The sequence below is a fragment of the Velocimicrobium porci genome (assembly GCF_009696045.1).
Classification (GTDB): Bacteria; Bacillota; Clostridia; order Lachnospirales; family Lachnospiraceae; genus Velocimicrobium; species Velocimicrobium porci.
In genome coordinates this window covers 1-48,880 of record NZ_VUMT01000019.1, presented here as the reverse complement: position 1 = coordinate 48,880, position 48,880 = coordinate 1, and the positions used below count along the sequence as shown (strand labels likewise).

40 protein-coding genes, 2 tRNA genes, 1 pseudogene and 2 riboswitches are annotated in these 48,880 nt (G+C 34.5%); of the genes and pseudogenes, 33 read left to right on the top strand and 10 right to left on the bottom strand.

Features of this window, described 5'->3' with window-relative positions:
• Positions 1 to 263: 263 nt before the first annotated feature.
• Positions 264 to 932, top strand: coding sequence for a methyl-accepting chemotaxis protein (locus tag FYJ58_RS11475; RefSeq protein ID WP_154519868.1), 669 nt, complete (start codon positions 264 to 266; stop codon positions 930 to 932).
• A gap of 304 nt (positions 933 to 1,236) precedes the next feature.
• Complete coding sequence (locus tag FYJ58_RS11470) at positions 1,237 to 1,737, top strand: SEC-C metal-binding domain-containing protein (protein WP_154519867.1); 501 nt, start codon at positions 1,237 to 1,239, stop codon at positions 1,735 to 1,737.
• Between the two features lie 55 nt (positions 1,738 to 1,792).
• Here FYJ58_RS11470 and FYJ58_RS11465 read toward each other — a convergent pair whose 3' ends face one another.
• Positions 1,793 to 2,137 (bottom strand): helix-turn-helix domain-containing protein, encoded by a 345-nt coding sequence (locus tag FYJ58_RS11465; protein WP_154519866.1) that lies wholly within the window; start codon positions 2,135 to 2,137, stop codon positions 1,793 to 1,795.
• A gap of 204 nt (positions 2,138 to 2,341) precedes the next feature.
• Between FYJ58_RS11465 and FYJ58_RS11460 the strand changes: the two genes are divergently transcribed.
• The 3 genes from FYJ58_RS11460 to FYJ58_RS11450 are packed head-to-tail and all read left to right on the top strand — an operon-like array spanning position 2,342 to position 6,263.
• A complete protein-coding gene (locus tag FYJ58_RS11460; protein WP_154519865.1) occupies positions 2,342 to 3,829 on the top strand; it encodes an ATP-binding protein in 1,488 nt (495 codons plus the stop codon).
• A gap of 12 nt (positions 3,830 to 3,841) precedes the next feature.
• Complete coding sequence (locus FYJ58_RS11455; protein WP_154519864.1) at positions 3,842 to 4,921, top strand: HD domain-containing phosphohydrolase; 1,080 nt, start codon at positions 3,842 to 3,844, stop codon at positions 4,919 to 4,921.
• A 4-nt stretch (positions 4,922 to 4,925) separates the two neighbouring features.
• Positions 4,926 to 6,263: an ATP-binding protein gene (locus FYJ58_RS11450; RefSeq protein WP_154519863.1), complete on the top strand. Its 1,338-nt coding sequence runs from the start codon at positions 4,926 to 4,928 to the stop codon at positions 6,261 to 6,263.
• A gap of 87 nt (positions 6,264 to 6,350) precedes the next feature.
• Here FYJ58_RS11450 and glmS read toward each other — a convergent pair whose 3' ends face one another.
• Entirely contained in the window at positions 6,351 to 8,171 is a 1,821-nt protein-coding gene (gene glmS / locus FYJ58_RS11445; protein ID WP_154519862.1) for a glutamine--fructose-6-phosphate transaminase (isomerizing), read from the bottom strand.
• A gap of 451 nt (positions 8,172 to 8,622) precedes the next feature.
• A complete protein-coding gene (locus FYJ58_RS11440; RefSeq protein WP_154519861.1) occupies positions 8,623 to 9,864 on the bottom strand; it encodes an argininosuccinate synthase in 1,242 nt (413 codons plus the stop codon).
• Positions 9,865 to 10,156: 292 nt separating this feature from the next.
• Between FYJ58_RS11440 and argC the strand changes: the two genes are divergently transcribed.
• The 12 genes from argC (at position 10,157) to FYJ58_RS11380 (ending at position 22,373) form a co-directional block, all read left to right on the top strand.
• A complete protein-coding gene (gene argC, locus FYJ58_RS11435; protein WP_154519860.1) occupies positions 10,157 to 11,200 on the top strand; it encodes an N-acetyl-gamma-glutamyl-phosphate reductase in 1,044 nt (347 codons plus the stop codon).
• A gap of 29 nt (positions 11,201 to 11,229) precedes the next feature.
• The gene (gene argJ / locus FYJ58_RS11430; protein ID WP_154519859.1) at positions 11,230 to 12,459 is read left to right on the top strand and encodes a bifunctional glutamate N-acetyltransferase/amino-acid acetyltransferase ArgJ; all 1,230 of its coding nucleotides are present in this window, start codon (positions 11,230 to 11,232) and stop codon (positions 12,457 to 12,459) included.
• Positions 12,460 to 12,480: 21 nt separating this feature from the next.
• On the top strand, positions 12,481 to 13,386 hold the full coding sequence (argB, locus tag FYJ58_RS11425) for an acetylglutamate kinase (RefSeq protein ID WP_154519858.1): 906 nt from the start codon (positions 12,481 to 12,483) through the stop codon (positions 13,384 to 13,386).
• 32 nt (positions 13,387 to 13,418) lie between these two features.
• The gene (locus FYJ58_RS11420; RefSeq protein ID WP_154519857.1) at positions 13,419 to 14,597 is read left to right on the top strand and encodes an aspartate aminotransferase family protein; all 1,179 of its coding nucleotides are present in this window, start codon (positions 13,419 to 13,421) and stop codon (positions 14,595 to 14,597) included.
• A gap of 65 nt (positions 14,598 to 14,662) precedes the next feature.
• The gene (locus FYJ58_RS11415) at positions 14,663 to 15,097 is read left to right on the top strand and encodes a DMT family transporter (RefSeq protein WP_154519856.1); all 435 of its coding nucleotides are present in this window, start codon (positions 14,663 to 14,665) and stop codon (positions 15,095 to 15,097) included.
• Between the two features lie 110 nt (positions 15,098 to 15,207).
• On the top strand, positions 15,208 to 15,828 hold the full coding sequence (locus FYJ58_RS11410) for a helix-hairpin-helix domain-containing protein (protein WP_154519855.1): 621 nt from the start codon (positions 15,208 to 15,210) through the stop codon (positions 15,826 to 15,828).
• Between the two features lie 39 nt (positions 15,829 to 15,867).
• The gene (locus tag FYJ58_RS11405) at positions 15,868 to 16,557 is read left to right on the top strand and encodes a response regulator transcription factor (RefSeq protein ID WP_328597847.1); all 690 of its coding nucleotides are present in this window, start codon (positions 15,868 to 15,870) and stop codon (positions 16,555 to 16,557) included.
• Positions 16,558 to 16,616: 59 nt separating this feature from the next.
• Positions 16,617 to 18,017: a sensor histidine kinase gene (locus FYJ58_RS11400; protein WP_235912628.1), complete on the top strand. Its 1,401-nt coding sequence runs from the start codon at positions 16,617 to 16,619 to the stop codon at positions 18,015 to 18,017.
• A 46-nt stretch (positions 18,018 to 18,063) separates the two neighbouring features.
• Positions 18,064 to 19,023 carry a GerMN domain-containing protein gene (locus FYJ58_RS11395; protein WP_205839244.1) on the top strand — a complete coding sequence of 320 codons (960 nt, stop codon included), beginning with the start codon at positions 18,064 to 18,066 and terminating at the stop codon, positions 19,021 to 19,023.
• A complete protein-coding gene (locus FYJ58_RS11390; RefSeq protein WP_154519852.1) occupies positions 19,023 to 21,194 on the top strand; it encodes a DNA internalization-related competence protein ComEC/Rec2 in 2,172 nt (723 codons plus the stop codon). The genes FYJ58_RS11395 and FYJ58_RS11390 overlap by 1 nt, the downstream gene beginning before the upstream one ends.
• Positions 21,195 to 21,275: 81 nt before the next feature.
• Positions 21,276 to 22,259, top strand: coding sequence for a DNA polymerase III subunit delta (gene holA, locus FYJ58_RS11385; protein ID WP_154519851.1), 984 nt, complete (start codon positions 21,276 to 21,278; stop codon positions 22,257 to 22,259).
• Between the two features lie 29 nt (positions 22,260 to 22,288).
• Positions 22,289 to 22,373: transfer RNA gene (locus tag FYJ58_RS11380), tRNA-Ser, on the top strand.
• Between the two features lie 51 nt (positions 22,374 to 22,424).
• On the opposite strand, the gene FYJ58_RS15075 is transcribed toward FYJ58_RS11380, so the two are convergent.
• Entirely contained in the window at positions 22,425 to 22,547 is a 123-nt protein-coding gene (locus FYJ58_RS15075; protein WP_268892679.1) for a hypothetical protein, read from the bottom strand.
• A gap of 211 nt (positions 22,548 to 22,758) precedes the next feature.
• Here FYJ58_RS15075 and FYJ58_RS11375 point away from each other — a divergent pair, with 211 nt between their 5' ends.
• The 3 genes from FYJ58_RS11375 (at position 22,759) to FYJ58_RS11365 (ending at position 26,772) form a co-directional block, all read left to right on the top strand.
• Positions 22,759 to 24,921 carry a DNA topoisomerase III gene (locus FYJ58_RS11375; RefSeq protein WP_154519850.1) on the top strand — a complete coding sequence of 721 codons (2,163 nt, stop codon included), beginning with the start codon at positions 22,759 to 22,761 and terminating at the stop codon, positions 24,919 to 24,921.
• Between the two features lie 148 nt (positions 24,922 to 25,069).
• Positions 25,070 to 25,558 carry a TetR/AcrR family transcriptional regulator gene (locus FYJ58_RS11370; protein ID WP_205839243.1) on the top strand — a complete coding sequence of 163 codons (489 nt, stop codon included), beginning with the start codon at positions 25,070 to 25,072 and terminating at the stop codon, positions 25,556 to 25,558.
• Positions 25,555 to 26,772, top strand: a complete 1,218-nt coding sequence (locus tag FYJ58_RS11365) for a cation:proton antiporter (protein WP_154519848.1) — start codon at positions 25,555 to 25,557, stop codon at positions 26,770 to 26,772. Before FYJ58_RS11370 ends, FYJ58_RS11365 begins: the two co-directional genes overlap by 4 nt.
• A gap of 41 nt (positions 26,773 to 26,813) precedes the next feature.
• Here FYJ58_RS11365 and FYJ58_RS11360 read toward each other — a convergent pair whose 3' ends face one another.
• Positions 26,814 to 27,989: an AI-2E family transporter gene (locus FYJ58_RS11360; RefSeq protein ID WP_154519847.1), complete on the bottom strand. Its 1,176-nt coding sequence runs from the start codon at positions 27,987 to 27,989 to the stop codon at positions 26,814 to 26,816.
• 209 nt (positions 27,990 to 28,198) lie between these two features.
• On the opposite strand from FYJ58_RS11360, the gene FYJ58_RS11355 reads away from it, so the two are divergent.
• The 4 genes from FYJ58_RS11355 to spoIIP all read left to right on the top strand — a co-directional run bounded on the left by FYJ58_RS11355 (position 28,199) and on the right by spoIIP (position 33,220).
• Positions 28,199 to 30,289 carry a methyl-accepting chemotaxis protein gene (locus FYJ58_RS11355; RefSeq protein WP_154519846.1) on the top strand — a complete coding sequence of 697 codons (2,091 nt, stop codon included), beginning with the start codon at positions 28,199 to 28,201 and terminating at the stop codon, positions 30,287 to 30,289.
• Between the two features lie 194 nt (positions 30,290 to 30,483).
• Positions 30,484 to 30,747, top strand: coding sequence for a 30S ribosomal protein S20 (gene rpsT, locus FYJ58_RS11350; protein WP_154519845.1), 264 nt, complete (start codon positions 30,484 to 30,486; stop codon positions 30,745 to 30,747).
• A gap of 244 nt (positions 30,748 to 30,991) precedes the next feature.
• Positions 30,992 to 31,897 (top strand): GPR endopeptidase, encoded by a 906-nt coding sequence (gene gpr, locus FYJ58_RS11345; protein WP_154519844.1) that lies wholly within the window; start codon positions 30,992 to 30,994, stop codon positions 31,895 to 31,897.
• A gap of 87 nt (positions 31,898 to 31,984) precedes the next feature.
• Positions 31,985 to 33,220: a stage II sporulation protein P gene (spoIIP, locus tag FYJ58_RS11340; protein WP_154519843.1), complete on the top strand. Its 1,236-nt coding sequence runs from the start codon at positions 31,985 to 31,987 to the stop codon at positions 33,218 to 33,220.
• A gap of 59 nt (positions 33,221 to 33,279) precedes the next feature.
• On the opposite strand, the gene thiC is transcribed toward spoIIP, so the two are convergent.
• Complete coding sequence (thiC, locus tag FYJ58_RS11335; RefSeq protein WP_154519842.1) at positions 33,280 to 34,593, bottom strand: phosphomethylpyrimidine synthase ThiC; 1,314 nt, start codon at positions 34,591 to 34,593, stop codon at positions 33,280 to 33,282.
• A 114-nt stretch (positions 34,594 to 34,707) separates the two neighbouring features.
• Positions 34,708 to 34,806, bottom strand: a riboswitch (TPP riboswitch).
• Between the two features lie 498 nt (positions 34,807 to 35,304).
• On the opposite strand from thiC, the gene lepA reads away from it, so the two are divergent.
• The 4 genes from lepA (at position 35,305) to FYJ58_RS11315 (ending at position 40,411) form a co-directional block, all read left to right on the top strand.
• A complete protein-coding gene (lepA, locus tag FYJ58_RS11330) occupies positions 35,305 to 37,119 on the top strand; it encodes a translation elongation factor 4 (protein WP_154519841.1) in 1,815 nt (604 codons plus the stop codon).
• Entirely contained in the window at positions 37,119 to 38,264 is a 1,146-nt protein-coding gene (gene hemW, locus FYJ58_RS11325; RefSeq protein ID WP_154519840.1) for a radical SAM family heme chaperone HemW, read from the top strand. Before lepA ends, hemW begins: the two co-directional genes overlap by 1 nt.
• 19 nt (positions 38,265 to 38,283) lie before the next feature.
• The gene (locus FYJ58_RS11320) at positions 38,284 to 39,066 is read left to right on the top strand and encodes a Cof-type HAD-IIB family hydrolase (protein ID WP_154519839.1); all 783 of its coding nucleotides are present in this window, start codon (positions 38,284 to 38,286) and stop codon (positions 39,064 to 39,066) included.
• Positions 39,067 to 39,130: 64 nt separating this feature from the next.
• Positions 39,131 to 40,411, top strand: a complete 1,281-nt coding sequence (locus tag FYJ58_RS11315; RefSeq protein WP_154519838.1) for a peptidoglycan-binding protein — start codon at positions 39,131 to 39,133, stop codon at positions 40,409 to 40,411.
• A 132-nt stretch (positions 40,412 to 40,543) separates the two neighbouring features.
• Here FYJ58_RS11315 and thiT read toward each other — a convergent pair whose 3' ends face one another.
• The gene (thiT, locus tag FYJ58_RS11310) at positions 40,544 to 41,218 is read right to left on the bottom strand and encodes an energy-coupled thiamine transporter ThiT (protein ID WP_154519837.1); all 675 of its coding nucleotides are present in this window, start codon (positions 41,216 to 41,218) and stop codon (positions 40,544 to 40,546) included.
• Between the two features lie 46 nt (positions 41,219 to 41,264).
• A riboswitch (TPP riboswitch) is annotated at positions 41,265 to 41,363 on the bottom strand.
• A 211-nt stretch (positions 41,364 to 41,574) separates the two neighbouring features.
• Here thiT and FYJ58_RS11305 point away from each other — a divergent pair.
• The 3 genes from FYJ58_RS11305 to FYJ58_RS11295 all read left to right on the top strand — a co-directional run bounded on the left by FYJ58_RS11305 (position 41,575) and on the right by FYJ58_RS11295 (position 44,739).
• Positions 41,575 to 44,283, top strand: coding sequence for a bifunctional diguanylate cyclase/phosphodiesterase (locus tag FYJ58_RS11305; RefSeq protein ID WP_154519836.1), 2,709 nt, complete (start codon positions 41,575 to 41,577; stop codon positions 44,281 to 44,283).
• A gap of 47 nt (positions 44,284 to 44,330) precedes the next feature.
• The gene (locus FYJ58_RS11300; RefSeq protein WP_154519835.1) at positions 44,331 to 44,594 is read left to right on the top strand and encodes a hypothetical protein; all 264 of its coding nucleotides are present in this window, start codon (positions 44,331 to 44,333) and stop codon (positions 44,592 to 44,594) included.
• Between the two features lie 61 nt (positions 44,595 to 44,655).
• Positions 44,656 to 44,739: transfer RNA gene (locus FYJ58_RS11295), tRNA-Leu, on the top strand.
• Between the two features lie 106 nt (positions 44,740 to 44,845).
• Here the strand turns inward: FYJ58_RS11295 and FYJ58_RS11290 are convergent.
• Positions 44,846 to 45,736 (bottom strand): LysR family transcriptional regulator, encoded by an 891-nt coding sequence (locus tag FYJ58_RS11290; RefSeq protein ID WP_154519834.1) that lies wholly within the window; start codon positions 45,734 to 45,736, stop codon positions 44,846 to 44,848.
• Between the two features lie 224 nt (positions 45,737 to 45,960).
• On the opposite strand from FYJ58_RS11290, the gene FYJ58_RS15175 reads away from it, so the two are divergent.
• Both FYJ58_RS15175 and FYJ58_RS15170 read left to right on the top strand, forming a co-directional pair.
• The gene (locus FYJ58_RS15175) at positions 45,961 to 47,109 is read left to right on the top strand and encodes a peptidylprolyl isomerase (protein ID WP_154519833.1); all 1,149 of its coding nucleotides are present in this window, start codon (positions 45,961 to 45,963) and stop codon (positions 47,107 to 47,109) included.
• A gap of 20 nt (positions 47,110 to 47,129) precedes the next feature.
• Positions 47,130 to 48,269: a peptidyl-prolyl cis-trans isomerase gene (locus tag FYJ58_RS15170; RefSeq protein WP_154519832.1), complete on the top strand. Its 1,140-nt coding sequence runs from the start codon at positions 47,130 to 47,132 to the stop codon at positions 48,267 to 48,269.
• Between the two features lie 142 nt (positions 48,270 to 48,411).
• Here FYJ58_RS15170 and FYJ58_RS14785 read toward each other — a convergent pair whose 3' ends face one another.
• Together FYJ58_RS14785 and FYJ58_RS14780 are read right to left on the bottom strand one after the other, a co-directional pair.
• Entirely contained in the window at positions 48,412 to 48,588 is a 177-nt protein-coding gene (locus FYJ58_RS14785; RefSeq protein WP_205839242.1) for a hypothetical protein, read from the bottom strand.
• A gap of 48 nt (positions 48,589 to 48,636) precedes the next feature.
• Positions 48,637 to 48,880, bottom strand: a pseudogene (locus tag FYJ58_RS14780) (IS91 family transposase); the annotation flags it as partial.

The window sequence follows — 48,880 nt, the reverse complement described above, 5'->3', positions numbered from 1 at the left end:
GCATTCTTCTTAAATTCTTCTGTGTACTGTGTAGCCATGTCTTACTCCTCCAATCTTTAGCTTTAATAATAAATCTATATTAAGGATTATTCCATATCTAACTTGTACTATTTACATTCTAACACCAAGTAGCGATTGATGATGAAGCGAACGAACTTCAAAATGGTTCTGAAAAATTAAATGAATTCTCAGACCAAATTGAGGAGGTTGTAGAAGATGCAAAGAAAATCAGCGAAGTATCGCAAAATGCAGTTCGTCAAAGCATGGATGGAATTAGTAAAGTAGATACGCTTTCCAAAAAGATTTCAGAAACAGAAGAATTACAGATTAAAACAACAGAAAATGTAGAAGCATTGGCAGATAAATCAAAATCCATTGATGGAATTACAAAGATTATCAATGATATTGCAGAGCAGACGAACCTGCTTGCATTGAATGCTTCAATTGAAGCTGCAAGAGCTGGTGAGGCAGGCAGAGGATTTTCTGTAGTTGCAGATGAAATCCGTGCTTTAGCAGAGCAGACCGCCAATGCAACGAGCGATATTGTACAGATTATTTCTGAAATTCAAAATGAAATCCGTACAACAAAAACAAATATGGAATTTATCCGAACTTCAACAAAAGAGTGTGTTGATTCGATGGATGAAACGAAGCTTGCGTTTGTCAGCATTAATGATGAAATTAATGAGGTTGGCGGACGAATCGAAAATTTAGATAATACATTAGCTGAATTAAATGAAAATAAGAATGTAATTGTATCGAATTTCTCTGGTATTTCTGCTGCAACAGAAGAGATTTCTGCTTCTACGACAGAAATCAGTAATCGTGCAGAAGAACAGAGCAAAGGTATGACACGAATTGCTGATTCAATGGAAGAATTGCTTCAGATAATTATTAAATTAGAAAATATTGTATCACAATTTAAGATTTAATAAGATTAAATAAAATAAAAAGAGCCGTTGTATAAAAAATTAGCGTTCATTTATACAACGGCTCTTTTCTAAAAAGGGGAGGATAAGTATTTTAATTTTGTCATTGGTATTGCTTATTAAATTGGAGGGGGATCCAACTAATAAAGAGCATACGCGTTAGCCTATTGATTAGGCTAATTATAGTATTAACCGGTTGAAAAATTTTATACATAAATAAAAAAGAAAATTATAATATTATTGAAATTACCTCGAATACTGTGATATACTGTCAAGTAGACAGATTTTTATGAGGAGGATAGCTACAATGAGCTTATTAAGTGATTGGAGAGAAAGTGCCTATACAATAGACATGAATAGTAAAGAAGGTAAAAAGTTTTGGGCAAACTACTTTGAAATCGAAAAAGGAATTTATGAAAAACTTTTAAAAGACATAGACCATGTAGAATCTGGAACAGTGGAAGCACTTGCAGGTAAATTTGGTACAACCCTTAATATTATGGTCGGCTTTTTAGATGGAATTAATGACAGCCTAAAAACTCCTAATCCAATTGAAGAAATGGATAAGGATACAGTAGTTTCTTTAGATATTGATAAAGAAAAATTATATTACAACATGGTAGAGGCAAAAGCAGACTGGCTTTATGAGCTAGAAGCATGGGATAATTTATTAACTCCAGAACGCAGAAAAGAACTTTATAAAGAACAAAAGAAATCAGGTACGATTGTAAAAGAGAAGAAAGTTGGAAGAAATGATCCATGTCCATGTGGAAGTGGGAAAAAATATAAATTCTGTTGTGGTAAATAATAAAAAAAGTCTGTTGCATCTAATGTGCAACAGACTTTTATCTATTTATATCATGTTATTCTTCATGATGTGTCTGACGGTATAATAAATAATTGATATATTGACGGATTTCTTTTGTACTTTCTTCATCGAGTTGTTGATATAGATTGAAAAATTCAACAATATCTTTGTCTAATACTTCCCCTCCAATTGGAAGATATGCATCAGAAATACCAAGCAAATAATCACATGAAACATCAAAGTATTTAGAAAGAGCAATTAGTTTTTCAAAAGAAGGCTCATTTCTTTTGGACTCATAATTTGATATAGCAGTTGGTTTGAGTCCTAGAATATCTGCCAATTCACTTTGAGTGAGTTTGTGCTTTTGTCTGAGTTGTTTTAAGCGAATATTAAATGTCATCTGTATTCATCTCCTTTTAAGATATTTGTAAAATAGAATCGTACTTTACATTATGTTAAGTATTATATACCAAATTTTCACATTCTGTCAATGGAATAAGTAACAATAACATATTTTCTGAAAAAAGCATTGACAAACCACAAATTGTGAAATAGTATAAAGATAGATTATATAATAGATAGAAATGGCGAGGGAATTAGATAGATGAACGATATTCTTCAAGAAAAAAAGCATCAATTATTATTTGAGCATACATTAGAAGTAATATTATTTTTTGATGAAAAAGGAATAATTTGCGATTGTAATCAAGCGGCATATAAAGAGTTAGGATATGATACAATTATTGGCCAGGTTTCAATTATGGATATTTTTAGAAGGGTATTTCAAAAATCGAGAGATGGATTTCGTTTCTTATTAAAAGAGGAAATGAATGAAGTGATTGAAACGGTGGCATATCGAAAGAATCTCACTTGTTATCCGGTGGACTTAAAAATATCAATTCAAAAGGATGAAAATTTTTATTTAGGTTTTTGTTCTGCAGTTAGCATTGCTTCAAAGCGGGCTGCAATGAAAGACGCAAAAAAAGCAAAAGTAGTAGTAGAAAAAGTAAATCAGGTTCAAAATGAATTTGTCGCTAATGTGACCCATGAGCTTCGCACACCGGTAAATGGGATTATGGGACTTACGAATAATTTGCTTGAAACGTCTATGGAGCCAAGTCAGATGGAGTCGCTTCGTATAATTGACCGATGCTGCCAGAATATGATTAAAATTATAAATAATTTACTTGATTTTTCGAAGTTAGAAGCCGGAAAGTTTACAATTGAAGAAAAAGAATTTTCTTTTCGAAAATTTATGGATAAGGCAGTGGAGGCGAATCTGCCGGCGATTAACGAGAAAGGCTTGAAGCTTATAGTAAGTGTATCTCCGGATATACCAGATAATCTGATTGGTGATGAATTAAGACTTACACAGATATTAAATAATCTGCTTTCTAATGCAGTTAAATTTACGAATGCAGGAAACATTGTAATTGATGTTATAAAAACATATCAGGAAAATGAGGATATAGAGCTATTTTTTGTAATTATAGACACTGGAATTGGTATCTCAGAGGAAGAAAAAGACAAGTTATTTAAAAGTTTTTCTCAGGTCGATGCTTCTATTACGAGAAGATTTGGTGGAACAGGGCTGGGCTTAAGTATTGTAAAAGAACTTGTTGAGTTAATGAATGGGAGTGTAAATGTTGAGAGTGAAAAAGGAAAAGGAAGTACTTTTTCTTTTACTGTGCGTTTGAAGTTAAAAAAAGAACAGCAAAACCAAAATATGCAATCAGGCAGTTTTGTGTATAAGGGGTTGGAAAAAATGTCAGTTGACAGCAGCAAATATTTATTTCCTATAGATAGTTATCACGAAACGGATAAAATTCATCAATTTGGAACAGAGGAAAATAAGGAAGTAATTCAAGGTGCGATGGAAAAATTAATCATTTGTATTGAAATGGATAACTGGGAGAAAGCAGAGCATTTTGCAGGTGTTGTAAAGTCAATGATTTCAGAAGAACAAAAAGAGCTTAGAAGAAGTGCATTTCGATTGGAACTAACAGTCCGTAAAGAACAGCATGAGAAAGCATTGGAACAATATAATGCTTTAAAGGAAGTACTAGAGCCTTACTTAAAAAATAAAGAATAATGGGAGGTAAAAATGGACTATCAAGTAGGAGCAGGGGAAGCGGCCAACGTGCTTATAGTGGATGATATAACGTCAAATTTGATTATTTTAACTGAAATGATAAAAAGTGCGGGATATATAGCAAGACCTGTGACAAGCGCAAAACAGGCAATGGCAGCAATAAAAATAAATATGCCACAGCTTATTTTATTAGATATCTCAATGCCCGATATGGACGGATATGAATTTTGTGAGTTATTAAAAAAAGATGTCCGAACAAGAGATATTCCTATTATATTTATTTCAGCAATGAATTCTGTAGAAGATAAAATAAAAGGATTTAAATTAGGAGCGGTAGACTTTATAGCAAAACCATTTGAATTAGAAGAAGTAACACTTCGAATCAATACGCACCTAAAAATTTATAAAATGCAGCAAGAATTAGAGATATATAATAAAAGGCTTCATAAGATGGTAAATGACCAAATAAAAAAAATTACAGAAGAGGAGAAAAATTTTATTTATGCGTTAGCCAGATTATCAGAAATGAAGGAGGATGTGAAAGGAGTTCATTTGCGAAATGTGGGAAGAAATTGCAAGCTCTTGGCAATGAGTCTTCAATTTAGTCCAAAATTCGAAAAGGAAATCAGTAATTCATTTGTAGATACAATAGAAATTGCAGCACCGCTTCATGATATTGGGAAAATAGCAATTAGTGATACAATATTATTAAAAAAAGGACCATTGACGGATGAGGAGATGAATATCGTAAAAACCCATGCCAAAAAAGGTGCTGATACATTAAAAGAAATCTATGAAATGAATGAGCATAATGATTTTTTAGAAATGGCGATTGATATTGCACATTATCATCATGAGAAATGGAATGGCAAAGGATATCCGGAAGGGTTAAAAGGAAAAGAAATACCCCTTTCAGCTCGTATTATGTCAGTGATTGATGTATATGATGCTTTAACAAGTGAACGTTGTTATAAGAGTGCATATAGTCATGAAAAAAGTATGGAAATCATAAATGAAGAAGCAGGAAAAAGTTTTGATGCAGATATAATCGAAGTTTTTAATAAAATTCAAAATCAGCTAAAAAGAGGGTGAAAAAATGAGAACTTCAGAATATGATTCGATGTTAGAAATATTTTTCAATGAATCTTATGAATTATTAGAAGAGTTAGAAATCATATTGATAAAAGGAAAAGGAATGAATCAATATTCCAAAGAAGACGTGCAAGAAATATTTCGCCTATTTCATACAATAAAAGCAGATGCAACAATGATGCTACTTGAAGATCTTGCAGAAGTGGCAAGAGCATTTGAAAAGGTGCTGTATTATTACAGGGAAAAAGAAGAAGGAATAGCGGAAGCTGTTACTTTTAATTATTATATGGAGCGAGTTTTTCTCTATTTTACAAACGAGTTAAGTAAAATAGAAAAAAGTGGTGATATAAGCGGTACAAGTAAAGAGCTGATAAATGAGCTTTTAGAGTATAAAAATACCCTGACTAAAACAGAAGTAGAAATAAGTGAAAAAGAAAAACAAGTATATTACATTGCTGGAAAAGAAGAGGAAACACAGACATGTTACAAAAAGCCGATATCTAATAATTACATAAACCAAAGTCAAGAAAGGAAAACAATATCTTTGCAAAAAGAAGCACTAGAATATCGATTAAAAATACCAGAAAAATATGACAAGAAAAAACACAATATAATTACAAGTGAAGAAATGCAAAAAATAATCAATATTCAAAAGAGATTTGAAAAAATACTAAAAAACTATGAGCGAAGACTTGAAACAAATAGTTTAATCGCATTTGAAAAAGACGATTTGTACCAATTATCAGAGATAGAAGATCAACTCAGCCAATGGATACGCTACATTCATGTCGACGATTTTACCGACATAGCAGCGAAAATGACACAGATAACGAAAGAAATGACAGATTCATTAAAGAAAGACATAGAGCTAATTATAACAGGGACAGAAACAGTAGTTGAAAAAAACAAAATCGGAAAATTATCCAATGCGATGCTACATCTTTTAAGAAATGCAATTGATCATGGAATAGAAACAAAAGAAGAAAGAATAGCAAAAGGAAAACCACAACGGGGACGTATTCAAATAGCAATAAAACGAAAAGAAAAAGAATTATCTATAAAGATAAAGGATGATGGAAGAGGAATTGACATAAAAAAAATCATAGAAAAAGCAAAAGAGCAACATATTTTGACAAAGCCGGAATCAAACTATACGGAAGAAGAAATATATAAAATAATGCTACAACATGGATTTTCTACAAAAGAAACGATAACCAACTATTCTGGTCTTGGAGTAGGGATGGATGTGGTAGAGCATAACATAGCCGAATTAAACGGAAATATCAAAATTAAAAGCAAAGAAGGAAAAGGAACGGAAATTATACTATTATTTTCAGATTAAATTAAAAAAATTTGGGATGGAAAAGCTTAGTAAAATTGCTTTCGCAACTTGGCTTTGCCACCCCAAGAAAAAAATACACTTTCAATATTATTCTACAGTTACCGATTTTGCCAAGTTTCGGGGCTGGTCAACATCCAGACCGCGAAGAGAGGCTGTAAAATAAGCAAGATATTGCAAAATCACTGCTGCACAAAATGGTGCAAAATCGTCTTCAATTTGTGGGAGTGCAATGTGATAATCACAAATTGAGGAATCAAGGTGAGGCATTTGACTTGTAATTAAAACAACTTTTCCGCCTCGGGAACGAACTTCCTGTACATTCGAAATCATTTTTGCATAAACATCTTTTTGCGTAGCAAGAGCAATAACAGGAACACCATCTGTAATCAGAGAAATCGTTCCATGCTTTAGTTCGCCTGCGGCATAAGCTTCTGAGTGAATATAGCTGATTTCCTTTAACTTAATGGATCCTTCTTGAGAGAGTGCATAATCAAGCCCTCTTCCAATATAAAATAAACTAGAAGCGTCTTTAATTTCTTTCGCAATTTGTTCCACTTGCTCAGCATAATCAAGCATAGATTCAATTGAATCAGAAATCTTTTCTAAATTTTGAATTTCATTTCTTATAAAACAATCGGTTTGAGTTTTCTTAACACAGCAAAGCTTTAGAGCAATTAAATACATTGCAGCAAGCTGTACCATATAAGCTTTTGTACTTGCAACAGCGATTTCCGGACCGGCATGAGTGTAAAATACATAATCACTTTCTCTTGCAATCGAAGAACCTTTTATGTTAACAACAGATAAGGTTTTTGCACCTTTTTCTTTTGCAAGACGAAGGGCGGCAAGTGTGTCAGCTGTTTCTCCTGATTGAGAAATTGTAATAACTAGAGTATTTTTATCCAGTATCGGATTACTATAGCGGAATTCAGAAGCAATTTCTACGCTTACAGGGATTCCTGCAAGACGCTCCATTCGATTTTTTCCAACTAAACCTGCGTGCATTGCAGTTCCACAAGCTGTAATAATAATGCGGTTTACCTGTTCAAATAAGGAATCCGGAATACCGTCTGTTTCAAAGTCCGGAAGAGAATTCTTTACACGTGGCATAATTGTATTGAGAAGAGCCTCCGGCTGATCATGAATTTCTTTTAGCATAAAAGTGTCATAACCATTTTTTCTGGCAGCACTCACATCCCAGTCCACATGAAGCATTTTCTTTTCTACTGTTTTATTATTAAGGTCTGTTAATGTGATACAATCTTTCTTTAAACATGCAATACAATCTTCCGGCAATACAAAATAATCTTTTGAGTAATCCAATAAAGCAACTAAATCAGAAGCAATAACAGAGCCCTGACCAGAAGAAGCTGCAACAAGTGGACTTCCCTTTCGAATTGCGTAAATTGTGTCTGGAATATCTTCAAACAAAATACAAAATGCGTATGCTCCATGCAGTCGTTTTACAGCACTTTTTATTGCCTCAATCGGATTCCCATGATAGCAGTCGTTGATTACCATTGCTGCTATTTCAGAATCTGTTTCAGAAACAGGAAGAATTTCGTTTTTCTCAAATTCTTTTTGAAGTTCTTTATAGTTTTCAATAATTCCATTGTGAATCAGGGTAACTTTTCCACTTGTATGTGGATGAGAATTGATATCAGAAACACCACCATGGGTTGCCCATCTTGTATGACCAATTCCACATGATGTGGTATAATTACGTTCGTTCTCGATTTTTTCCGAAAGATTAGAAACCTTTCCTTCTGTTTTTACTGTATGAATACAGTTTTCTTCAAAAAAAGCAATCCCTGCACTGTCATAGCCACGATATTCCAATTCGTGCAATCCTTTTGTTAATACAGAAACTGCGTCTAATTCGCCAGTAAATCCAATAATTCCACACATAATAAATCTCTCTCCTTTTTAAAAATGGGTATCGTTAATAAAAGTCTTACAAAAATAAGACAATAAGGTCTGACTTTGATTGTACAGCCTTTGTGCTGCAGTTACCTGCCATTTTTAGCTGTACATAACACGTTCAAAGAAACGCGAGAGAGCATCCGCCGAATTTTCGATCACTCTCTACCTCGTCAACCTTTTAACTGCCCCAAAAAGGTACTGGCGCTAATTTTATCACTCATGCAGAAGTGCAGATGAAGACATTTCTGTCAAAAAAGGCCTGGGGTTAGCCATGGCTTAGATACTATCAATGTATGTAGTATTATAGAAATATGCCACGAAAATAGTATCATTAAAAAGAAAAGATGTCAAGAAAAGAACGGGAATAAAATAGTGGGATGTACTAAAAAAAGGAAAGCGACAGAAAATGAGGGATCTGCCGCTTTTGGAATGAGCATTATATTTGTTGTCCGCATAGAGCTTCTTCTTTTGAAGCTTCCATTAATTTCATAGCTCTGACTTTTGTGGAAAGTCCGAATAGAGTAATGAATCCGTCTGCATCGTGATGGTCGAACAAATCACCAGTTGTAAAGCTTGCTAAAGATTCATTATAAAGGGAATAAGGAGAAGAAGTTCCGGCTTTTATAATACTTCCTTTGTAAAGCTTAAATTTTACTTCTCCGGTTACATATTCTTGTGTTGATTCAATAAATGCCTGAATTGCTTCACGTAAAGGAGAAAACCATTTGCCTTCATAAACCAATTCGGCAAATTTATCAGCCATTTCTTTTTTTGCATGATAAGTTTCTCTGTCTAAAATTAATTCTTCTAATTGCTGATGTGCTTCCATTAAAATAGTGCCACCGGGAGTTTCATAGACACCACGGGACTTCATACCGACGACACGGTTTTCTACAATATCAATTATACCGATTCCATGTTTGCCACCCAGTTCATTTAATTTTTCAATAATTTTTGATATTTTCATTTCCTTTCCGTTAATAGAAATAGGAATTCCTTTTTCAAATGTCATTGTGACATATTCCGGTGTGTCCGGTGCTTTTGTTGGTGGCGTTGTAAGAACTAATAATTTATCATAATTTGGTTCATTTTCAGGACATTCCAAATCAAGACCTTCATGGCTGATGTGCCATAAGTTCCGATCACGGCTATAGCTTTCTGCTACTTCAAATGGAAGAAATACGTTGTGTTGTTTACAATATTCAATTTCTGCTTCTCTGGAATCCATATTCCATTTTTTATCTCTCCATGCGGCAATAATTTTTAAATCAGGAGCGAGTGCCTTGATTCCTAATTCAAAACGAATTTGGTCATTTCCTTTTCCAGTAGCACCATGGCAGATTGCGCTTGCATGTTCTTTTCGAGCAATTTCTACTAATTTTTTTGCGATTACCGGTCTTGCCATTGAAGTGCCAAGTAAATATTTGTTTTCATAAATTGCATTCGCCTGTACGCAAGGTACAATATAGTCTTCACAAAATTCATCAATTACATTTTCTATGTAAACTTTAGAGGCACCAGAAAGCCTTGCACGTTCTCGTAATCCCTCAAGCTCTTCTTTCTGCCCACAATCAATGCAGCAACAGATTACATCATAGTTGTAGTTTTCTTTTAACCACGGAATAATTACTGTGGTATCTAGTCCGCCGGAATAAGCAAGAACCACTTTTTCTTTCATAGTATTTACCTCCTTATTATATTTTTTACAGATAACAAATCATTAAGTTTAAAAAGTCATTTAATAAATATACATGAAAAGTGAATAATATGCAATAGCACTTGTAACTAATTTTATAAAAAATTCAGGGGTTAAATTGGTAAAAGTAACTATAATTTAAATAAATACAATAAAAAGTCATAAAATTATTTAAAAAGGCATTGAACTATTAGTAAAACAAATGTATAATTATGAACTAATTTAGATTGGCGGTTTTAAAATATTTGAAAAGAAAGGGAGCACAAGTACAAACATGATAAAAGTAGGAATTATCGGTTCAACGGGTTATGCGGGACAAGAATTAGTCCGATTGCTTCTTTCTCATAAGGAAGCAGAGATTGTTTGGTATGGTTCGCAAAGTTATATAGGTAAAAGATATTATGAAGTTTTTGGAAATATGTTTGAAATTGTAACAGATTTTTGTAAAGGTGAAAAAATAGAAGAATTGACAGAAAAAGCAGAGGTTATTTTTACAGCAACGCCTCAGGGATTTTGTTCTTCTGTTTTATCCGAGAAAATATTATCAAGGACAAAGGTAATCGATTTAAGTGCAGATTTCAGAATCAAAGACGCAAAGGTTTATGAAAGCTGGTATCATTTGGAGCATAAAAGTAAAGAGCTCATCAAAGAAGCGGTATATGGTTTATGTGAGGTGAATCGAAATCAGATAAAAAATGCAAGACTGGTTGCGAATCCGGGTTGTTACCCTACCTGTAGTTTTTTAACGATTTATCCACTTGCAAAAGAAGGTCTGATTGATATGAATTCGATTATTATTGATGCAAAATCTGGTGCGTCTGGTGCAGGAAGAGGTGCTAAGGTCGCAAATTTATATTGTGAAGTAAATGAAAATATAAAAGCGTATGGAGTAACAACCCATCGGCATACACCAGAGATTGAAGAACAGCTTACAATTGCTTCAGGAGTGACAACAAAAATTAATTTTACACCGCATTTAGTTCCTATGAACCGAGGAATTTTAATCACTGCCTATGCGAATTTGAAGCAAACTGGGATAACAGAAGACAAGATAAGGAAAATGTACAAAGACTATTATGAAAAAGAACCATTTATAAGAGTGCTGGATGCAAGTAAAACACCGGAAACACGATGGGTAGAAGGCAGCAATATGGTTGACATTAATATAGCAGTAGATGAAAGGACAAATCGGGTTGTGATGATGGGGGCAATGGACAATTTAGTAAAAGGGGCAGCAGGTCAGGCTGTACAAAATATGAATTTAATGTTTGGAATAAAAGAGACAGAAGGACTTCTTATGGCTCCTCTATTTCCATAGATACAGGACAAAAAGGAGAGTTGATAGTAATGAAACAAATTGACGGAGGTGTCACAGCTGCAAGTGGCTTTTTGGCAGCAGGTGCAGCGGCAGGGATTAAATATCATGATAAAACAAGAAAGGATATGGCACTTGTATATAGTAAGGTTCCGGCAAAAGTAGCGGGGACATTTACTACAAATGTTGTGAAAGCGGCACCGGTAAAACGGGATATACATATTATAAAAACAGAAGAAACAATTCAGGCAGTTGTAATTAATAGTGGAATTGCCAATACCTGTACAAGTAAAGAGGGAGAATTGTTAAATGAAGAGATGGCAGGATATACAGCAAAACAACTAAATCTTCCAATCGAAAAGGTTTTGACAGCGTCAACGGGAGTCATAGGCTGTCAGCTTCCAATCGACCGGGTAAAACTAGGAATTGAAAAGCTCGTACCATTATTAGAAGATACAAAAGAAGCAGGCAAAATGGCTGCAGAATCTATTATTACTACAGATACTTATAAAAAAGAGTGTGCAGTTGAACTAGAGATTGAAGGGAAAAGAGTAGTAATCGGTGGAATGGCGAAAGGCTCTGGAATGATTCACCCGAACATGGCAACAATGATTAGCATAGTTACAACGGATTGTAATATTTCAAAAGAAATGCTTCAGAAGGCAGCAAGTGCGGATATTGAAGATTCTTTCCATATGATATCTGTAGACAGAGATACTTCTACAAATGATACCTTTCTTTTACTTGCCAATGGGATGGCAGAAAATTCGTATATTGATGAGGAAGGTACGGCATTTAAAGCATTTTGTGAGGGACTAAGGCTGGTTACGAAGACGCTTGCAAAATTAATGGCACAAGATGGAGAAGGAGCAACAAAGCTGTTAGAAGTGGAGGTTGTTCATGCAGGGACGAAAGAGGAAGCAAAAGTGTTGGCAAAATCAGTTATTACTTCAAATCTTGTAAAAACTGCTGTATTTGGAAGCGATGCAAACTGGGGACGAATCTTATGTGCACTTGGATATGCAGGAATTGAGTTTAATCCAGAAACAATAGAACTATATATACAAGGAGATGGGAAAAGTTTAAAGTTATATGAAAATGGAATGGCGACAGGTTACAGTGAAAAAGAAGCAACTGAGATTTTATCTGCAAACAAGGTTCATGTTATGGCAGATATGAAAATGGGAAAAGAAAAGGCAACGGCATGGGGCTGTGACTTGTCATATGATTATGTAAAGATTAATGGAGATTATCGTTCGTGATTGGAAAGAGGAGGAGTCAGAATGAGTGATGAAATGAATCAAATATTAATAAAAGCACAGACACTGATTGAGGCATTGCCATATATAAGAGAATTTTATGGTAAAACAATTGTTGTAAAATATGGCGGAAGTGCAATGCTTGATGAAAGACTGGAGGAAAGCGTGATTAAGGATGTTGCGTTGCTAAAACTGGTAGGTATGAAGCCGATTATTGTTCATGGCGGTGGAAAAGAAATTAGCAGCTGGCTGGGAAAATTGGGGAAAGAGCCTAAATTTTGTGAAGGTCTCCGTGTAACGGATGGTGAAACAATTGAAATTGCAGAAATGGTGTTAAATCTCGTTAATAAGAAGCTGGTTCGTTTGTTAGAAAAGGTAGGGGTAAAAGCAGTTGGAATTAGCGGAAAAGATGGAAGTATGATAAAGGTAGATAAAAAGTATGTGAATGGAAAAGATATAGGATATGTAGGAGAGATTAAGAAGGTAGACTCTACTGTAATTCAAACGCTGTTAGAGAGTGATTTCATTCCTGTTATAGCACCGTTGGGAATGGATGATACATATAAAACCTATAATATTAATGCGGACGAGGCCGCAAGTGCAATTGCTGAAAAGATGAGAGCCGAAAAGCTGGTCTTTTTAACAGATACAGATGGGGTATATGAGGACAGAAGTGACAAGTCATCCGTTATTCCTATGCTTTCGATAAAAGAGGCAAAAGATTTAATTGAAATTGGTCAGATTAATGGTGGAATGATTCCGAAGATTGAAAATTGTATCACTGCGATTCAACAGGGGGTGAATCGGGTGCATATTTTGGATGGAAGATTAAAAAATAGCCTGTTGCTGGAAATATTCACAAAAAAAGGGATTGGAACTGTTATTTATGATGAGGCTGAGCAGGATTATTTTGAACAACTGGTGTCATAGTATGGCATGTTAAAAAGAAAGGCGAGGAACGAATGAAAGATGACAGGAATATTGCGGAAAACTATTTAATACATACGTATAATCGGTATCCAATTGTATTTGATTATGGAAAAGGTGTCTATTTATATGACGATACAGGAAAAAGGTATCTTGACTTTGCATCTGGAATTGGAGTATTTGCTCTAGGATATGGTCAGCAGGAATATAATCAGGCGTTGAAAGCACAAATTGATAAAATTATACATACTTCGAATTATTTTTATTCTGCACCTTTAGCAAATGCAGCAAAAAAGCTGGTAAAAATCTCAAATATGAAAAGAGTCTTTTTTTGCAACAGTGGGGCAGAAGCAATTGAAGGAGCTATTAAAATAGCAAGAAAATATGGACATGTGAAAAAGCAATTAAAAGAAAGTGAAATAATTTCACTGGAACATTCGTTTCATGGAAGAAGCACGGGAGCATTGGCATTAACAGGAAATATAACTTATCAAGAGGATTTTTTCCCTTTGATGCAGGGGGTAAAATTTGCAAAATTAAATGATATAGGCAGTGTAAAGGAGAAAATTACAGATAAAACCTGTGCAATTATATTAGAACCAATTCAAGGAGAAGGGGGGATTTATCCAGCGAAAAGGGAATTTCTTGTTGAACTTAGAAAATTATGCGATGAGCGTGATATTTTACTTATATTTGATGAAATTCAATGTGGAATGGGGCGTTCGGGTTCGATGTATGTTTTTCAGGAATATGGAATATTGCCAGATGTTTTAACAACTGCGAAAGCACTTGGCTGTGGAATACCGGTAGGGGCGTTTCTCGTCAATGAAAGAGCGGAAGACATACTAGAAGCAGGTGATCATGGGACGACATATGGGGGAAATCCTTTAGCCTGTGTAGCGGTCGATAAAGTGCTTGATTTATTTGAAAAATTGCAAATTACAGAACATGTAAAAAAATTGACACCATACTTGGAATCACGGCTTAATGAGCTGGTGCAGAACAAAGAAACGGTAATAGAACGTCGTGGTAAAGGGTTTATGCAGGGATTAGAATTGCAAATTCCTGCAAAAGGTGTGATTAATAAGGCAATTGAAAATGGGCTAATCGTTCTTTTAGCAGGAACGAATGTGATTCGGTTTTTGCCTCCGCTTATTATTGAAAAGCATCATATTGATGAAATGTTTGAAATTTTATTTGAAATATTAGAGTAGTAGGGATTGGTTGTATGAATTAGATAATTCCTGCACATACTATAGAAAAAAAGGAGTTTGACGGTATGTGGGGAATTATCATTGCATTAATTTCAGGAGCATTAATGAGTATTCAGGGGGTATTTAATACCGGAGTTACAAAGGAAACCAGTATTTGGATGGCAGCAGGATTTGTGCAATTTAGCGCTTTGCTTGTCTGCATTCTGGCCTGGTTTTTTTGCGGTAAAGAAAGTTCGATTTCTGCACTTTGGCAAGTTGACCATAAGTATATGTTACTTGGAGGAGTAATTGGAGCATTTATAACATTTACTGTAATTGAAAGTATGAATCGGTTGGGACCGGCACGATCCGTCATGCTGATTGTTATATCACAACTTTTAGTTGCTTATATCATTGAGCTTATGGGACTTTTTGGAGTAGATAAGGTGGAATTTCAATGGAGAAAATTAGTCGGAATGGTAATTGCAATTATCGGGGTTATTATATTTAAATGGGAATAACGTGAAAAAATAAAAATGCCTATTGTCTTTGTGAATTGAATTGTGTAGAATATAGCTAGAATCTTAATTTAAATGCAATTATATCTTTTAAGGTCCTATTTAGGAGAGATATGAAACAGAAAAGAATTTTTATTGCTGTTACTGTATTGCTTATTTTAATTGCAGGTCTATATTATAGTATAGGTTATCGGGCAGAGGGAGAAGAAGAACTTTTTTCTGCTGAAGACTTATCTTTGGAGAATCCCGGTGAATTAGACAATAAACAAGATAATAAGACAGAAGAAATTTGTATTTATATATGTGGACAGGTGAAGAAAGCCGGAGTATACTATTTACAAGAGAACTGTCGTGTGGCTGATGTGATTGAAGCGGCAGGTGGATTTAAAAAAGGTGCGGCAAAAGAACAGGTGAATTTGGCAAAAAAATTGTCAGATGGTGAGAAAGTTTATATTCCATCCAAAAAAGAAACCGATTCTGCAGAAGAGACAGAAAATGATAGACAAGACAGAGAACATACATCGGTGGAAGAGGTACAGAAGATGAAGATAAATTTAAATGAAGCTTCAGAATCAGCACTAATGACATTGCCGGGAATAGGAAAGTCGAAAGCAGCAGCGATTATTCGTTATAGAACGGAATATGGATTTTTTAAAGAAATTGAAGAGATAAAAAAGATTGAAGGCATTAAAGATGGAGTATTTCAAAAAATAAAAGATTATATTACAATATAAATAATTTTAAGAAGCAAAGAAGAAAGGCAGGAAAAGCAAGTGGGGAAAAAGGTGCTTGTAGTTGATGATGAGAAGTTAATTGTAAAAGGAATTCGTTTTAGCCTTGAACAGGATGGAATGGAAGTGGACTGTGCTTATGACGGAGAAGAAGCGTTGGAGGCAGCAAAGAAAAAAACATATGATGTTGTTCTTTTAGATGTCATGCTTCCAAAACTTACAGGATTTGAGGTGTGCCAGCAGATTAGGGAATTTTCCGATATGCCAATTATCATGCTGACAGCAAAGGGCGATGATATGGACAAGATTCTGGGATTAGAATATGGAGCAGACGATTATATTACAAAACCGTTTAATATTTTGGAAGTAAAAGCCAGAATTAAAGCAATTATGAGAAGAAGCGGAAGTAAACAATCAAAAGAGGACCCGGTTAAGGTGATTACAGTCGGTGATTTAAAGGTAGATTGTGAAAGCCGTCGTGTTTATATTAAAGAAAAGGAAGTAAATCTTACGGCAAAAGAGTTTGATTTACTGGAACTGCTTATGAATAATCCAAATAAGGTATACAGTAGAGAAAATTTATTAAACCTTGTATGGGGATATGACTATCCAGGTGATGTAAGAACAGTAGATGTGCATATTAGACGTCTTCGTGAAAAGATTGAAAGTAATCCAAGTGAGCCAACGTTTATTCACACAAAATGGGGCGTTGGATATTATTTTCAAAATTAGAAGCGGAGGTGTTTCCCATTTTTCAGTTAGTAAAGAACAGGCTTCATTCTTTTAAGAGTATGCGTATACAAGCGGGAATTGTGCTGGTTTTAGTTGGAATTATTCCACTTATCATATTTTCGCAGGTAATCCTTACTACATATCAAAATGAGGCTATAGAGGTTCGGATAGGAGAATTAAAGGAAAAGGGGAGTATGATTTCTAATCTGTTAATTAGTTCGAATTATTTTGCAAATAGAGAGGATAGTGACTTTTCGGAAGCAAATAAGGAAATCGCCCAGGTAGCAGATGCTTATCGTGGAAGAATTGTAATTGTAGACAGAAATTTGCAGATTTTAAAAGATACGTATGGATTAGAAGAGGGAAAAACGATTATATCAGAGCAGGTAATTAATTGTTATAACGGTAGCAGCAGTCAGTATATTGACCATGAAAATGAATATGTAGAACTTGTAATGCCAATTATTAATGCAACAACAAAAGAAAATTCAGGAATCATGATAATGAGCTTTTCAACGAAAGGTATTTATCAGGTATATGATTCTATGCAGCATAAGACATTAATTTTGATTATTGTTATAAGTATTCTGGTTGTACTGGCGTCTATTGTATACGCCAATATTTTGACAAAACCATTTTCCAGAGTATCGAGTATTATTGACCATGCAACGGAAGGATATTTAGATGAAAAAGTATCCATAAAAGGATATACAGAAGTAGAGAAAATATCGGATTCGTTTAATCATTTGCTAACAAGATTACAGACGTTAGAAAATTCCAGACAGGAGTTTGTGTCTAACGTGTCCCATGAATTAAAAACACCGATTACTTCTATTAAAGTGTTGGCAGAATCCCTTCTTGCACAAGAGGATGCACCGGCAGAACTATATCGTGAATTTATGGAAGATATTACAGAGGAAATTGAGCGGGAAAATAAAATTATCAATGATTTATTATCGCTTGTAAAACTGGATAAAAAATCCGGAGAGTTAAATATATCGTCTGTGAATATCAATGAATTATTGGAACAGATTCTAAAAAGACTCAGACCAATTGCTGCAAAACGTAATATTGAGCTTGTTTTTGAGAGCTTTCGTCCGGTAGAGGCAGAGGTTGACGAAGTAAAACTTTCTCTGGCTATCAATAACTTAATTGAAAATGCAATTAAGTATAATTATGATGACGGCTGGGTTCGGGTTTCTTTAAATGCTGACCATAAGTTTTTCTATGTGAAAGTTGCGGACTCAGGTGTCGGTATTCCGGAAGAATTACAGGAAAGTATTTTTGAGCGGTTTTATCGTGTTGATAAGGCTCGTTCCAGAGAAACAGGAGGAACCGGTTTAGGACTTTCTATTACAAGAAGTGCGGTTCTTATGCATCGTGGTGCGATTAAAGTATATAGTAAAGAAAAAGAAGGAGCTACTTTTACAATTCGTATTCCTTTAAATTATATTGCTTAGCCTGTATTCCGGCTATCGTAAATGGCAGAATAAAATGGAGGAAAGAATGAAAAAAATATTGATAATATCAGGAATGTTGATAGTGCTTTTTTCTTTGTCTGCTTGCAATAAAGTGGGTATGACCGAAGAAAATAAGGAATCTGACTATAAAATATATTATCTGGACAATAGCGAAACGAAGCTTGTTAGTGAACCATATGAACTGAAAGAAAAGGATGAAAAAAAACAAATCAATGAATATGTAAAAGCATTGACAAGTTTAACGCCGATGAATATAGCTTATAAAAAGGCACTTCCGGATAATGTAAGCCTTTATGTAAAGCCGAATCTGGATAAGCGACAGCTAACGGTAGAATTAGATTCCAATTATTTAAAGTTGAAAGGTACTTCAGAGATTCTTTGCCGGGCGGCAATTGTTAAGACTCTTTGCCAAGTTGAAAAAGTCAATTATGTCGAATTTGTTGTAGACGGACAGCCGTTAAAAAATAATAATGATAAACCGGTCGGATTTATGACGGAAGAAGATTTTATTGACAACACAGGCGGAGAAACGAATTACGAGCAAAATGCGTTAGTAACTTTGTTTTTTGCTGATATGGATGGGAAAAAATTAAAGGAAACAAGAGTTAAGATAAAATACGATGGAACGATTCCTGTCGAACAATTAGTAATTGAACAGCTTATTAAAGGACCGGAAAGTATTAAAGATGTCCAGACCGGACAGCTTTTTGCAACAATACCCCAGGGAACAAAATTAATAAAAGCTTCAACGAAAGATGGAATCTGTTATGTTGATTTTAATGATACATTTCTAAAGAAAAGAAAGGGACTTACAGATGAAACTGTAATTTATTCGATTGTAAATTCATTGGTAGAATTACCGGCAATTAACAAGGTACAGTTTACAATTGATGGACAAACAATTGCAAGTTACGGAGAAGGGTTACCATTTGATGCTGCTTTTGAGCGGAATCTGGATATTGTAGATAGTGAAGAAGGTGAATAATGAGGAAAAGACCATTGCTAGTCTTGTTTTTCATTCTTTTCACGCTCAGCTGTTTGATAAAACCGAAAAAATCTCCAATTGAGCAGTATATCGAACAGTCGGGTAGGAACGAAAATTGTGGAGTTGTACAGGGAGTTCTCTCTTCCATTACTGAGAAGGAAAACTCTCTGGAGCTTTCCATAAAACAAGCAAGTTTTTGGAAAAGCAAATCAAAAAAATATTTTATTAAAAAAATTCTGGTTTATCTAAAAAAAGAATCCATACAAGAAGAGCTACACCTTGGAAATCAGGTGCAGGTGGTTGGCTCGATTGAATCATTTCAAAAGCCTACAAATCTTGGGCAATTCAATGAGTATGACTATTATAAAGGAAAAAAATATGACTGCAAAATGTTTGCTGATCGTATTGTAATAAAAGTTCATAGAAAATCAAAATTAGAAGAAGAAATTCGAAAATGTAAGCTTCAATGGCAGAACATATGTGAAAAGCAGCTTCCTAAATCCCAAGCAGGTGTGATTGAAGCAATGGTGCTTGGAGAAAAATCTAATTTAGACTGTGGGATAAAAAGGTTATATCAGACCAATGGAATTGGTCATATTATGGCAATATCAGGACTTCATATTTCCTTTTTGGGAATGGGGATTTACAAATTATTAAAGCGTTTGGGAATGAATGAAACGGGAGCGGTGATTCTTTCTGTTCTTACAATTTTTCTTTACGGAATGATGACAGGGTTTAGTGTGTCTGCAGTAAGGGCAATTATAATGCTGGCAACTGCTTTATTTGCACGCCTTATCGGAAGAACTTATGATATGCTTTCTGCAATGGCACTGAGTGGAATGATTACGGTAATGTATAGTCCTTTACAGGCAAGAAACAGTGGATTTTTACTCTCCTATGGCGCAATTATCGGAATAGGGTGCTGTTATCCAATCTTAAAAAAAACATTTCAATCGAAATCAAAGCTTATTGATAGTATTCTTGTTACATTTTCCGTTCAAATTGTTATTATTCCAATTGTAGCATGGTTTTATTATGAAATTCCGTTGTATGGGTTCTTTTTAAATCTGCTTGTACTTCCTGTTATGAGTTTGTTATTGGCAAGTTCCATTTTAGGTATCTTTTCTACCTATATTCATCCGGCAATTGGCAGGTTTTTGTTTGGAACAGTCCATATTATTTTACGGTATTATGAAATTTTATGTAAGACGGTAATAAAATTACCATTTAGTAATCTGGTAATCGGAAAACCAAGAAAGATTCAGCTTGCTCTATATTGCATTTTTATAGTTAGTATCCTGCTCTTTTTGGCAAAGAAAAAGAAGAGAGGTTTGTTCTTTTTATTACCAATCTGTTTTTTGATTCTTTCTCCAATTCCAAGTCATCAGCTTGAAGTTACATTTTTAGATGTTGGGCAGGGAGATTCCATTTTTTTTAAGTCAGGAAAGACGTCATATTTAATGGATGGAGGAAGCAGTGATGTAAAACAAGTTGGAACTTATCGAATTCTTCCTTTTTTAAAAGCGAAGGGAATACGAAAATTAGATTATATGATTGTATCTCACACCGACCGGGACCATATTAATGGCTTAATTGAAATTTTAGAGCGAGTGGAGAAAAAAGAGTTCCGGGTTGGGTATTTGATGCTTCCGAAAATTTTAAATTTCGACCATTCCTATAAAAAGTTAGAAAAATTAGCTGAGAAAGCAAATGTAAAAGTCTACTACATAGAAAAAGGAATGAAATGGGAAAAAGAAAAACTCAAGGTATTATGTCTTCATCCCAATAAAAACTTTTTGGTTTCGGATAAAAATGAATGTTCTATGATTCTTTCCTTGCAATATGGATTTTTTCGCATGTTACTTACCGGGGACGTGGAACAGGAAGGAGAAAAAGAGATTTTATCCCATTTGAAAACGCATGATGTATTAAAAATTGCTCATCATGGCTCTAAAAGTTCAAGTACAGAAAAATTTTTGGAAAAAGTAAATCCTAAAATCGGGGTTATTTCTTGCGGTTTCAATAATGCGTATGGGCATCCGCATAAAGAAGTGATTGAACGAATGAAAAAAAGAAAAATAAAATTATATAATACGAGCTTAAATGGCGCAATTGACATAATAAGTGATGGGAAAAAAATTAAGATTCTTATGAATAGAAAGAAAAAATAAATTTGTGATAAATAAAAAACTTGATTCTTCTTGCAACATTTGGTACAATAATAAATGGTTTTATTATAAATGAGGTATTTTATGAAAACAATAAAAGAGCATATTAAGCGAAATCAGTATAAACCAGTCTATTTGCTTTATGGGACAGAAGATTATCTTAAAAAATTATATCAAAAAAAGCTGAAGGATGGAATTTTAGCTGGAAGTGATGACATGAATTACTCTTATTTTGAAGGAAAAGGAATTGATGTCAATGTAATTAAGGAAATCGGGGATACTCTTCCGTTTTTTAATGACAGAAGGCTGATTATGTTAAAAGATAGTGGCTTTTTTAAAACGCAAAATGATTTAGCTGATTATGTCAGACAAATTCCAGAAACTACGATTCTGGTTTTTATTGAAAAAGAAGTTGATAAAAGAAATCGTTTGTATAAAGCTGTGAAAGAAATTGGTGTTATTTCAGAAATGAATGGCATGGATGAAAGAAATCTCAAGTTATGGGTCGCATCAATGCTTCAAAAAGAGCAAAAGAAGATGACGGAGAATACAATTTTATATCTGCTTAATAAGACGGGAACGGATATGGAGTTGTTGGCAAATGAAATAGAAAAATTAGTTTGTTATGCAATGAACCAAGAAGTAATTACAGTGCAGGATATTGATGCAATTTGTACGACGCAGGTGACAGGAAAGATTTTTCAGATGATTGATGCAATCGGACTTGGAAAACAAAAAGAGGCATTAAAATTGTATTATGACTTGTTAACTTTGAGAGAAAAGCCAATGTCAATCTTGTATTTGATTACAAGACATTTTAATATTTTGCTCCAGATAAAAGAATTATCAAAGCAGGGATATACGAATTCAATTATTAGTCAGAAAGTAGGAGTTCCACCATTTGCCGTGAATAAATATATTACACAGAGTAAAAATTTTAGGCGAAAACAATTAATTGATGGAATTCAAAGCTGTGCTGATATAGAAGAACAAGTTAAGACAGGAAGACTTGTTGATACGATGGGAATTGAATTATTGATTGTTCAGTATGGTTCTGTTGCAAAATAGAATTATAATTATATTTGTATAACAAGTTTGGAGAGTTGTCCGAGTGGCTTAAGGAGTCGGTCTCGAAAACCGGTGAACAGCAATGTTCCGTGGGTTCGAATCCCATGCTCTCCGTTTGAGAAAAAGACGATTTGAATAGAAGGTTCAAATCGTCTTTTTGTCTTGTTATAAGTCTAGTTTTCCCTGTTCTGTATCATTATATTCGTTACCGGCAAATTGAAGAAAGACTTCTGGTTTTAAAATTGATTTTTTTGCTGCTTTTTTTGCACTGCGTTTTGACTTTGCCATGAAAGACCCTCCTTTTATTTTTATTATAAAAGTAACTTTGCAAATTTTTGATTTTGTGATATTTTAGCACAAAACGGAAGAGATTGCTACTAGAAATAGTAACGAAATCTCTTTTCTATTGATTTTAAGTATATTATAATGAAAGTTAAGTGTGCGGAACAATGAGGAATAAAAGAAATAAATAGGATAATAAAAAGGAGAAATGTTTAGTATGAAATCAATTGTTATAGCTGAAAAACCTTCGGTAGGAAGAGATATAGCAAGAGTTCTTCAGTGTAAGAAAAAAGAAAATGGATATATGGAGGGAAGCCAATATGTTGTGACATGGGCGATGGGACATCTTGTATCATTGGCGGATCCGGAAAGTTATGGAAAAGAATATAGGGAGTGGAAACTAGAAACCCTTCCGATGATGCCAAAACCATGGAAATTGGAGGTGCTAAAACAGACAGGAAAACAATTTCAAACTGTGAAAAAGCTTCTTTTACGAAAAGATGTAAAGGATATAATTATTGCAACAGATGCAGGGAGAGAAGGTGAATTGGTTGCCCGCCTTATTTTAACTAAAATTGGGAATAAGAAACCGATAAAGCGTTTGTGGATTTCTTCGGTTACCGATAAAGCAATAAGGGAAGGGTTTAAAAATTTAAAAGACGGACACGAATATGATAATTTATATTATGCTGCAATGAGTCGTGCAAAGGCTGACTGGCTTGTTGGAATTAATGCGACTAGAGCGTTAACTTGCAAATATAATGCATCATTATCCTGTGGAAGAGTTCAGACACCTACACTTTCAATCATTGCAAAACGGGAAGAAGAGATAAAAAATTTTGTTCCAAAAGATTATTACGGGCTTTCTATGCGGGTAAATGGAATGACGTTTACATGGAGAAGCCGGAACAATAAGTCTTCAAGATCGTTTCATAAAGAAAAAATAGAAGAGCTTCAAAAAAAATTAGATGGAAAGGAAGGAATTGTTACCAGTCTGGAAAAGAAAAGTAAAAAGACAGAACCACCGCTTTTATATGATTTAACCGAGCTACAAAGAGACGCAAATCGTAAATATAATTTTTCTGCAAAGGAAACCTTAAATATTATGCAGAGATTATATGAGAATTATAAAGTATTGACTTATCCGAGAACAGATTCACGTTATTTAACAAAAGATGTAGAAGACACGTTGAAAGAAAGGCTTCGGGCAATTAATATAGGACCTTATAAAAAAATTGCAGCAAGACTATTAAAACAGCCGGTATTGGGAAATAAAAATTTTATTAATGATGCAAAAGTATCGGATCATCATGCAATTATTCCAACAGAAGAATTTGTACGTTTAGAAGATATGACATTAGAAGAGAGAAAAATTTATGATTTAGTAGTGAAGCGATTTTTAGCTGTTATGTGCCCTGCGTATGAGTATGAGGAACAAAAAGCAGTTGTTACAATTGAGGGAGAAGAGTTTTTTGAGAGCAAAAACAGAGTGCTAAAACAGGGATGGAAAGAAGTATACGAGGGTGAAACGGAGGAAACGATAAAAGAGGAAGGAATAAGAAAAGGAGAGCAATTTTTGGCTTGCAATATCACAATGACAAAAGGAAAGACAGAGCCGCCACAGTATTTTAACGAGGCAACGCTTTTGTCTGCGATGGAGAATCCAGTTCATTATATGGAAACAAATAATCAGCAAGCGAAAAAAACATTAGATGAAACTGGTGGATTAGGAACTGTAGCAACTAGAGCGGATATTATTGAAAAATTATTTTATAATGGGTTATTAGAAAAAAAAGGAAAAGATATTCACATTACTTCGAAAGGAAAACAATTATTAACATTTGTTCCGCAAGAATTAAAACAGCCGGAGCTTACTGCAGACTGGGAAATGAAATTGGCAAAGATTTCAAAAGGAAAAATGAAACAGGAACAATTTATGAATGAAATAAAACAGTATACGATTTCGATTTTAGAAGAAATAAAGAATAGTGAAGGAACATTCCGTTATGACAATTTGACAAATAAAAAATGTCCAAATTGTGGAAAACGTATGCTGTTAGTGAATGGGAAAAACAGTAAAAAACTAGTGTGTCAGGATAGAGGGTGTGGTTATCGTGAAACAATTTCACGCTTGACGAATGCGAGGTGTCCGGTATGTCATAAAAAAATGGAATTGGTTGGACAGGGAGAAAAGCAGACTTTTGTATGTGAATGTGGACATAAGGAGCGGAAAAAAGCGTTTGAAGAACGTCGCAAAAACGAAGGTGGAGGAGTTTCCAAAAAGGATATAAGAAATTATATGGAAAAACAGAAAAAAGAAGCAAAAGAGCCAATTAATGATGGTTTTATGAAAGCATTGGCAAATATTAAATTGGACTGATTGAATGTATCAATTTTATTTTGCAGTATATGTATAGAGGTGTACAAAAAATTCATACTTATTTTACAAAATTATTACATTTATTTTGTTGACAACAAAAATGGAAACGGGTATGATGGAAACAAAAAAAGGAGTTTTTGTTTCCACTATGAAAGACGAAATAATCCTTGCCTCCATTGAAAGCTTACGGCAAGAAGGATTGAAATTTTCGATAGACACATTAGCCAACAAACTGAAAATTTCAAAGAAAACGGTCTATAAATTTTTCCCGGACAAAGAGGCACTTGCGTTGGCCTTATATGAAAAGTATTATACCGAAGCAAAGATGAAAGCAGAAATGTTGATAAATAGTAATGTTCCATCCGTTTATTTGGATTTGCTTCATCTCTATTTTGATTCAAAGACAATGATACGAAGAGACATTTTTAATAAGTATAAGTTGAATGAGGCAATATATTCTTATACGACAGAACAAAATGACATTCTTTGGGAAATAATTTCAACATCTTTTGGCGATGGAACTTCGGAACAAAAGATGGAAACGCTTCGAATTATCGTTGATGGTTCATTTGAAAAGCTTTGTAATGAACGGTTCAATCCCGATGCAGTAATAGAGAGGTTGGTGCAATTAATATGATTATAGGGTCGCTTCGCATTTTTGCAATAATTTGTGTTGCTTTTGTTTGTGGTAAATTAATTTCAAAATTAAAGTTGCCTGCCATTCTTGGTTGGTTAATAGAAGGTATTGTTTTCGGACCATATCTGGCCAAAGTTGTAACTTTGGATATTACAAACACATTGCAGTATAAGATTTTTATAAAAATTTTTGAATGTTTTGCAGGCGTAATGATTGGTCGCGAAATCATTTTCAAAAAGATTGCAAATTCAGGCAAGCAAATTATTGGTATTACTTTTGTTCAGTCGATAGGAACATTTTTATTTGTAACTGCCGCTTTTTTTGTTGTGTTTCTAGTAATTGATATTCCGGTTTATTTAGCGTTTGTTTTTGGAGGTATCGCATTAGCAACCGCTCCTGCACCGGCTTTATCTATTGTTAATGAATATCACACAAATGGTCCTGTTACGAAAACATTGCTTCCACTTGCTGCAATTGATGATATTATTGGTGTTATTGTTTTCTTTACAGTCATTTCTATTGTAAGTGGAATAAATGGAAGTACCTCTGTTTCTCCTTTTGCTATTGCAGGTATTGTTTTTCTACCGTTTGTCATTGGAATTTTGACAGGATTTTGTGCTTCTTTTTTGATGAAAAGGTCAAACAACAACTATCTCCGATTGGTATTACTGTTGGTTTTCCTCTGTATATCAACACTTTGTGGTTTGTTGATTGATTATTATGTTTTTCATTCATTTAGCTTGAATTATTTATTGATTGGCATGGCATTTAGTGCTACAGTTGCAAATGTCCTGCCTGAAAAAGAACTCAAAGATACTTTAAAGCTATATAACCCGTTGCTGAATCTGTCGCTCATTATTGTTATTGTGAATCTAGGTATGCCTCTTGATTACCGATTGATAGCCGGTGCAGGACTTTTCACGGTCATTTATATTCTTTCAAGAGCTGTCGGAAAAATCGGTGGTGCATACTTGGGCGGTAAATTGACAAAAGCTGAGCCTACAGTTACAAAATATCTCGGATTTACGTTGTTGCCTCACTCGGGTGTGTCTTTGGTGTTTACGGGAATAGCTGTAACATCTTTAACTGCGATTGATGCTTTTCTTGCGTCTATTGTATCAGGAACAATCGTTGCGGCAGCGATTATTAATGAAGTTATTGCAGTTATCGTAGCAAAATTCGCGTTCAAATGGGCAGGAGAAATCAAAGAGTAGCATTATGATTAGTGGGAAAACAGCAGCTGCGTATAGTATATTTATTTCGCGGTATTGTTATGATTGCTATTTTCAATAAAGGTCAGTTTACGAGCATGAAGGCGGTTATAAACATATTCACGAAATAGATTATATAAAACAGAAGTCAAAGGAATAAATACCAGCATGCCAACAATACCAAATGTACTTCCACCAATCGTAACGGCTGCCAGAACCCAGATGGAAGGAAGACCAACCGACCCCCCGACAACATGAGGATAAATAAGGTTACCCTCAATTTGCTGTAATATAAAGAACAAAATTAGGAACCAAAGTGCCTTGATTGGACTTACCATAAAGATTAGGAAAACTCCAACTGTACAGCCAATAAAAGCTCCAAAAATCGGGATTAATGCTGTAAATGCAATAAGAACTCCAACCAATAGAGCGTATGGAAAACGTAATATTGTCATGCTGACAAAAAACATAAATCCTAATATAACAGCTTCAATACATTGTCCTGACAGAAAATTAGAAAATGTAGTGTAGGTGAGATGACATATTTTATTGATTTGTTTTACAACTTTTTCAGAGAAGAAAGCAGAAAGCACCATAGAAAATTGGCGTCCCAACTGTTCTTTTTGAAGCAAAATATAAAGAGAAAATACAAATCCGATAAAAAATGTCGTTAAACCGCTTACAATACTTGAAGCAACATTAAAGGTAGAATTTAAAACATTGCCGGCTCCGGTTTGGAGAAAACTAAATGTTGTTTTAACAATATTTTCCCAATCGAAATGGATGGATGTTAACTGTTTTGAAATCTGTGGGTATTGTTTAAAAATGTCTTCCAGCCAAACCACGGATTGTTCCCAAAATGTAGGGATACTGTAACTTAATGATAAAAAAGTCTGTCCAAGTTCCGGCAAAACGATAAAGAGCACAATAAAAACAATTCCAATCACAAGCAGAATGGAAAGAACAAGGCTGATTGGCCGTTTAAATTTATAAACTAGTTTGCCTGAATCATTTTTTCGAAATAATGTTGTTTCAATTGCTTTCATTGGAACATTTAAAATGAAAGCAATACATGCACCAAGAATAAAAGGGAAAATAAGCCCGATAATTGTCATGACAAAATCAAAAATAGAAGTAATGTTTTGTGCCATTACAAATAATAAAATGGCAAACAGAATTAAACCACGGATTTTATTAACATTTTTTTTGTTTAGATTCATAATAAACCTCACTTTTCAAATATTATCACTAGAATAACATGTTTTCAGAAAAAAAGAAATGTTATTTTGTAAGAATAATATTGTTTTTTTTTGTAAATACTTGTTCAAAATAACGAAATTGGTAGACAATAAAAAAAAGAAATAGTAGTATAAGATTACAAAAATGGGTAAAGTGGAAGTAATAATATTAGTATAAAGGAGTATAGCTTATGAGTGCAAATGAGGAGAAAAAAACCAAAGTTGTATGGGAGATTAGTGGAATTCGATTAAAATTAATTGGTGCAGTAATGATACCGGTAATATTTATTTTAGTTTTGGGATGGTTTTCTTACAAGAGGGCGGCAGAAAACAATACGGCACATTATGAAGAATCGACATTGAATAGTATTAATACTGTAAACGGCTATTTTGAGATGGGATTTCAGATGATTTCATCGCAAGCTTCCATGTTACTGGCAGACAAACAGATCCAAAATTATTTTTCAGGAGCTTATATAGGAAAAGAAGCGGAAGAACAGAAGGCGTATAACGATTGTTACAATCGTCTGTATGCTTCTGTCGTTTCCAGTAATCTTTTAAGTTCCGGTCATTTAATAGGAACAAAAGATGTAAAAAGTATTTCTTCTACATCAAAAGCGGATATATTTGGAGCGGGAAAAAATGAGTTTATAAATTCGGCAGAATGTGAAGCATTTAAAAATTCAGGAGGATTAGAATATTGGGTTGGTAATCATAGCTCTATTGATGGAAAGATAGATACGAACCGTTATAATTATTCGATTTCGTTAATAAAAGACATATTAAGTGCAACAAATCAGAAATGTGGATATTTGATATTTGATGTTAATTTAGAGACGGTACAAAATATTTTAGGTGAAACAAATCTGGGAAAGCAAAGTGTGATAGGCTTTATTACAAAGGATGGAAAAGAAATTTTTCCTAAAGAAATGAAAACAAAATTTTCATTTTCTGAAAGTGAATTTGTAAAAAGTGCATGGGATTCTGAAAAAGAAAAAGATGTAAAATATGTTACGGTAAATAACAAAAAATATTTATTTACATATGTAAAAACAGAAGGCTATAATGCGATGGTATGCTCATTGATACCAAAAGAAGTTATACTAAAAGAAAGTAATGAAGTAAAGGTAATTACAATCATATTAGTATTAATTGCAAGCTTTATAGCAATATTTGTTGGAACAATTATAGCAAGAGGAATGGCAAAAACAATCCGAAGAGTAAATAAAGGATTAAAAATAGCGTCAAAGGGAGATTTAACAGTTGAATTAAAAACAAAACGACACGATGAATTCCGTCAATTGATGGCAGGAATTATGAATATGTTAAGCAGTATGTGTGATTTGATTTATAAGGTAACAGGAGTTGGACGGCAGGTAACCAATGCGGCACAGGATGTAACAGAAAATTCAGAGATTGTGTTAACTTCGACAAAAGAAATCAAACAGGCGATTGGGGATATTGAAGAATCTGTTATCGTTCAGGCAAAAGATTCCGAGCATTGCTTAGATAAAATGAATGAATTATCAAATCAGATTGGAATTGTATCGGAAAGCGCAAATGAAATTGCAGATATAGCAGATCAGACAAAAGAAATTACAGTAAACGGACGAGATATGATGACAATATTGGAAACAAAAGTAAAAGATACTACGGAAGTTACACAAGGAATCGTAAAAGATATTGAAAATCTCGTAAATGAAACAAAAACAATTGAAGGAATTGTAGCAAGCATAAATGATATAGCAGACCAGACAAATCTGTTATCATTAAATGCGTCTATTGAAGCTGCAAGAGCCGGAGAGGCAGGAAAAGGTTTTGCCGTTGTAGCGGATGAGATTCGAAAATTGGCAGCTGGTTCTGCTACGGCAGCTTCTGAGATTGTAAAAATACTTGTGAGAATACAATTGCAATCGGAAAAAACAGTAAAGACCGCAAAATCTGCCAATGAGATTGTTGCAACACAAGAAGAGGCATTGGGAAGTACAAAATCTGTATTTGAAAATATTGATCAATATGTCGGAAAATTGACAAGCAACTTATCATGTATTGCAGATAATATTAATGGAATGCAGGAAAATAAAAATGAAACGCTTCAGAACATTGAACATATATCCGGTTCAGCACAGCAGATAGCGGCTACGATGGAAGAACTTAATGCTACAAGTGGCAGTCAATTAGGAGCAGTGGAAGCTCTTAATCGAACTGCTATGGTGTTAGGCGATGAGGCAGAGCGATTGGAGAGAACAATTCGAATATTTAAGATAGAGGAGGAGCAATAAGTTTTTTAACACCGTCTTAAAAATCAGATTTAAAATAAAAAAATTTTACCAAAAAATAATAATATGTATTGACAGATAGAAATGAATACGCTAAAATACAGTAGTATGTTTGCATTAGAACGTTCCGTGTCTCCGGGTCTTATGCAACAGTTACAATATTAAAAAACATATTTATACAGTTGGAGGTGTACACAATGGCAAACATTAAATCTGCAAAAAAGAGAATTTTAGTAAATCGTACAAGAGCTGAAAGAAACAAAGCAATCAAATCTAAAGTAAAGACTGCAATTAAGAAAGTGGATTCTGCTGTTGCTGCTAACGATAAAGCTGCTGCTGAAACAGCTTTACACGATGCAATCGTTGAAATCAGCAAAGCAACAAGCAAAGGTGTATTCCACAAAAATACAGCTTCCAGAAAAATTTCACGTTTATCTGTTGCTGTAAACAAAATTGCTTAATAATAGACAGAATTAAATATAGGTTCTAAAAACGATATTGCTGCTATCGGATTTAGAATGTGAGAAAAAACCAGCTGGGTGTGAGCTGGTTTTTTTCTTTTTAGAGAGTAAAAACTTCCATTTCTGATTGTCATCTAAATTTTTCAAAATCTTGTTGGTATATTGTTTTTGATAAATGCAAGGCTTATGTACATATTCTTATTTTTTTTGGAAATTATAATAAAAAACGAGAGGAGTCTTTTTTATGAAACGTACGGACCTTGCTTTAGAGGTGAGAGAGAGTATACCAGAGGATAATAAGGAGATTCAGGGAGTTGTTTTAGAGAAGAATACAGATGAGGAAAAACAGATGGAAATTACGAAGGTTTTAATTAAAGATGCGCAAGGTGCCAAAGTGATGGGAAAACCAATTGGAACCTATATTACAATTGAGGCATGGGCTTTGGAAAAAAAGCTGGAAAGTTATTATGACGAGCTGGTAAAAACTATTAAAGATTATGTGGAGGAGCTGGCTGGTGGTATTATGGACAAATCCGTGTTAATTGTGGGGCTTGGTAATCGGGAAGTGACTCCGGACGCTTTGGGACCCAAGGTGATTGATGAGTTGTATACTACTAGACATCTGATTAAGGAATTTGGGCAGGAGTTTAAGGAAAAGCACGGTTTGAAAACAATGAGTGCTTTAGCCCCCGGGGTCATGGCTCAGACGGGTATGGAATCCAGAGAAATTATTAAGGGAATTGTGGAGGAAACCAGACCAGATTTGATTATCGTGCTTGATGCACTTGCAGCTAGAAGTGTAAATCGTCTGAATTGCACAATTCAGCTTACGGATACAGGAATTAGTCCGGGATCTGGTGTTGGGAATAATCGAAAGGCTTTGAATAAAGACAGTCTTGGGATTCCTGTTATTGCAATTGGTGTTCCTACAGTTGTCGATGCGGATACGATTGTTGAGGATAGAATGGAAAGTATGTTAGAAGGACAGGGTTTTTCAGAACAGGAAATTCAGTCATTTCTTGATGAGCTGAATGCACATGCGATGAAAAATATGTTTGTAACTCCAAAAAATGTGGATGAGGCTGTCAGTCAGATTAGTTCGATTTTGGCAGAGGCGTTAAATGATTGTTTTGTTCCAAAAGCAGTTTAAAGGAAAGAATAATTTTAGGTGTTAAAGAATATAATGTTAGGAGATACATGGAGAAAAAATAGTAAAAGATAAAAGGAGAGTGTTATAATGCCAAAATCATTTATGAAAGTTTTATACAGTGTAATTTGGACAGGTATTTTTCTTTTATCTTCGATTGTTATTGTAAAAGGCAGTACGTTGATGGGCAAGAATATAGAAGAAAAGGTGAACCAGTGTGTGAATCATTTAGGAAAAAATATTAGTATTCATATGCTAGATAGAAGTTCACCTTTTTTTGCTTACAGCAGAACTGAAATAAATGAACCAAGAAAATCAGTAGCGGAATGTCTTATGAATAACTGGAATTTATTTTCTTATTTAAATACAGGAATGGTTCCCGATACTATTTTAGAATATGATAATGATGCACTGGATATTAGCACTATGATTAGTGAGATAGATCATGAAGAAAAAACAAATGAAATTCCAATTATTGTCGGGGAGGAATATCATGAACAGGTTCATAAAACAAATTTTGAAAAAGAAAGATTTTCGGATCGAAATGTTCAGGAGAAACTTGATAAGATTAAAAAGGAAAAGGATTCCTCTTTACTATTAAAATATTTATATGTTGTCGATTCTACAACTTCGATTGACAAAGACTTGTTCCAGGTTGATAAGATGTTGAATCGAGATTTTTCAATTCAGAAGTCGAAAAAGCCTCAAATTCTTATTTTTCATACGCATGGTGCTTCGGAAAATTTTTCGGATAGTAAAGATGGAAAAATAGAAGATTCGATTATCGGTGTTGGAGCCAGATTGAAAAAAATCCTAGAGGAAAAATATGGTTATGTAGTTATTCATGATAAAACCCCATATGATAAAATTTCTGGAAGGATTGATCGAAATAAGGCTTACAATAAATCTCTGGAAGGAGTATCTAAAATCTTGAAGGAAAATCCAAGTATTGAGGTCGTTATTGACTTACATAGAGATGGAGTTGGTAATAGTAAAAAGAAATTAACAACCATCAATGGAAAACCAACTGCTCAGTTTATGCTGTTTAATGGATTGAGCCGTAATCGTTCGGGACCAATTGCTTATTTGAAAAATCCGAATTTGGAGGGAAATCTTGCATTTGGGCTACAGGTAAAATGGAAGGCTATGGAGCTTTATCCAGACTTGACCGTTTCAAACTATTTGAAAGGATATCGCTATAATATGCACTTGAAGGAACGATATCTGTTAATCGAACTGGGAAATCAAAATAATACGGTAGAGGAAGCGAAAAATGCGATGGAGCCTTTGGCAGAAGTGTTAGCAGAAGTGTTAAAAGGGCAATGAGTTTTAGTATTAATTAAGACGTTGCACCAAAGGAGCAACGTCTTAGTAGGATTGCACTGTTATTTCTCGGTGCAAAATTCGACTTTTTTACCTTCCAAAATTAAATTTGTAGTTCTGACTGCACACATTTTACCACACATTGAGCATGTATGACGGTCTTTTGGTGGGGTGCTTTCATAATAATTTTGGGCTTTTTCTGGGTCGATTGCAAGGGAAAACATTTTATCCCAATCAACGTTGTGTCGTGCTTTTGCCATTTCGTTATCAATTTTTCTGGCATCAGGGATATTTTTTGCAATGTCGGCTGCATGTGCAGCAATTTTTGTTGCAATAATTCCTTCTTTTACATCTGCTAAGTCGGGAAGACGAAGATGTTCAGCCGGTGTAACATAACATAGAAAATCGGCTCCACTTGCTGCTGCGATGGAACCACCGATAGCAGAAGTGATATGGTCATAGCCCGGAGCAATATCTGTTACGAGCGGTCCTAAAACATAAAATGGGGCATTATGACAAATTCTCTTTTCCATTAGAACGTTTGCTTTAATTTCATTAAGTGCCATATGACCGGGACCCTCTACAATTACTTGGACATCTTTTTCCCATGCACGTTCAGTAAGATATCCGATTTCAATTAATTCGCTGATTTGACCGGCATCACTGCTATCAGCAAGACAACCTGGCCTAAGAGCATCGCCAAGACTTATTGTAACATCATAAGTTCTTAAAATTTCAAGGACATCATCATAATATTCGAAGAATGGATTTTCATTTCCTGTCATTTCCATCCATGCAAATAAAAGAGAACCTCCACGGGAAACAATATTGGTGATACGCTTACTTTGTTTAAAGCTTTCAATTACGCGTTTATTGATTCCGGCATGAATCGTTACAAAATCAACGCCTTCTTTTGCATGAGCCTCGACAACTTTTAGAAAGTCAGAAGCTGTAATTTCTAATAAATCTTTTTCTAAGTAGCCGATGGCATCGTACATTGGTACTGTTCCAATCATAGCAGAAGATTTTTTTATAAGTTCTTTTCGAAAATGGTTTGTTTTTCCGTAATTACTTAAATCCATTATGGCTTCAGCACCGTATTGGAGTGCGAGATTTACCTTAGACATCTCCATATCATAGTCTTTCAAATCGCCGGAGATTCCTAAATTTACATTGATTTTTGTTTTTAATCCCTGTCCAATCCCCTCTGCAGAAAGAGAAGTATGGTTTACATTAGCCGGAATAACAATTTCGCCAATTGCAACCTTTTCTCTCAGGTAATCGGGGGTAATCTGTTCCTTCGAACAGACAAGCTCCATCTCCGGTGTTATAATTCCTTTTTTAGCGGCTTCCATTTGTGTTTTGTAATTTTTCATTTTAGTTTCCTTTCCTAATACAAATTAGGAGGCACGATTTATAATGTATGCCATTTATTACAATAAAAAATGCCCGTACCATAATCAATGGCACAGGCAAACATTGTAATTTTATGCAATAAATCGTCTGCTCCCTACCATGGTATTAACCAACAGGTTCAAAGGGTCAGGTTTTAACCTTCTCAACTGCGAACAGTCCCCCTGCTAACAAAAATCATTATATTCCATTTAATGGAAAGAGTCAAGACTTAAAATGCTTGTCTTACTTGAATTCCTGTGATATAATCCCATTTAGAGTGACTGTTTGAAGATAACAGTCTATTTTAATTCATAGGAAATTACGTCCTATGAATTAAAAAGCCCTTCGGGCGGGAACGCACTGCGTCGGAGATGAATGATATCGCTAAAGCGACCCGCCGCAGGCGGAGAATCCTATGGAACAGGATTCTTTCTTACTTTATAGGAAAGTTCGTCTCCTATAAAGCAAAAACGCTCCGCGAGGATGTGCACAGATGCGAAAGGAGTATTGTTGCAAAAAGCATGCAACACGCATAGGGCATGTAAAGTGGAGCAAGTCCCTCACTCATGAGGGATAGAGGGAGTTGAGGTGGACTTGTCCACTTTGTTCTTTTTTTTTCGCGATGATAATATGCTGAAGAATATTGGGATTTGTTTGGCAGGAATACGCGGTATTTTATTGGAGGAAAGAAAATGGCAGGAATTGACCAAAATAAAATTAGAAATTTTTGTATTATTGCCCATATTGACCACGGAAAATCAACATTGGCAGACCGTATTATTGAAAAAACAGGATTATTGACAAGCAGGGAGATGCAGGCACAGGTGCTTGATAATATGGACTTAGAGAGGGAAAGAGGAATTACAATTAAGGCTCAGACGGTTCGTATTGTATATAAAGCAAAAGACGGAGAAGAATATATTTTCAATTTGATTGACACACCGGGACATGTGGATTTTAACTATGAAGTATCAAGGAGTCTTGCAGCATGTGAAGGTGCAATTTTAGTTGTTGATGCAGCCCAGGGAATTGAGGCTCAGACGTTGGCAAATTGCTATTTGGCACTTGACCATGACCTGGAAATTATGCCGGTTATTAATAAAATTGATTTACCAAGTGCAGAGCCGGAGAGAGTAAAAGAAGAAATAGAAGATGTCATTGGTTTAGATGCCTCAGATGCTCCTTTGATTTCTGCAAAAAATGGAATTAATATTGAGGAAGTATTAGAACAGATTATTACAAAAATTCCCGCACCATCAGGAGATGAGAAAGAACCTTTGAAAGCTTTGATATTTGACTCTATTTATGATGCTTATAAGGGTGTTATTGTATTTTGCCGTGTGTTTGATGGTTCAGTGAAAAAAGGTACAATGATGAGAATGATAGCAACCGGAGCAGAAGCGGAGGTCGTTGAGGTTGGTACATTTGGAGCAGGGCAGTTTATTCCATGTGATGAATTAGCTGCCGGTATGGTAGGATATATAACAGCCAGCTTGAAAAATGTAAAGGATACCCGTGTTGGTGATACAATTACAGATGCAAAGAGTCCATGTAAAGAGGCATTACCAGGCTACAAAAAAGTAAATCCGATGGTCTTTTGTGGGCTTTATCCGGCGGACGGAGCAAAATATGGAGATTTGCGTGATGCCTTAGAAAAATTACAGCTAAATGATGCTTCCTTGCAATTTGAGGCAGAAACTTCGATTGCGTTAGGTTTTGGATTCCGCTGTGGTTTTTTAGGACTGTTACATTTGGAAATTATACAGGAGCGTTTGGAAAGGGAATATAACCTTGATTTGGTTACGACAGCACCAGGCGTTGTTTATAAAGTCTATAAGACCGATGGAGAAGTAATGGATATTACGAATCCAAGTAATCTGCCGGATCCGTCTGAGATTGAGCATATGGAAGAGCCGGTTGTGTCAGCTGAGATTATGGTTACGACAGAGTTTGTAGGTGCAATTATGAATCTTTGTCAAGAGCGGAGAGGTGTTTATCTTGGTATGGAATATATGGAACAGACAAGAGCACTACTTCGCTATGAATTACCTTTGAATGAGATTATCTATGACTTCTTTGATGCGTTGAAATCCCGTTCCAGAGGTTATGCGTCGTTTGATTATGAATTGAAAGGCTATGTACCTTCCGAACTGGTAAAATTAGATATTTTAATTAACAAAGAAGAAGTAGATGCCCTTTCCTTTATTGTTCATGCGGATACTGCTTATGAACGTGGAAGAAAAATGTGTGAAAAATTAAAAGAAGAGATACCACGTCATTTATTTGAGATACCAATTCAGGCTGCAGTGGGAAGTAAAATCATTGCCCGTGAAACAGTAAAAGCAATGCGCAAGGACGTTTTAGCAAAATGCTATGGTGGAGATATTTCACGAAAGAGAAAGCTGCTTGAAAAGCAAAAAGAAGGTAAGAAGCGTATGCGTCAGGTTGGTAATGTTGAGATACCGCAAAAAGCATTTATGAGTGTGTTAAAGTTGGATGAGGAATAATGAGTAAGAAAAGGGAACTAGGAATATATGTGCATATTCCATTTTGTATAAAAAAATGTAATTATTGTGATTTTCTTTCTGCACCTGCGACAAAGCAGGTGCAGAAATATTATGTGGATGGATTAACAGAGCAGATAAAACAGTATAAAAATCTGATAAGAGAGTATGAAGTAAGAACAATTTTCTTTGGTGGAGGTACACCCTCTGTTTTAGAAATAAAAGAATTAGAAAGAATTATAGAACAGCTTGAAGAATTTATAAACGATGAACAGGAGATAACAATTGAGGCAAATCCTGGAACACTTACAAAAGAAAAGCTTATGTTTTATAAAAAAAGTGGATTCAATCGTTTAAGTATTGGACTTCAATCTGCCAATGAGAAGGAATTGAAACTGCTTGGAAGGATTCATACTTATGAAGATTTTTTGCAAAATTATATAGATGCAAGAGAAAGTGGTTTTGAAAATATTAACATTGATTTGATGTCTGCCTTGCCCGGTCAGACAAAAGATACTTATGAAGAATCATTAAAAAAGGTTCTTATGCTGGATCCAGAGCATATATCGGCATATAGTCTGATAATTGAAGAAGGAACGAAGTTTTATGATTGGTATTATGGAAGGGAAGATTTGTTGCCTGATGAAGATACAGAACGGGAGATGTACTATTTTACGAAGAAATATCTGAAAGAAAAAGGATATCAAAGATACGAAATTTCCAACTATGCAAAGCAAGGCTTTGAAAGCCGTCATAATCTTTCTTATTGGAGCGGAACGGATTACCTGGGACTTGGACTCGGTGCTTCTTCTTTGATAAAAGGAACACGTTTTCAGATGGAATCGGATTTGGAAACATTTTGTCAGGGAGCGTTACAAGGAAAAAATTTGGAACGGGATAAGATAGAATTAACAAAACGTGAGCAAATGGAAGAATTTATGTTTTTAGGGCTTCGTAAGATGGAAGGAATTGAAGAACGGGAATTTTCTTCCCAATTTCAAGTAGAACTGGAAGAAATCTATGGTGCTGTATTGGAAAAGTTAATCGATGAAGGATTAATCAAGAAAAGACAAAATAGGGTTTTATTGACGGAATATGGGATTGACGTGAGTAATGTAGTTCTTTCAGAATTTTTGTTGAGTGAATGAATGAAAGGGATGGTGAAGAATGAACAAAAAAATCGTATTTTTCGATATTGACGGAACATTATTGAGTGAAACAACTCATAAAATTCCAGAAAGTGCAATTTCTGCAATTCATGAAATGCAGAAAAAAGGTCATCTTGCCTTTATTAATACAGGAAGAACATTTGCATTTTTAGATGATGCTATCATGGAAATTGGTTTCGATGGTTTTTTATGTGGTTGTGGAACTTATATTCAATATCAGAATCGGTCATTAAGTCATCATAAATTACCGGATGATTTATGTAAAAAAATTGTTTTACTTCTTAGGGAATGTGAGTTGGATGCGATTTTGGAGGGAAAAGAAAAGAGCTATGGAGAGATTTATGAGAGAGTTCATAGCCAGATTTTTCGAGATTTTATTGACCAGTACCAATATCCATATGATACATGGGATGCAAAAGATTTATCATTTGATAAATTCTTTATGTATGCAGGAGCAAATGAGAAATTTCAACGCTTTAAAAGGGAATTACAGGACATGTTTGAATTTATTGATCGAGAGCATGGATTTTATGAGGTAGTGCCAAAAGGATATTCAAAAGCAAGTGCTATGAAAGAAATTGCAGAACTTTTGCAGATTGAATTGGAGGATACAATTGCAATTGGAGATAGCAATAATGATTTGGCAATGCTTGCAATGGCGGGCACCAGCATTGCAATGGGGAATTCCAGCAAAAATTTATTGGATAAAGTTGATTATGTGACAGCTGATGTTGATGATGATGGAATATATAAAGCACTAGCCCACTATAAACTAATCTGATGAAATGGTTCCAATTCTGAATTTTTGCATATATTATAATGAGTTATTGCATATAGAGGCAGTTATGAGAAAAAATTGGATTATTTACCCAACGCAGGTGGGAACACAGGCATTTGGAAAAGTTATGGTAAATGTAACATCAATTCTTGGTTCCAGACCTATTGTAGGAGCAAAAGTGCAGATAGGATTTACAGCAGAGCCGGGCAAATGGATTGAAGAACTTACGACAGATCGGAATGGACATACAGAAGAGGTAGAACTTTCGGCACCGTCAATTGAGTATAGTATGGAACCGTCGGTAACCCAGCCTTATTCAGAATATACAATTCTTACGACGGCACCGGGTTATGAACCGGTTGAAGTAAGTGGTGTGCAGGTACTTCCTGATGTCACAGCGGTTCAAAATATAACTATGATGCCGACAAAGGATTCTTTAGGAAATGGAACAACAGCGGAATTATTTGTTGTACCGGCCAATACACTTTATGGTGATTTTCCGCCTAAGATTGCAGAAAATGAAGTAAAAACAGTGGAAGAAACTGGGGAAATTGTATTGAGCAGGGTTGTGGTACCGGAATATGTTGTTGTGCATGATGGACCTCCGCGAGATTCTTCCGCAAAAGATTATTATGTTAAATATAAAGACTATATTAAAAATGTTGCTTCGAGTGAAATTTATGCTACATGGCCGGAGGCAACCATTTATGCCAATGTGTTGGCAATTCAGTCTTTTACTTTAAATCGTGTTTATACAGAGTGGTATAGAAGCAAAGGATATAATTTCACAATTACCAGTTCAACTGCATACGATCACAAATGGGTCCCTGGAAGAAATATTTTTGAAAATATTTCAAGAATAGTGGATACCATATTTGCTAATTATTTATCCAGACCGGGTGTCATTCAACCGATTTTGACACAGTATTGTGACGGACAAAGGGTTCAGTGTCCAAACTGGATGACGCAATGGGGGTCAAAGTATTTGGGAGATCAGGGATACACAGCAAGTGAGATTATACGATATTTTTATGGTGATGACATGTATATTAATCAGGCGGAAGAAATATCCGGTGTTCCTGCTTCATGGCCAGGGCAAGACCTCACAGTTGGCATGTCAAGTGATAAAATTCGGCAGATGCAGGATCAGTTGAATGTAATATCAAGAGGCTATCCGCTGATTCCTAAAGTTACAGTAGATGGAATATTTGGAGAGCAGACAAGAGAAGCAGTAGAAACATTTCAACGGATTTTTGGACTGCCACCAACCGGAATTGTAGATTTTCCAACATGGTATAAAATATCTGAAATTTTTGTCGGGGTAAGCCGGATTGCAGAATTAAATTAGAGCATGTAATAGGCAAAAAAAGAACTCTTAGTCATGAAATCGTCTATGTATGGTTCATGACTAAGAGTTCGAAATAAAATATAAATTGCTATATTTTTCTTCCCAGTTGCATAAAATATAATACAAGTAGTTTTAGGATTCAGTAACGCTTAATTTTCTGACATAAGCTAATCCATTTTTTACAGGTGCTACCTTTGCCAGTAATAACAAAGTAATTAAGCCTTCTGTAAAGATATAACATCCATTATAAACGAGAGAGTAAGGTAATGGAGCCCAGCCATTCCAAGCATATTCACCGAAAAATAACCAGCCAGACAACACGGCAAAGAAGTAGCGGCCTAAGATTCCGGCAATGTATCCTTTTATTAGTCCATTTTTAGATTTCCAGAAGAAACCGGATAAGCCCAATGCACCGAAGGCAAGAACATAATCAACAACAACTTGCATTGGGAATAATATATAAGGGTTAATAATTAATTGCAGGATACCATAAGAAATTCCCGTCATTAGACCTGCCTTTGGTCCATAAAGATATCCGATAAAACAGATAAAAAACATACTGAAAAGGGTAACAGATCCGCCAAATGGGAAGGAATAAAGCTTAATCATGGAAGTTACCATTGCAAGAGCCATAGATACTGCACAAAATATCATTTGCTTTGTGTCAAATCGTTTTTTCTTCGTGTCATGATGGATTATAGTTGCTGCAATAATAAGCGATAGAATCATAAGAATGATAAGTGCAGCATATCCGGCTGTTGTAAGTTGATACGAGTCTTCTACATAAGTTACAAATAATTGTTTCATAAAAAAAACCTCCTAGAGTCTATTGCCAAATAAATGGCATGCTAAGGAGGGCACACATATGCTTCCTTCCGCCAGTACTATCTGGTTCAAGTAATAAGGGTCGATACAAAAGTATCTCTCAGCCATGGCGCCCCTAGCTCATTACACTATATCAATCATCACAATAATTGTCAACAAACGACAAAACAAGAATAGGAAAAATAGGAAAAAAGTCTTATTTTTGTTCATAAAAAGTGAATATGGACTAAGATAGAATTGAAAAAATTGCGATTTTATGGTAAAATTTATAAGCTTAGTAGATATATAAAATATTACAAAAATGTAAATAAAAGGAAAAGAATGAGGAGTAATGTAATATGGAAGAAACCAATAGATGGTGCTTCTTTGAATATGATATAGAGAGGGATATTATCATATTTTCAGAAAATGAGTTTTTAGGCGGACTTAGTGGGTTAGTAATTACTGACTGTAAAGAAAGATTGGCAGAACAAATAGGAATGGATAAACGAGAATTCCATAAGTTGTACCGATTTTTAAGATCACAGCAGGAAATTTATGAATTTTCTCTAAAAGAAAAAGAAACATGGTACCGGGCGAAAGCTTCTGTTGTTGGTGAACGACAAGGGGATTACAAAAAAATTGGCTGCATTACCAATATTACAAAAGAAAAAGAGGAAAAAGAAATTCTTCGGAAAAAAGAAAAATTAGATACATTAACTGGTTTTTATAATAGTAGGAATGCATGGCGAAAGATTAACCATTATCTTGAGCATGAGGGAAAAGAAAAACAGCATGTTATGTTTCTGATTGATATTGATAAAATGAAAAAGATTAACGAAGAACTGGGATATTTATTTGGAGATACGATTTTAGTAAATATTGCAGAATCAATTCGTAAAATTATGCAGCCGGGCGATATTGCAGGGCGTGTTGGTGGAGATGATTTTGTTTTACTTTTAACCAATGTAGACAAAAAAGAAGCGGAATTTAGAATCGAAAAATTGAAGGATTCTCTTCGCCAGATTTATACAGGTGAGAAAATAGAATATGCGATTTCCTGTAGTATTGGCGGAGCAATCTATCCTGAACATGGAGAAAATTATAAAGAGTTATTCCATTGTGCAGATATTGCTCTGTTTTGTGCTAAGAAAAAGGGAATTGATCTTTTAGAATGGTATCAAAACAGTTTAAGGGACCAATTGCCAGATAAACACAGGAAGTCATATAATTTTTTTAGTACGAAAGTGGATACAGACAGGGAACGTTATGTTGCAAGCCAGGAGATTACCAATTTCGCATTTGATATAATGTCAACAACAAAAGATGTTTATAGTGCAATTCATCTTTTACTTGAAAAAATAGGAAAAGAATATGGCGCACAGTGCGTTGGTATTTATGAAAAATCACGCGGGGAAACAAGCTTAAAACTAACTTATGCATGGAAAGAAAAGAAAGAATATGAGCAGGATATTGCATGTAAAATTCCATATAAAGATTTAGATGAAATAAGCTTATGCTATGATGAAAACGGAATTTATATCGCTACGGATGTAACAAAGATTGAAAATGGACTCAGAGTGTTTGTTACTTCAGACAAGATTACTTCAATGTTGCAATGTGCTTTTTTAGAAGAGGGAGAATTTCGAGGTTGCGTTTCCCTTGTGTATTTTAACGAAAAGCATACATGGAATTGTGATGAAAAAGATTCTTTTATCAAGGTAACAAAAATAATTGCATTTTATTTGCTGAAATTAAGAGTATCTGAGCGTATTCAGGAACGCTTAGAACATATGAAAAATTATGATCCTTTGACAGGAATTTCTACACTTTATAAGTTTAAAAAAGATGCAAAGAGGCTGCTCCATTATAATCAAAAAAAATATGCACTTATTTATGCAGATATAACAAATTTTAAATACGTAAATGATACATATGGCTATCGTATTGGTGATCGGATTTTATATGATTTGGCTTTAATGGCGAACAGGGAACTTACACCTGAATCATTATTAGCCAGGGTATCGGCTGACAATTTTGTATGCCTGGTACCATTTAATGATGAAAGAAAATTGACTGATAGAGTGAAGGAATTCAGTCATCGATTTAGCCAGATGCAAAAAAAGAAAAATATTATTTTTAATTTGGTATTAATATCAGGAATCTGCGTGTTGGAAACAGGCTATGAGGATATCAGTACAGCAATTGATAATGCTAATATTGCACGAAAATATATTAAAGAAAGCTCGAACACAGCGTGTCAGTTTTACAATGAATCCATGACACAAAAAATAAGAAAAGAAGTTGAAATTACAAACTGTATGGAAGAGGCTTTACAAAATGGAGAATTTGTTGTGTATCTGCAGCCTAAAATAGGTTTGAAAAATGATTCACTTGCAGGTGCAGAGGCACTGATTCGTTGGAAACGAGGGGAAGACAAACTTATTCCACCAAACGAATTTATTCCGTTATTTGAAAAAAATGGATTTATTTTACAATTGGATTTTTATGTATACGAAGAGATTTGCAAAAAATTAAGGTTTTGGATTGACCATGGGATTGAGGTTGTTCCAATTTCAGTTAATGTGTCGCGAGTTCATTTAAATGATGAAGCATTTGTAGAAAAATTATTGAACCTTGTTAATAAATATCATATTTCTCCGGGATTAATTGAATTGGAGCTGACCGAGAGTATTTTCTTAGATAATACAGAGGTTGCACTATCAATTATGAGTGATTTAAAAGGACATGGTTTTAGTGTGTCAATTGATGATTTTGGGGCAGGATATTCCTCTTTGAATCTATTAAAAGACATGTCTAGTGATGTAATTAAATTAGATAAAGAGTTTTTTAGCCATGGTGAGATGCAGAAAGAAGAACAGATTATTGTATCAAACATTATTCATATGGCAAAACAACTCAATATGAAAGTATTGTCAGAGGGAATTGAAACGAAAATGCAATGTGAATTTTTAAAAAAGATTTCCTGTGATATGGTGCAAGGATATTTTTATGCCAAACCAATGCCAATTCCAGAATTTGAAAAATGTCTTATGTTAAGTCAATAAAAACATGGGAAAAATCGTAGTGTGTTAATTAGAAGTGGAGGAAAAATATGCTTCAAAAAAAAGATATCGCTTCTATACCGTATTTAAAAAAAATGGCTTTTAAGGGAAGCTACAGAGGAATGCGTTTTTGGATTCGAAAAAAAGAAGATGATGAAAAACTTTTGCTCGAAGTAATTACGTGGAAAGAACCATTTTGTTATGAAAAAACACCGGATTCGGAAAAAGAATATGCAGTTTTTGAGTTTAAAGAAGAGGAACTTGATAATATCGTAAAATGGTTGAATGAGCAGTATAAAAAAATAAAATCTTAATCAACCTATTGCTTTTGTAGGATGAATCTGCTATAATAAAAATTGCTTGTTTACAACTCATGCAGTTGTGGCGGAATTGGCATACGCGCATGATTCAGGTTCATGTCCGCATACGCGGGTGTGGGTTCAAGTCCCATCAACTGCATAGCAAAAAAGGCTTTCATACTACTGATCCAGTGAAAGCCTTTTTTGTTTTTTACTTTATAGGAAACTTCGTCCCCTATAAAGCAAAAACGCTCCACTTTGTTCTTTTATTCTGTTAATAACAAAGAATTTAAGAACTTTTCAGCAGCGTCTGACAGTGGAAACTGGTCGCTGTATGCTGCAATAAGTTCACGTTTTGGAAGTTCTTTTTCTAAATGGATAATGAACAAGTCACTGTCTTCTTCCTGAATACAATAATTTGGAACAAATGCGATTCCAAGACCTATTTTTGCCAAGTCAATAAGCAAGTCGTTACTGCTTAATTCTACTGCAGGTACGAGGTCAATTTGGTTTTGTTGAAATAGTTGATGGAGAAATTCGCTTGTAGTTGCATGTTGTTCAAGCATTAAGATTGGATAGCCGGCAAGCTGTGCAAACGAAATTTCTTGTTCCATTAAATCAGAAAATGCAGAGGGACTGGCAACAAACACATCGGAAAAAGAACAAATATGTTTCACATTGCGAATATTATTGAGTTTTGGATTGGGTGAATTGGTTACAATCAAATCAACTTGATTATGCTCCAGTAAATCCACACACTGCATTGAGGTACCATTCGTTACTTTTATATGCACATTTGGATAGCTTTGATGAAAGGCGTTGAGAAAAGGAACAAGAAAATATCGGCATATTGTGTCGCTGGCTCCAATACGAAGTTGTCCGCCTTTTAAAGTATGTGCCTCTAAAATCTGATTTTCTCCTTTCGCAATAAGGTTGACAGCTGGTTCAATATGTTTAAAAAGCAAAAGTCCTTCTTTTGTCAGTTGTACTTTTTTGGTACTCCGAATGAAGAGAGGCTGGTTCAATCGTTTTTCTAAAGTTTTAATTGATTGGCTTACTGCGGATTGGGAGATAAATAGTTCTTTCGAAGCTTCTGAGAAACTTAGTGTTTTTGCTACATAATAAAATACTTTATATAATTCAAAATTAATATCCATAGATAATAAACTCCTCAAATTTTTTATTTATAAGCTCTTCTTATTAAATTTATCACACTACTCTATAATTTACAACTGTAAGATTTGGAAAATAGTTTCAATTAAGTCTATGAAAATACTGTGAATTTTTGGCATAATACCTTGACTTCTATTGAATTTTAGTTACAATATAACAAGAATGTATCATTTTGTGTTATATTATATCGTTTGAAGGGAGGAAGACAGTGATAAAGAGAAGAAAACTGGGAGTATTTGCATTGACAATTGCCTTAATTGGTTCTGTTACATTTATGACTGGATGTGATCATAATGGGAAGCAAGAAGATTCAAAAAAGAAGATAGAGAGTTCGGAAGAACCAGACAAAAAAGAAGATACAAAGTATGATTTGAAAGAAACAGTAGTAACGATTGATGGAAAAGCAATTTTGATGAAAGAAATGATGTATTATATTTATCAGTCGGAGCAACAGGGTAATTACTACGACTCTTTATTTGCATCTTTTGAAGATGCAAATGAAAGCTTTTGGGATACAGAATTTGAAGAAGGAAAGAGTAACCGAGAAGCGTTAAAAGAGGAAACAATGAGTGGATGTATCCTATATGAAATTTTCCAAAACAAGGCAAAAGCAGAAGGGTATGTGTTGACGGAAGATGAGAAGGAAAGTGCAGTTTCCGATGCGAAGGAGTTGTATGCTTCTTTAACAGAAAAGCAGAAAAGCATTATGGGTTTATCTGTTAAAGACATCACAAAGATTCAAAAAAAGGTTCTTCTTGGTAATAAATATTATGAGAAGATTATGAAAGGTATCAAAATTGATGAAGATGCCGTAAGGAAGACAGTTGATAAAGAAGCATATCGGCAATATGATGTGGATTATATTTATATTCCAACAGTAAACTATGATGAGGAATATAATCCGGTTTCGATGTCGAAAAAAGAAAAGCAGGAAGCATATGATAAGATAAAAGCACTTTTGCCAAAAGCAATAAAAGGAAGAGAATTTGATGACTTGATTGGTGATGACGAAGAGCAGTTAGAGTCAGGAAGTATAAGTTTTATTAAAGACGACAATATTTATGGTGAGGCATTTGAGGAGGCTGCATTAGAATTAAAAAAAGGAGAAGTTGCTGATAAGGTTATCGAAGGCGATGACGGATACTATATTATAAAGATGGTAAATGACAACTCAGCAGAAAGCTATGAGAGTGAAGTTGAGAATGCAATTAATAATGCAAAAAATGAGGCATTTGAGAAACAGTTTGAAAAAATAAAAAAAGACCATGAAATAGAAATTAATTCTTCTGTATGGGATAATCTTACCTTGGGAAAAATTACCTATGATGAAGAAGCACAGCAAAATTTACAAAATTAAAAGAAAAGGTGGAGAAAAAGGTGAATCAGTCAAAGCAAGTTAAAAAAAGTTCTACTAAAAGCCAAAGTAGAAAAACGGGGAATCATGGACTTAGCGGGAAAGAAAAAATTTTAATTGGGATTGTAGCGGCAATTGTTGTCTTAATTTCGGCAGTTGTAATATGGGACAATCATCATCCAAAATTGATTTTAAAAGTAGATGATGAAAAGCTTTACTTAGAAGACATGATGTATGATATCTATAATACAGAGTTAAGTTACAATTATATGGCACAGTTATATCAACAAATGGGTTCTACTGAGGATTATTGGAATATGCAGCAGCAAAATGGTCAGACAACAAAAGAGATGGCAAGAAATGATTGCCTTGAGTCTGCAAAAAAGCAGGTAGTACTATATAAAGAAGCAGTTGCCAATGGTTATAAAGTAACGAAAGAGGATACAAAGGGAGCAAAGAAAGATGCAAAAGAAGTAATGAAGAATCTTTCTGATGAAGCAAAGAAAGTTACTGGTTTTACCGAAGAGAAGTTGATTAAAATAATTGAAAAACGAAAAGTTGTAACTCGCTATAAAGAGGACAAAATCGAAAGCTACAAGATTACTGAGGATTCGGTCGCTTCTACAATCGATAAGGATAAGTTTAGACAATACTCATTAGATACATTCTTCGTATCTACAAAGACAACAGATTCGGATGGAAATCAAAAGAGTATTTCTTCGGCAGAAAAGAAAAAAGCATATGAAGAGATAGAGGCAGTTTTAAAGAAAGCCGAAAATACAAAAGACTGGAGTAAGGTGATTGAAAGCAAAGATTCTGATAAGGATAAAGAATCAAAAAGTAGTGAACCTTCTGTAACTTATAGTGCATACGATTTTATCGAAAGTGAAAGTAAGTTTGACGAGGATACTACAAAGAAAATTATGTCGATGAAGAAGAATGAGATAAGCAAAATCTTAGAAACAGAAGATGGGTATTATGTTGTTAAGATGAAAGATAATAACTCTATGAAGCGTTACGAAACGGAATTAGAGAATGCAGTACAGTCGGCACAGAATTCTAAATTTGAAGAAGAATATAATAAAATGTTAGAAAAACATACGATTAAAGTAAATGAAAATGAATGGAAGAAAGTAGAGCTTGGAACAATTACACTTTCTTAGTTAAAGCTAAGAGATCCTGCATAAGTTTATTATGCGGGATTTTTTAGCTTTTTCCTTACTTTATAGGAAAGTTCGACTTTCGTTAAACGCTTGGATGAAAATAGCCCGCACAAAGGCGGGCATGGGAAATAGACGACACTGTTTAGAAGATATAAAAACCTTCTACACCAGCCTCATCGGCGAATAAGTCATCTTCATTCAAGAAGTAATCCATATCCAGAAGTTCTTCCTCGCTCATACGGCGAATGTCCTTGGAAGTCATACCTTCTGGGGGATTATCCATATATTTTTTGCGTAATTCCTCGATGTTTGGTTTCATAGTAGTTTATCCTCCTTCCAGAGGATTATATCATAAAATCAGAGGAATTTATGCAGAAGAACGCTTTCCACGAGATTTGGACATTGCTTTCTCGTAAAGTTCTTCGAGAGATACGCGTTTGTGATTGTAATAAAGTTCAAGAAAGACCATCTTGTGCTTACAGTCAGGACATTCCAGAGGGTCATAACCGAAAGAGGATAGAATAGCAGTTCTCCATTGATTGAAGCTGCGGTAAATATGATGTTTGCTTTTTGAAATGGCACGATGGAGATTTGAATCAATCTTACGGTGG

Excerpts from the sequence above, each read along its gene's own strand:
- FYJ58_RS11475 (WP_154519868.1), top strand. The coding sequence starts at position 264 with ATGGATGGAATTAGTAAAGTAGATACGCTTTCCAAAAAGATTTCAGAA.
- FYJ58_RS11470 (WP_154519867.1), top strand. The coding sequence starts at position 1,237 with ATGAGCTTATTAAGTGATTGGAGAGAAAGTGCCTATACAATAGACATG.
- FYJ58_RS11465 (WP_154519866.1), bottom strand. The coding sequence starts at position 2,137 with ATGACATTTAATATTCGCTTAAAACAACTCAGACAAAAGCACAAACTC.
- FYJ58_RS11460 (WP_154519865.1), top strand. The coding sequence starts at position 2,342 with ATGAACGATATTCTTCAAGAAAAAAAGCATCAATTATTATTTGAGCAT.
- FYJ58_RS11455 (WP_154519864.1), top strand. The coding sequence starts at position 3,842 with ATGGACTATCAAGTAGGAGCAGGGGAAGCGGCCAACGTGCTTATAGTG.
- FYJ58_RS11450 (WP_154519863.1), top strand. The coding sequence starts at position 4,926 with ATGAGAACTTCAGAATATGATTCGATGTTAGAAATATTTTTCAATGAA.
- glmS (WP_154519862.1), bottom strand. The coding sequence starts at position 8,171 with ATGTGTGGAATTATTGGATTTACTGGCGAATTAGACGCAGTTTCTGTA.
- FYJ58_RS11440 (WP_154519861.1), bottom strand. The coding sequence starts at position 9,864 with ATGAAAGAAAAAGTGGTTCTTGCTTATTCCGGCGGACTAGATACCACA.
- argC (WP_154519860.1), top strand. The coding sequence starts at position 10,157 with ATGATAAAAGTAGGAATTATCGGTTCAACGGGTTATGCGGGACAAGAA.
- argJ (WP_154519859.1), top strand. The coding sequence starts at position 11,230 with ATGAAACAAATTGACGGAGGTGTCACAGCTGCAAGTGGCTTTTTGGCA.
- argB (WP_154519858.1), top strand. The coding sequence starts at position 12,481 with ATGAGTGATGAAATGAATCAAATATTAATAAAAGCACAGACACTGATT.
- FYJ58_RS11420 (WP_154519857.1), top strand. The coding sequence starts at position 13,419 with ATGAAAGATGACAGGAATATTGCGGAAAACTATTTAATACATACGTAT.
- FYJ58_RS11415 (WP_154519856.1), top strand. The coding sequence starts at position 14,663 with ATGTGGGGAATTATCATTGCATTAATTTCAGGAGCATTAATGAGTATT.
- FYJ58_RS11410 (WP_154519855.1), top strand. The coding sequence starts at position 15,208 with ATGAAACAGAAAAGAATTTTTATTGCTGTTACTGTATTGCTTATTTTA.
- FYJ58_RS11400 (WP_235912628.1), top strand. The coding sequence starts at position 16,617 with ATGCGTATACAAGCGGGAATTGTGCTGGTTTTAGTTGGAATTATTCCA.
- FYJ58_RS11395 (WP_205839244.1), top strand. The coding sequence starts at position 18,064 with ATGAAAAAAATATTGATAATATCAGGAATGTTGATAGTGCTTTTTTCT.
- FYJ58_RS11390 (WP_154519852.1), top strand. The coding sequence starts at position 19,023 with ATGAGGAAAAGACCATTGCTAGTCTTGTTTTTCATTCTTTTCACGCTC.
- holA (WP_154519851.1), top strand. The coding sequence starts at position 21,276 with ATGAAAACAATAAAAGAGCATATTAAGCGAAATCAGTATAAACCAGTC.
- FYJ58_RS15075 (WP_268892679.1), bottom strand. The coding sequence starts at position 22,547 with ATGGCAAAGTCAAAACGCAGTGCAAAAAAAGCAGCAAAAAAATCAATT.
- FYJ58_RS11375 (WP_154519850.1), top strand. The coding sequence starts at position 22,759 with ATGAAATCAATTGTTATAGCTGAAAAACCTTCGGTAGGAAGAGATATA.
- FYJ58_RS11370 (WP_205839243.1), top strand. The coding sequence starts at position 25,070 with ATGAAAGACGAAATAATCCTTGCCTCCATTGAAAGCTTACGGCAAGAA.
- FYJ58_RS11365 (WP_154519848.1), top strand. The coding sequence starts at position 25,555 with ATGATTATAGGGTCGCTTCGCATTTTTGCAATAATTTGTGTTGCTTTT.
- FYJ58_RS11360 (WP_154519847.1), bottom strand. The coding sequence starts at position 27,989 with ATGAATCTAAACAAAAAAAATGTTAATAAAATCCGTGGTTTAATTCTG.
- FYJ58_RS11355 (WP_154519846.1), top strand. The coding sequence starts at position 28,199 with ATGAGTGCAAATGAGGAGAAAAAAACCAAAGTTGTATGGGAGATTAGT.
- rpsT (WP_154519845.1), top strand. The coding sequence starts at position 30,484 with ATGGCAAACATTAAATCTGCAAAAAAGAGAATTTTAGTAAATCGTACA.
- gpr (WP_154519844.1), top strand. The coding sequence starts at position 30,992 with ATGAAACGTACGGACCTTGCTTTAGAGGTGAGAGAGAGTATACCAGAG.
- spoIIP (WP_154519843.1), top strand. The coding sequence starts at position 31,985 with ATGCCAAAATCATTTATGAAAGTTTTATACAGTGTAATTTGGACAGGT.
- thiC (WP_154519842.1), bottom strand. The coding sequence starts at position 34,593 with ATGAAAAATTACAAAACACAAATGGAAGCCGCTAAAAAAGGAATTATA.
- lepA (WP_154519841.1), top strand. The coding sequence starts at position 35,305 with ATGGCAGGAATTGACCAAAATAAAATTAGAAATTTTTGTATTATTGCC.
- hemW (WP_154519840.1), top strand. The coding sequence starts at position 37,119 with ATGAGTAAGAAAAGGGAACTAGGAATATATGTGCATATTCCATTTTGT.
- FYJ58_RS11320 (WP_154519839.1), top strand. The coding sequence starts at position 38,284 with ATGAACAAAAAAATCGTATTTTTCGATATTGACGGAACATTATTGAGT.
- FYJ58_RS11315 (WP_154519838.1), top strand. The coding sequence starts at position 39,131 with ATGAGAAAAAATTGGATTATTTACCCAACGCAGGTGGGAACACAGGCA.
- thiT (WP_154519837.1), bottom strand. The coding sequence starts at position 41,218 with ATGAAACAATTATTTGTAACTTATGTAGAAGACTCGTATCAACTTACA.
- FYJ58_RS11305 (WP_154519836.1), top strand. The coding sequence starts at position 41,575 with ATGGAAGAAACCAATAGATGGTGCTTCTTTGAATATGATATAGAGAGG.
- FYJ58_RS11300 (WP_154519835.1), top strand. The coding sequence starts at position 44,331 with ATGCTTCAAAAAAAAGATATCGCTTCTATACCGTATTTAAAAAAAATG.
- FYJ58_RS11290 (WP_154519834.1), bottom strand. The coding sequence starts at position 45,736 with ATGGATATTAATTTTGAATTATATAAAGTATTTTATTATGTAGCAAAA.
- FYJ58_RS14785 (WP_205839242.1), bottom strand. The coding sequence starts at position 48,588 with ATGAAACCAAACATCGAGGAATTACGCAAAAAATATATGGATAATCCC.